Source organism: Chitinophaga sp. SVR4-12A, from assembly GCF_056754765.1.
Map to the genome: position 1 here is coordinate 6435584 of NZ_JBPGWP010000001.1, position 57671 is coordinate 6493254.

A 57671-nucleotide genomic window follows, 5' to 3' on the forward strand; every position below is an offset into this window, starting at 1 on the left:
CAAATGGCTTAGCAGGGCATCGTAAAATGAGTGGCGAAAAAAATGACAACCCCATCTTGTCTTATTTTATCAAATGTTTTTTTGATTGCCGATCAGTCGCTGTTTCAGGATATCAAAAAATGCGGTTTTGTAGGTTTCACTTAATGTAAGACTCTCTTTTACATTATTGAGAAACACCTGGTTCCCCTCGATGATCTTTATTTTATCAATAGAGATGATATATGATTTGTGTATGCGGATGAACTGGTCTTTAGGCAAGCTGCTTTCCAGGTCTTTCATGTTCAGCAGCGTGGTGATATTCTGCTGGTCTTTGTGAATGGTGACATAGTTCTTCATGCCTTCTATGTAGAGAATATCTTCCAGCTCTATTTTCTGCAGCTTGTTCTTGGCATCTACGCGCACTACAATATAATTCTTGTGAGAGCCGCTGCCTTTAGCGTCCTCTTCTGCAAATGCGAGCTGGTTCATGGCTTTTTGTACTGCTTTAAGTAAGCGGTCAAACGACACAGGTTTCAGCAAATAATCAAGTACGGCATATTCAAAACTTTCAAATGCATATTCTTTGAAGGCAGAGATCACAATTACCTTGGTCTTTTCTTTTACCAGCTTTATGAAATCCAGTCCTGACAGCTGCGGCATCTGGATGTCGATAAAGATGATGTCCACATCTATGCTGGAAAGGGCATTCAACGGGTTGTTAAAGGTGCCGGTCAGTTGTAGAAAAGATATCTTCTCAATATAGCTTTTCAATAAATCAATAGAGTGTTGTTCGTCGTCAATAATAATACATTTCAGCATAGTATCAGAGATTTAGGTTCAGGGTAACGGTGTATAAAGTACTAACATCCTCAATATCTAGTTGGTATTGGTCGCTGTTGTAGGTTAAACTTAATCTTTTTTTAATATTGCTTAAACCAATGCCTCTTGAGTCTATCAGCGGTTGCGTGTGCTTTTTTTTATTTTGTATGAAGAATTTAAAATGGCCATCGTTCATGCAGATATGGATCTTTAAAGGATGTTCCGGGTCTTGGAGGTCGCCGTACTTGAAAGCGTTCTCCACGAAGGTGATCAATAAAAGTGGCGCTATTCTTCTGTACTTGTATTCTATGTTGTCACAAATGTTTACATCAACGAATAATTCGTTGTTGAAACGAAGTTGGTGTATTTCTATGAGATTGAGAATATGCCGGATCTCATTTTCTATCTTCACCTTTCCTTCTTCATCGTGGTTATCGAGTGCGTAACGCATGATGTCGGAGAGGAGCATTACGCTTTTGCCTGCCTCCTGGGAATGCTCTCTTACCTGTGTGTAGATAAAGCTAAGTGTATTGAAAAGGAAATGAGGATGGATCTGGTAGCGGAGGTAGTTCAGCTCTGTATTCAGGATCTCTTTTTCCAGGTGGGCTTTCTTTTTGGTCTCTTCTATCCGGATCTCATCCAGTTTGCGCAACCTTCGTTCAGTCCTGATAGTGTTGACCGCCAAATAATAGGCATAGCTCAGGGAGATGAAATAGAGGAAGCGGAAGACCCTGAGCAGGACAAAGACTTCAAGCGGATCTGTACTGTAGATGGAGTGGATCTTGTAAAACGCCAGCGACCTGGTGATGCCATAATTCAGGCCTAAATAAGCCACTGCCAGCAGCAGGGTTTGCAACACCAGCTGCCACCGTTTGTTCTTTCCCAGTGTATTAGGTAAGATGATATAGGTGTTTACGTAAAAGACGAATGCATTGAGAAGGAAAAGGATCAGTGTGGATGTGAGCGATACTTCCGCCGGCGCAATGATCATCAGCATACCGTTCTCGTAGAAGAAATATAGGATCCATACCAGTACATGCGCTCCCAGGTCAGATAGATTCTTTTTGCTGATCGCCATGGGGCTAGCTAAAGCAGTTTTGAACATATTCGAGGCGTCTGTGTTTTACTTGGCAAACGGCAATTTTGTGTAATTATCGCCGGATTTGGTACAATTAATTTTTTGGTCTTTCATAGGCTATCGATATTTGGACTGTTATGAATTAACAAGATATGATTTGAACCACCCACCAATAAAAAATTGTGTCTTATGAAAAAAGATCTTGAAACTACAGGCAGGTTATCACTGAATAAAAGAATCGTCTTAAAAATAGTAAATAAAGCCGGAACAGGCAAAAAATTCCCGACCTGTAATACGCTGCCTACAACGCTTCCAACAACGATGACAGGCTTTAACGTAGGTGGTTAGCAGATATTGTCCTCCAGCATTAATATTTGAATAAAGATGATAAGACCCAACGATCCGGAAACCTATATGCTTGAAAAAGTAGTAACGGCTATTGATAAACAGTTTCAACAGGAATCAGGATTTGGGTTGCCGGATGTTGGCTACGCATTGTTCTATCATTATTTATTCAGATCCTCAGGAGATACCGCACACGCGCTCAGACGGGACCACTGCCTGCACGATATTATCAAGGGCCTGGAAAACATTACAAAACCCGCGCAGGAGCTAGGCCGTTACCCATTCCACTTCAACTGCCTGGCGCATATCATGAGCGATCCTGCACCCGAAGCAGCGCTACAGCCAGTACTGGCGGCTGGATTTGACAAGTGGAACCAACGGCTGGCAGCCAGCCCGTTCTTTGAAGGTATTACCAGTAAGCTGGGTTATTTAACAGGTTGGGCAGGTGTGATGAAATACCTCCTGGCGCTGCCACCCGGCTTTGAACAGCGACGGCAACTACTGGAAACATATGGATGCTCGGTGAAAAGGCAGTTGCTGTTCATGCATGACCACGACCTTTTTTTTCTGCCTGACGAGCCGCTGCAGACGGATATGGGACTGGCGCAAGGCATCTGCGGCGTGCTCACGGTGATGGCAGATCTGGCAGCAGGCTTTGAGAATGAGTGCATTACTGGTTTTCTCAGCGAAGCGGCAGCCAGGTTGATAAGACTAAGACAGCAGGTAGATCAGTACGAAAATAAATGTTCTTTTTTCCCTTACCGGATCGATAACCACCAAATGGTAGCGTTCTACGGTAATAGCCTGGACTGGAGTAACAGCGATCTCGGTCACGCCTTACTGCTTTGCAGGGCCGGCCTTCTTTGTGGCAACGAACATTACCGCTCAGTAGGAGAGATCATCGCCCTGAACTCATTGCTGAGAACTACAGCGGAACACACGGAGATAGGCAACGCTACTTTAGCCAGGGGCGCAGCCGGAACGGCCGTCCTGTACAGGAAGCTGTACGAAGTAATTCAACATGAAGACCTATTGAAAGGATATAATTACTGGATTGCCAACACTATCACACTTGTTAGGGACGAAATGAAGGAAGGAAAATTCTGGCACAAGGAAGCAGACATCCTGGAAGGCCTGCCAGGCATTGGTCTTACGCTGCTGGGCCATCAAAAGGGAAATACTACAGATTGGAGTAGCATCATCCTCGTATAGCCTGTAACGTGTTCACAAATGACGTTGCAACATGTTAGGCTGCACATGATAACCTAACCACATAATTATGGAAAAATTAATGGTTCCATCATCGCTTATGGAAGCGCTTGCCGCACATAAGCACGAGGGGGACAAGGGTATTACTTTTATAAAAGGTAATGAATCCTCCTTTGTTTCCTACGGTTTGTTATACACCCGCGCATTATCCTGCCTGGGATACCTACAGCAACAGGGCATGCGAAGGGGAGATGAAATGGTATTGTCGGTAGCCGATAATGAAACCTTCCTGGTATTATACTGGGCCGCCATCATGGGCGGTATGATACCGGTGCCGATGGCGGTAGCAAACAATGCAGAGAGCAGCCGTAAGCTGTGCCGCATATGGGATATACTTTCCCATCCGTTCCTGGTGGCCTGCCGCCAGGCCTTCTCCGGTTTTCAACGTGCGGAGGATGATCCCGAGCTGATGGTAGAAAAGATCACGGGATCTGACCGTGTATTCATCAGCGAGAACATCTCCTGTGATCACCCGGCCGGTGAGCCGCATCAACCTGCATTGGATGATATTGCCTTTATACAGTTTTCTTCCGGTTCTACCGGCTCGCCCAAAGGCGTTGTGCTCACACATCGCAACCTGCTCACCAATGTGATGGCCATCATCGAAGCGGCTTCCTTATCTGAGAATGACACGACCCTCAGCTGGATGCCACTCACCCATGACATGGGATTGATCGGTTTTCACCTGACGCCATTAATAGGGAACATGCGGCAGTGTATTATGCCGGTGGATCTTTTTGTGCGCAACCCGGCCCGCTGGTTGCAGAGCCTGTCTGCCTACAAGGCCACCGTCAGCTCTTCTCCCAATTTTGGTTATAAGCATTTATTGCGCCAGCTGAACGGCAACCGCGTGGAAGGAATCGATCTTTCTACCGTACGCCTGATCATGAATGGCGCAGAGCCCATTTCCATGGAGCTGTGCCGCGAATTCCTGGCGGCGATGGCGCCTTACGGACTGAAACAGGAAACCATGTACACCGTATATGGTCTGGCAGAAGCTACCCTGGCGGTTACATTTCCCGTGCCTGGTCAACCGGCGTCGGGTGTTCGTGTGTCGAGGAAATGCCTGGGCGCCGGACAACATGTGTTGGTAGATGCTTCTGCAGAGCATGTGGAGTTTGCGGATCTCGGGAAGCCTGTGAGCCATTGCTGCGTTCGCATTGCCAATGAAAAAGGCGCTGAACTGCAGGAAGGCGTGATCGGTTATGTGCATATCAAAGGCGGTGGGGTTACCAGCGGGTATTATAATAATGAAGCCGCCACAAAGCAGGTATTGAAGAGCGGCTGGCTAAACACGCAGGACCTGGGCTTTGTGCTGAACGGACATCTATATGTGACGGGCCGCGCAAAAGATGTGATCTTTTCCGGCGGACTGAATTTTTATGCGCACGATGTGGAACGTATCGCAGAAGCGATCGATGAAATAGATACCGGTAAGATAGTGGCCTGCGGTGTGCCGGATGCTGAAACACAGACAGATGCCTTAGTGTTGTTTGTGCTGTACCGCAAATCCCTGGAAGATTTCTATGAGCTGTCGCAATCCCTGAAAGCCCTGATCGCTACGCACCTGGGCATTCAGCCCCGTTATGTGGTGCCGGTAAAAAATATTCCAAAAACCACCAGCGGGAAACTAAAAAGGTTTCAGCTGGCGGAGCATTTCAAAGACGGCCAGTATGATGAGCTGGTGGCAGGACTGGAAAACATTCATCGTGAAAAGATGCAAAGTTTGTTGCCTGCCGTGGCACAGCCGCAAGTATATTCCGCAGCAGCGATTGAACAGTGGTTGCGCGCTTACCTGGCTGCCCAGTTGCAGTTACAGCCGGAAAGTATCGATCCTCAACGCTCCTTTGCAGAGATGGGGCTTAGTTCCATGATGGCGGTAGCGCTGGCAGAGCAGCTGGAAAAACTTTTGCAGCGAAAGATCGATGCCACCGTTGCCTGGGACTTTGCCAATATACAGGCGCTGTCTGTTTTCCTGGCAAATGACACAATGCCTGTTAAGGAAGAAAAACTTACACAAATAAATATACAGCATGAGCCCATTGCGGTCATCGGTATGGGCTGCCGCTTTCCCGGCGCAAAGGGAATTGCTGCTTATTGGAAGCTGTTGCAGAACGGGCAGTCTGCTATCACGCCATTACCCGCCAACAGGAAGGAATGGTGGGCCCCCGTTGAACCCGATGCAAACACCTGGGCAGGTTACCTGGATGAAGTAAGGACATTTGATGCAGCTTTCTTTGGCATCTCATCTAAAGAAGCCGTGTATATGGATCCCCAGCAACGCCTGTTGCTGGAGGTATGCTGGGAAGCCCTGGAGCAGGCAGGTATAACAGACCATGATCTCTCCGGTGCAGCAGCAGGCGTATTCGTTGGACTGAGTAGTAACGATTATGCACGTATGCAATTTGGCAATCCGGGCTCGCTGGGCGCTTATACAGGTACGGGTAGTGCATTCTCTATTGCGGCTAACCGCCTGTCTTATTTCCTGGATCTCAAAGGGCCGAGTATGGCCATCGATACCGCCTGCTCTTCTTCGCTGGTAGCAGTGTATGAAGCCTGTAACAGCCTGAGAAGGAATGATTGTCAGCTCGCCATTGCTGGTGGGGTGAATTTGATATTGGGACCTGAATTGCACACTGTATTTAGCGCAGCCAATATGCTGGCGGCAGATGGAAAATGCAAAACCTTCGATGAAAAAGCAGATGGTTATGTAAGGGGAGAGGGCTGTGGTGTGGTTATATTAAAACGCCTGTCAGACGCTGTTGCAGCAGGCGATAACATCTTGGCTGTAATTAGAGGCGCTGCGGTGAACCAGGATGGGCGCAGCAACGGGCTTACGGCGCCTAATGGTATGGCGCAACAGGCGGTGATCCGCAAAGCCTTGCAGGATGCTGATGTGCAGCCTGGGGAGATCAGCTATGTGGAAGCACATGGCACCGGCACCTCATTGGGCGACCCGATAGAGATGAACGCCCTGAAAACCGTGCTGACAGCAGGGCGTAGCGAAGCGCCATTGTGGGTGGGCGCTGTAAAGACCAATATAGGCCACCTGGAAGCAGCAGCTGGTATTGCCGGGCTGATAAAGACCGTGTTGATGCTGCAGCATGGAGAAATTCCGCCTCTCCTGCATTTCCAATCCCTGAACCCAAAGATCCTGCTGGATGGATCGCCGGTGCGCATTCCGCTGGAACGTACGGCATGGACAATGCCGGAGGGTAAAAAAAGGTTGGCAGGCGTAAGCTCATTCGGTTTTGGCGGTACTAACAGTCATGTGGTATTGGAAGCTGCACCGGAGATGACAGCAAATCCTCCTGCACAAAAAGGCCACCAGCTGTTATTGCTTTCCGCGAAAACGCCGGAAGCATTGAGAGAGCTGGCCCACCAATACGAACAATTTTTACAACATACTTCGCATTCACTGGAGGCAGTATGCTATACCGCTGCTGTGCATCGTTCACATTTTCCTTATCGTTTAGCTATCACTGCAGATACAAAGGCGAATGCCATACGTGAATTGAACGCAGGCAATGCAGCTGTTCATATCCATCAACAACAGAAAACGGCTTTCCTGTTCACCGGGCAAGGGTCGCAGTATGTGGAGATGGGGAAAGCATTATACCATGCCTACCCGGTTTTCAAAGAAAGCATAGATGCCTGTGATACACTGCTGCGTGCACAGTTGGAAGTGCCGCTGCTGGACGTGCTCTTCTCTCCGGAAAAAGGCAAGGCGCTGCTGGATCAGACCCTGTATACACAGCCGGCCATCTTTGCAGTGGAATATGCCATGGCCAGGCTCTGGCAATCATTTGGCATCACACCGCAGGTGCTGATGGGCCATAGTGTAGGAGAATATGCTGCCGCTTGTATTGCCGGTGTCTTCAGCCTCGAAGATGGATTGAAGCTGCTGGCGCTGCGTGCAAAGCTGATGCAGGAGCTGCCTGCCAACGGACAAATGATGACGGTCTTTGCACCCGCTGCAACGGTTAGTACTTATGTAGCTCCTTTTTCTGCAGCAGCAGGCATCGCCGCGGTGAATGCACCTGCGCTGTGCGTAGTGGCGGGTAGTACGGCAGTGATCGCACAGTTGCGCGAACAGTTCAGCGAAACGGGTATTAAGACCCAGCTGCTGAATGTGTCGCACGCTTTTCACTCTCCTTTGATGCAGCCGGTGATCGCTGCTTTTGCCGAAGCCGCTGCAGGGATCACATACCATCGCCCACAGCTTACTTTCATTTCTACCCTTAGCGGTGAAGTAGAGGACGATACCCTGGCAACACCTGCTTACTGGACGCAGCATATCCTTCAGACTGTATTATTTGAGAAAGGCGTGAAACGCCTGGAACAGGAAGATTGTGGCATGTGGCTGGAAACCGGTCCGGCGCCTCAGCTGCTGGCTATATGCAAAGGTTTTGCCGATACGGACGCTTTAATGCTGTCTGCCGCAAGCCCCAGGGAGAAAACTATTGTACCCTTGTTGCAGGCCCTGGGCAAGGCTTATGTGCATGGTGCTGCCATTAACTGGAAAGCCGTGCATCATACTTCCCGTACACCGGTAGATCTTCCCACTTATCCCTTCCAGTCAAAAACATATTGGATAGAAAAAACGAATGCACCAATGGAAACTCCCGCTACCAACGGTTCTGCTCATCCTGTAATCCAGCCTGCAACCAACAGGAAACAGGAAATACTCGATCATCTCAAATCGCTGGTAGCCACTGCACTGCATGAGCAACCCGGCAGCCTGAACATACAACAACCTTTTATAGAAATGGGTGCCGACTCCCTGTTAATGGCGGAGATCGTGCATAAAATTGAAAAGCAATACAAGCTGCGTTTTACTATCAACCAGCTGTTTGAAGAGATCAATACCTTGGAGCGGATGGCTGCTTATATAGATCAGCAGTTGCCTGTAGCTCCCGCAGTTAGTGCGGCACTGAATGGCCACCCGGTTGAGTTGAATAGCCATCAGGCGCCTATGCCTGCGAACAACGGAGATACAACTGCCCGTCCGGATGTACAGCAGGTCATCCTCAGGCAACTGGAACTGATGCAGCAGCAGCTAAGCACTTTGCAAGCTGCTCCGGCTCCTGTTGCAGCTGCTCCTGCTGCCACTAAGCCAGCGGCTGTCCCTGTTCAGCCTACAGTAACAGCCGCCGCTAAACCGGCGGTATCGATCTTCCCGAAGAGGGAAACCAACAAAAGCCAGGTAAACAGTTTGAGCCCACGTCAGCAGGCGCACCTGGATGCCCTGATCAGCCGCTATAATAAGAAAACACCCGGCTCCAAAGCTATTGCGCAGCGCTACCGGCCCGTATTGGCAGATAACAGGGCTTCTGCAGGCTTCCGCTTTTCTACGAAAGAAATGTTATACCCGATCATCGGCCAGTCGTCTGAAGGTTGCAAACTGTGGGATATAGACGGGAATGAGTATGTGGACATCGCCATGGGATTTGGTGTAAACCTGTTCGGCCACCGGCCAGCATTCATTACCGCTGCTATTGCTGCTCAATTGCAGCAGGGCATGCAACTGGGACCGCAAACGGCGCTGGCAGGAGAAGCAGCGCAGCTGGTAACAGAGCTGACCGGCGCGGAAAGAGCCAGTTTTCATAATTCAGGAACGGAAGCGGTGATGACGGCATTACGTTTGGCCAGGACCGTTACCGGCCGCGATAAAGTAGTCATATTTAAAGGTTCCTATCACGGACATTTTGATGGAACACTGGGCGCAACAGAAGACCCGCTGGCAGTAGCTCCTGCTATCAGCGCAGCACCCGGCGTGCTGCAACATATGGTGGACGACCTGATAGTGTTGGAGTATGGAAACGACACGTCGCTGGCGCATATTCAACAGATGGGCGGATCACTGGCAGCCGTATTGGTTGAACCGGTACAAAGCCGTAACCCGGATCTGCAACCCGGCGCTTTCCTGAAACAGCTGCGGGAGATCACCTCACAACATGGCATCGCGCTCATCTTTGATGAAATGATCACCGGCTTCCGCATACACCCCGGAGGTGCACAGGCATGGTTTGGCGTGAAAGCAGACCTGGCCACTTACGGTAAAATTGCAGGCGGCGGTATGCCGATCGGTGTTGTGGCGGGTAAGGCCGCCTTTATGGATAGCCTGGATGGCGGCATGTGGCAGTATGGTGATGATTCTTATCCTCCCGTAGCCACCACTTTCTTTGCAGGTACTTTCTGTAAACATCCTTTAACCTTAGCCGCCGCACGTGCACTGCTCAAAGAGATCAGGAAACAAGGCATGGCTTTGTATGATACGCTGAACAGGCGTACCACGGCACTGGTGCAGGAACTGAACAGTTTCTTTATTGCCAATGAAGCGCCTATCAAAGTAGGTCATTTCGGTTCGCTGTTCTATTTCTCTTTCACCGGTAACATGGACCTCTTCTTCTACCACCTGGCTGAGAAAGGCGTGTACACCTGGGAAGGGCGCACCTGTTTCCTTTCTGCCGCACACACAGCTGCAGATATCGACTTTATTATACAAGCGGTGAAAAGCAGTATCCGCGATATGCAGGAAGGCGAATTCCTGCCGCGGAAAGCAGGTTCTCAGCCGCTGGTCTTCCCCCTTACAGGTACACAGCAGCAGTTATGGGCATTATCGCAGATGGATGCATTAGGCGCCGCAGCTTATCATATTTCTGCCGCTCTACAGGTAAAAGGCAACCTGCAGGCAGCCGCGCTGGACCGTGCCGTACAGGAAGTAGTGAACAGGCATGAAGCATTAAGGACGATCATCAGCAAAGATGGCGCAATGCAGGAGATCCTGCCTTCATTAACGCTCACACCGCAATGGGTGGATTTTACAGAGATTCCCCTTGCTGCCGGACAAGCAGAAGCAGTGAAAGCATGGAAAGAGGAGGAGTGTTTACAACCTTTTGATCTGCATACCGGCCCGCTGCTAAGAGTATATGTATTGCAGCTTGAACGCGCTTCATTTGAGATCATCATCAACCTGCATCATATCATTGCAGATGGCTGGTCCCTCAGCCTGATCCTGCAGGAGATAGCCACGCTGTACACCTCCATATGCAATAACAACGCCGCCGCATTGCCCCAGCCAATGCAGTTCAGGGAGCACCTGGAATTGTTTGACGCATTTGCGCAGCGTCCTGAAATGACAGAACAGGAAACGTATTGGGTGAAGGCCTTTGAGAACGGGCAGCCGGCGATGGAACTGCCGACAGACAGGAACCGGCCTTCCCTGAAAACCTATCGTGGCGGAACCCTTACCCGCTTTGTGCCGGAACAAAACTGGAACGCACTGAAGCAGATAGGAAGAAGCCACGGATGTACGCCCGTCATGACCATGCTGGCTGCTTGCAGTGTATTGCTGCACCGGCTCACCATGCAGCAGGATATCGTGATCGGTATACCGGTTGGAGGACGTCCATTTAATGATTACATCATCGGACCTTGTCTGAACCTGCTGCCTGTCAGGAGCTGTATCGAAACTGCTACTACTTTCACGTCGCAGCTGGCCAATATTCGTCAAACATTATTAGCAGCATACAAGCACCAGGATTATCCTTTCTCCCGTTTACTGGAGCACCTGAATGCCGCCCGCGACCTGAGCCGCTCTCCCGTGATTGAAGTGCTCTTCAACTTCAATCCTAAGGTGCAGGAACCGGTTATGCAGGGTGTAGTATCCAGCTTTATACCCGTGCACAAACAGGCCGCCGCCTATGATCTGAGCTTCGATATAACAGAGATGAACGGCGGCTTGTCCATGGTTTGCGACTATAATGCCGATCTGTTTGATGCCGCTACCGTTGAACGCTATTGCAGTTGCTATGAAGAAATACTGAAAAGCATCATACAAGACAGCAACCAACGCGTAACTGCCCTGAACATACTCAGCGCTGAAGAAAAAGAACAGGTACTTATAAGCTTCAACGATACCCAGGGTGAATATCCTGCAAATAAGACCATTCCTGAGCTGTTTGAAGCACAGGTGGCCACTGCTCCTGACCAGCTGGCAGTGATCGCCGGTACTGAACGGCTGACCTATGCGGCCCTGAATGCGATGGCCAATGGGGTAGCCTCCCTGCTACGTACGCGCTACAATATAGCGCCCGGTCACCTGGTAGGATTGATGATGGAAAGAAATGTGCTGTTGCCTGCTGCCATGCTGGGCATCTTAAAAGCGGGCGCCGCCTATGTACCGCTGGATCCTGCTTATCCTGAAAGCCGTATCCAATACATGTTGCAGGACAGCGGCGTGAAAGTGGTGCTCACCACCATGCAGTACCGTTCCTTACTGGGAGCAGATATTACCGCGATCCTGCTGGATGATGCTACCCAGCTGGCCGGATGCTCTACCGCTAATCTACCTGTGGTGAACAGCCCTGATGACTTAATGTATGTGATCTATACCTCCGGCTCTACCGGCGCGCCCAAGGGCGTGAAATTAAGGCACCGCAATGTAACGGCATTTGTGAGCTGGTGTAAAACAGCGTTATCGCCCTGGGATGTTGACCTGGTGTATGCCGCTACTTCTTATTGTTTTGATATCTCCGTTTTTGAAATATTCTATTCGCTCTGTGCAGGTAAAGCCATTCGCGTCATGGAGAATGCGCTGGAAATAAAGCAGCACCTGCCGCGTGATAAAAACATCCTGCTCAGTGTAGTGCCGGCTGTGCTGGAAGTGATGGTAAGGGAGAACACCGATTTCACCAACGTGAATGTGATGAATGTATGCGGAGAGCCCTTCCCCTTTTATCTCAAAGCGCTGCTGGATTATGAACGTATCATGGTGTTTAACCTCTACGGCCCCACGGAAGATACCGTATACAGCACCGTGTACCGCCTGGATGCAGCCGACAGCTGCATGCTGATAGGCCGCCCCATCACCAATACGCAGGTATATATACTGGATCCTTCGATGAATCCGGTGCCCATTGGTGTAACCGGCGAAATGTACCTGGCGGGTGCAGGCCTGGCGGCCGGTTACCTGAATAAGGAAGCACTGACTGCAGAACGTTTCATTGACAATCCTTTTACACCGGGAGAACGCCTGTACAGAACCGGCGACCTTGCCCGCTGGCATGCCAGTGGAATGCTGGAGCACAAAGGCAGGACCGATAACCAGGTAAAAGTGCGTGGCTTCCGTATAGAGCTGGGAGAAATAGAGACCACTATGCTGCAATATGAAGGCATTGCAGAAGCCCTGGTGGTCGTGAAGGAAGATGCCGCAAAGGAACGTTTTTTAGCCGCTTATTTCACAGTTACAGACAACATTGATGTCGCTGCCTTACGGCAATACATGAGCACTGTGCTGCCCGCTTATATGATGCCTGCTGTTTTTATGCAGCTGGATAAAATGCCGATGACCGCCAATGGAAAGCGCGACCGGAAAGCATTGCCTGAGCCAGACATGAACGCACTGCAACAACAGGAAGAACAGCAGGTTCCAGCCAATGATACGGAAGCAAAACTGTTGCAGATCTGGCAGGAAGTGTTAGGAAAGAACAACGCAGGAACCCGCAAGCGCTTTTTTGAATCCGGCGGCCATTCACTGAAAGCCGTGCGGCTGATCACGCGGGTCCAGGAGGTGTTTAATGTCAATATGGCCCTCTCGGAGATCTTTAAATACCAGACCATACAAGACCAGGCCGCCTTTGTAAACGGTGCAGGGCGTAAGGGCAGAGAAGAGATCTTAGCGGTGCCGGAACAGCCACACTATGAAGTAAGCCAGGCCCAACGCAGGTTATGGATGATGAATGAATTTGAGACGGGCCAAACCGCTTTCAATATAACAGGATCGGCTATACTGGAAGGGCCGCTGGACATTGCTGCTTTCCGGAAAGCATTCAGCCAGCTGGTAGCCCGTCATGAAATACTGCGTACCACATTTATGCGCGATACAGATGGTAGTCCCAGGCAGCTGGTGCATGCGGCAGATACCTTCGATTTCGCCGTGGAGTACCTGGATGTAAGAGAGGATGAGGTACCGCAGCAGCAGGTAGCCATGCTGGCGGATGAATTATCCGCCTGGTCCTTCGACCTTGAGAAAGGCCCGCTGATGCGTGTTACCCTGCTGCAGCTGGACGATCTGCATTGTAAAGTGTTCTTCACCATGCACCACATTATATCAGATGGCTGGTCGCTGGATGTGTTGATCAAAGACCTGTTCCCGCTGTATGCAGCCAATGTCCAGGGCGCGCCCGATCCATTAACGCCGCTCAGCATTCATTATAAAGACTATACAGCCTGGAGGAACAAGCACGCCACCGGTGAAGCATTCCGCCAGCACAAACAATACTGGCTGCAACAGTTCGATGGCAACATCCCAGTGCTGCAGCTGCCCACCGATTTTCCCCGTCCCGCTATTCAAACCTATAACGGCGCTGTCAGAACAATACGGCTTAATGCCGTATTGAGCGCCGGGATCCAGCAACTCGCAAAAGAAAATGACGTAACGGTGTTTGCCGTGTTGCTGACCCTTATTAATCTCCTGCTGTATAAACGTACCGGTGACAAGGATATGGTAATAGGCATTCCCCTGGGCGGAAGGGATCATACACAGCTGGAAAACCAGATCGGGTTTTATACCAACATGATCCCCTTCAGAAGCCGTTTGAATATTCACCAGTCCTTTAAGACCGTGCTGCGCACCTTAGGCAGTTATTTTATCGCCGCATATGAACACGGCGTGTACCCATTTAACCAGATCGTGGAAGATCTGCGACTGGACACCAATACAGGCAGGCCGCCACTGTTCGATATCATGGTGCAATACCAGCACTTTCCGCTGGCGCATGCCATGGGCGAGAATTACGCGGGCCTTACCCTGCGCGATATTGAGTCGGATGATAACAACAGCAAATATGATATCACCTTCTTATTTGCTGCAGCAGGTGAGGAGCTGGAGCTCTCCATCATCTATAATAAAGATCTCTTTTTACCGGCTACCATTACAATAATGACGGAAGAGCTGGAACAGCTGCTGAAGATTGTTATCAGCAATACAGCGATCACGCCCATGGCCATGAAAAAACAGCTCATGAACGGCGACAGGACACAGATAGATCATGCCACCACTGTTTTAAGCGAAGATTTCTAAACCTGAATTCCCATGAATAAAAAGATCATCCATACCGTATTTGAGCAGGTAGCAGCCAGGCTGCCAGAGAAGACCGCCATCTGTGAGGAGCATAAAAGTATCAGCTATGGCGCACTGAATACATCCGCTAACCGGATCGCTCATTTGCTGAGAAGCAGGGGACTGGGCAGGGACAGCATTGCCGCCGCCATGATGCCTGGCAGCATACACCTGGTAACCGCCTTGTTGGCCATTTTTAAGGCTGGCGGGATTTATCTGCCGGTAGATCCAACATTTCCCCGTAAACGCCTGGCCGGGATGTTCTCCCACAGCGTGCCGGAAATACTGATCACCAGTATCACGGTGAAAGAAGCCGTGCTGGAGACATTGTCAGCCCTGGGCATGCAGCTGCCTGCGGTATTGGTACTGGGAGAAGCGAACAGCCTGTCGCTGTATAAGCATGTCAATGGCGCATGGACAACCGTTCAGCTAGACGATACGGTATTGTCTGCAGACAACCCGAAACTGATCAATGAGCCTGAGGACGGCAACTATATTTTCTATACCTCCGGCTCTACCGGTGAAGCGAAAGCTTTCCTCGGCTGTCATAAAAGCCTGAGTCATTTTATTCACTGGGAAGGAAAAACCCTGAACGTTGATGAAAGCTTCCGCGTAAGCCAGCTCTCGCAGTTCACCTTTGATGCTTCCCTGCGGGATATTTTCCTGCCGCTGAGTTATGGCGCTACGCTGTATATCCCTGCGGCCGCTACTAAAAGTAATATGGTACAGTTGGTCGATTGGATCGCCAATGCAGGTATCAACCTGGTGCACTGTGTACCATCCCTGTTCCGGCTCATCACCAAAGAGTTGGAACAGGGCAGTGCAGGCAATCGCGTTCCCTGTCTGCAATATGTGCTGATGGCCGGGGAACCGCTGTATGTAAAAGATATTCAACGTTGGAGAGAATTGGCAGGTTCCCATACAACCATCATCAACCTGTACGGCACCTCAGAAACCACGATGGCCAAAACATTTTACTGTATAGGTGATATTGGCAGTGATTCTTCACAAATGATCCCGGCAGGCCAGCCTATTGACAATGCCGCTGTGCTGGTGCTCAATGACGGCATACCCTGTGCCGCCGGAGAAACAGGAGAGGTGTATATCCGTACGCCTTTTATGACCAAGGGTTATTATAAGAACGAGCAGCTGAACAACGAAGTGTTTGTGCAAAATCCGCTGGTGGATTTTAAAGATCTGCTGCATCGCACCGGGGACCTGGGCCGCTTGCTGCCAGACGGTAACCTGGAAGTGCTGGGCCGTACAGATGACCAGGTGAAAGTGAATGGCATACGGGCGGGCTTAAACGAAATTACCCGTACAGTGCTGGGTACTGCTGGTGTCCAGGATGCTGTTGTAACGGTGCAGCAACGCAGCAGCATGGAGAATGAGCTGCTCTGTTATTTCATTGCGCCGCAACTGGAAGCAGAGATGCTCAGGCAGGCCTTGCAGGAAGAATTAAGCCCTTCCCTCATTCCTTCCTTCTTTATAAAAATGGACCGCTTTCCACTCACGGTGAACGGGAAGATAGATAAAAAGGCATTGCCAAAACCGGAAAGCGCGATGGTGGATGAAGCCGCGTATGAAGCGCCTGAAGGGCCTTTGGAAAAGGAGATGGAGGAAATGTGGAAGGAGCTGCTTGGCATGACCCGTATCGGCCGCAATATGCCTTTCTTCAAGATCGGCGGCACTTCACTGAAGGCCATACAGCTGATCTCCAAAATATACAAGCAATATGCAGTACTGATAAAAGTGAACGACATCTTTTCCAACGCCAGCATTGCGCAGCTGACTGCGCTGATCGCCGGCCGCCGGAAAGGAACGGATGATATATTACCCGTAAATGCGCAGCCTTATTATCCGCTTACGCATGCACAAAAGCGGCTCTGGATCATGGACCAGTTCCAGGCAGAGAAAACAGCTTATAATATTCCTGGCGCTTTCCTGCTGCAGGGTGAGCTGGATGTACCTGCACTGGAAAAGGCTTTCAGGCAGGTGATCGCCAGGCATGAAAGCTTGCGCACCGTATTCATGATGGTAGACGGTGTAGTGATGAGCAAAATAAAGGAGCCGGCAGATAGCCTTTTCAACCTGGAAGTAGTGGATACCGGGAATAAGGCAGCGGCTGATCCCGCCGTGAAGGCAATTGCGCTGGAAAAGTTAACTGCTCCTTTTGATTTAGCCGCCGGTCCCTTACTGCGCGCCTCCCTGCTGCAGCTGTCGGGTAAAGCCCATGTGCTCCTGGTTACCATGCACCATATTATTTCAGACGGCTGGTCTATACAGGTGATGGTGAAAGAGCTGCTGGATCTTTACAAGGGATATACATCCGGTAAAGAAACCGTTCTGCCAGCGTTGGCCGTTCAGTATAAAGACTATGCCGCCTGGCTGGAGCAGCGTTTATCTGCTGAAGCCATACTGGCACACCGCCGCTACTGGCTGGGCAAGTTTGAAGGCGAGCTGCCGGTGTTACAGCTGCCCACTGACTTTCCCCGTCCTGCTGTGAAGAGCACCCGTGGCGCCATAGCCGTTTTCGAGATGGATACAGTCCTCACTGCTATGATCCGCGAAGCAGCCCGCTCCAATGATGTGAGTATGTATATGATGCTCCTCACCGTGCTCAAGCTCTTACTGTATCATTATTCCGGCCAGAACGACCTGGTGGTGGGATCTCCCATTGCAGGCAGGGTGCATAAAGACCTGGACAACCAGGTAGGGCTATACGTAAATCTGCTGGCCATCCGTACAACGCTGCAACTGGAAGAACGCTTCAGTGAACTGTTGAAAAAAGTGAAAGCAGCTTTATTGGGAGCATACGAGCACCAGCTGTATCCCTTTGACCTGCTGGTAAAAGAATTGCACCTGGCGCATGATGAACGCCGCCTGCCGCTGGCCGATGTATGGATACAGTATAGTGACAGCCCCTGGATCCAGCAGCTGTATGCAGCAGACACCGGGCAGCTGCACATACAGCCTTATGATGCAGGCTATAATCTGAGCAAGGTAGACCTCTCTTTCAAGTTCACTGAATCGGTAGAGAACATAGCGCTGGTGATAGAGTATAATACAGACCTCTTTAAAGCAGCAACGGTGGATCGCATGGCAAAGGAGCTGATCCGGCTGGCAGGCCTTGCCGCCCAGGGAGCAAACCGGCCTGTAAGGGACATTGTCGGTGAGCTGCAGCCAGCTGCTGCTGAGAATATGATGGCATCGCTGATAGGTGAAAGCATCAGTAATGAATACTAACCGCATACCGCTCAAAAGACTATACAACATGAACAAAAGAATTATCCATACCGTATTTGAACAACAGGCAGCCCGCCTTCCGGCGCAGATAGCGATCGAGGAGGAGAACGGAAGGCAGATCACCTATCGTGAGCTGAACAGGCAGAGCAACCGGCTGGCTGGCCTTTTACGTCATATAGGCGTAACAACAGACAGTGTGGTAAGCGTAGTGCTGCCCGCCAGCATCCAGCTGAGCGCTTCATTGCTGGGGATCTTTAAGTCGGGAGGTGTTTACATGCCTGTTGACCTGGTATTCCCCAAAAGGCAGCTGCTGCGTATGTTCACACAGACAGAAAGCCGCATTATCATCACCAGCAAAGCCCTGCAATCAAGCGTACAATCATTGGTGACGGAGCTGGGTATTCAGCCGGAGTACCTGTTAATAATGGGCGATAGTGGCATTTGTGCCGGATATTGGTACCACCGGCAGGCTTTTAAAGAAATGCCACTGAATATGCTGTCGCTCACCGATGAAAACCCCGCGCTGATCAATGAACCGGGAGATAGCAACTATATATTCTATACCTCCGGCTCTACCGGGGAAGCCAAAGCATTCCTGGGTTGTCACGATAGCCTCAGTCATTTTATCCACTGGGAAATGAAGGAGTTTAAGGTGGATGAGACCTTCAGGGTGAGCCAGCTGGCCCAGGTCACTTTTGATGCATCCCTGCGCGATATGCTGCTGCCACTCAGCACCGGAGCCAGGCTTTGTATCCCTTCCCAGGAAACAAGGTCCAATGCGCTGCGCCTGCTGGAATGGATCGAAAATGCGCAGCTCACCCTGGTGCATTGTGTTCCCTCGCTGTTACGCCTGATGACCAAAACATTGCTCCAGGAAGCGCCCACGGCGGTTCGCCTTCCCACGCTGAAGCATATTTTAATGGCAGGCGAAGCCTTGTATGGAAAAGATCTGCAGCAATGGCATGCTACTCCTGCCCGGCATGTAGAGCTGGTAAATATGTACGGTACCTCTGAAACAACGCTGGCGAAAACCTTTCACCGCATCAGCGAAATACCGGAAGACCCATCACAGGTATTGCATGTAGGCAAAGCGATCAGCAATACAGCTATCCTGGTCATGAACGGCGATATGCTGTGCCAACCAGGCAAGACCGGGGAAGTATTTATTCGTACGCCATTTATGACCAAAGGCTATTATAAAGACGAAGCATTGACCCGCCAGGTGTTTGTACAACATCCGCATGTGAAAGACAAAGTGGAGCTGATGCACAAGACGGGTGATATAGGTAGATACAGGCCGGATGGGAGCATTGAAATACTGGGAAGGACAGATGAACAGGTAAAGGTAAGCGGCATCCGGGTAGAGCTGAATGCAATAAAAGAAGCGGTACTGACCATAGCGGGCGTCACGGAGGCCATTGTGCTGGCGCACCGTAACAACGAGCAACAAAATGAACTGATCTGTTATTACATCGGTGAAAGTGTGGAGCCCGGAGAGATGCGTGCGCAATTAGCCGGCGAGCTGAATGAGAACGTGATCCCCGCCTACTTTGTGAAGATGAAAGCGTTCCCGCTAACGGTGAACGGCAAAGTGGATAAACGGGCGCTGCCCAAACCGGAAGCGTTGGTGCTGGATGCCGATGACTATGAACCGGTGAGCAATGAAATGGAACGTGCGCTGGAAGACATGTGGAAAGAGATCGTGGGCCTGAACAAGATAGGGCGCAAGGCTTCTTTCTTTAAGATCGGAGGCACATCGTTGAAAGCCATCATGCTCATCTCCAGGATCTATAAGCAATATAATGTGCTGATAAAGATCAGCGATATTTTTTCGCGGCCCAGCATTGGCCAGCTGGCCGATTTTATTGCGGGCGCGGAAAATACAGCTTATAAAGACATTCCTGTTGTGCCGGTGATGCCCTGCTATGATGCCACACATGCACAAAAACGCCTGTGGATACAGGACCAGTTTGAAACAGGCCAGATCCTGTACAATATGCCTACTGCGCTGCTGATCAACGGTAGGGTAGACGCCGCCATCCTCGAAAAAGCGCTGCAGGATGTAGTGGCGCGTCACGAGAGCCTGCGCACCACTTTCATCAGTGTGAACGGTGAGCTGAAGCAACAGGTGCATGATACGATCGGCTTCCGGCTGCATCAGGCAGATCTTCGGCATGAAGAAGATGCGGATGCTAAGGTAAAGGAGCTGGCCGTAGCCGCTATGACCACTGCTTTTGATCTGGCACATGGCCCCCTGATAATGGCGCAGCTGCTGCAGCTTTCCACCAATGAATTTGTGTTCCTCTTCAATACCCATCATATTATCTCCGACGGCTGGTCTGAAGGTATACTGGTAAAAGAGATCTTCGGCCTGTATGAAGCCTACAGCAAAGGCGCTACAGCTGCATTGCCTACGCTGAGGATCCAATACAAAGACTATGCAGCCTGGCTGAACAAACAGCTGGATAGCGAACAGCTGCAGCTGCATCAACAATACTGGGGCCGCAAATTCTCAGGAGAGCTGCCGGTACTGCTTTTCCCGACAGACCATCCGCGCCCTGCCGTGAAGACCAGCAACGGTAACGTATATGATTTTTCTCTCGACCCCGCACTGTCTGCCAGCCTGCAGGCACTGGCGAAAGAAGAAGCGGTAAGCTTGTTCATCCTGCTGCTGGCTGCTGTAAAAGCCTTGTTGAACCGCTACACCGGGCAGGAAGACCTGGTGATCGGCTCTCCCGTGGCCGGCCGTCATCATAAGGATACGGAAGCGCTGGTGGGCCTCTTTGTAAATATGCTGGCCCTGCGCACACAATTCAGTACGAACGGTTCTTTTAAACAATTGCTTACAGCGGTGAAACAAACCGTATTGGAAGGGTTCGAGCACCAGGTATATCCCTTTGACGAGCTGGTGAAACAGCTGGACCAGGAGCACGACAGCAGCCGTTCTCCGCTTACAGATGTGTGGGTGCAGCTGGCGGATGAGGGCCCCGCCCTGGAGCAGGCCCCGGAAGGACTGGTGATACAGGAATACGCGGCCGGCGATCTTACCAGCAAGGTAGACCTCACCTTTAAGTTCACCATGGGAGAAAGCGTGCGCGTAATGATAGAGTATAATACTGACCTGTTTGAAAACAGCACCATTGAAAGCATCGGCCAGAACTTCCTTCATCTGCTGGAAACCGTGATCGCAGAACCCGATGCACGCCTGGCAGATATCGAGCTCTTAACCTCCGGCGACTCAGCCGCAGAAATGGAAGACTTTCTGAAAAGCATGCAGAACATGTAAAGTAAAGCTCATTATTCATCAATAAAAACTGATTTTATGATAGAAAACATGTTGCAAGAAGCGGTGGTTCAGATAGATGAACAGCAATTTCCGCTTACCGTCACTTTTGAACAGGATACGCCTATTCCCGTAATGATAGATTGGTATAAAAGCAATACAGCCTATATAGAAAAGAAACTGCTGGAAAAAGGCGCCATCCTGGTTCAGGGCGTAGCCATTCATTCCGTGCCGGAATTTGAATCCGTAACCGGCGCCATTGGCACTAAATTCCGGAACTATGTGGATGGCAGCTATCCACGCCGCAACCTCAAAGGGCATGTGTATATCTCCACCGAATATGATCCTGCTTTTGATATTACCCTTCATAACGAGCTTTCCTACTCTGTAAAATGGCCTTCCAGGTTATTCTTCGGCAGCATCATCCCCGCTGCTACGGGCGGTGAAACACCGCTGGCAGACAGCCGCGAGATCGTAAAGGTGATGGATCCTTCCATCCTGGAAGAGTTTGAAAGCAAAAAGATCCGCTATGTACGGAACCTGCATGCCGGCGAAGGTCTCGGCCCTACCTGGATGGACACTTTTGAAACAGACGATCGTAAAGTGGTAGAGCGCCATTGCGATGAGATCGAAATAGAATACCACTGGAAAGATAACGGCGGCCTCAAACTGGTGCATACGCGGCCGGCTACACGCCTGCATCCCATCACCGGTGAAAAAGTATGGTTTAACCAGGCAGACCAGTTCCATCCTTCCCATTTCAGGAAGGACGTATATGAAACACTCATGCTGCTGGCGGATTTTAACGAAGAAGAACTGCCTTTATACGCCTGTTTTGGCGATGGTACCAAGATCAGTGAAGAGATGATCCGTACGGTGATCAATACCATCAATGGTGTCGCTGTTAGCCGTCCCTGGGTGAAAGGAGATTTTGTGGTGCTGGATAATATGCTGGTGGCGCATGGCAGAAAATCCTACACTGGAGAGCGCCAGACCGTGGTATCCATGGCTCCCTGATTACATCATTCATCATTAATAGTTAACAATATGTGCGGTATCACCGGGATTTTTGATATCAGATCAAAGTACATCATTGAAAAGGAAGTATTAACGTCAATGGCGGATGCCATCCGGCATCGCGGCCCTGATGAGGCCTCCTGCTTTATTGAGGGGAATACCGGTTTCGGCTTCCGTCGCCTGAGCATCATTGACCTGGCACATGGTCATCAGCCCTATTTCACAGACGACCAGCAGGTAAGGATGATCTGCAATGGGGAGATCTACAATTACAAAGAGCTACGCCACGAACTGCAGCAGAAAGGGTATCGCTTCAGCACCAATTGTGATGTGGAAGTAGTGCTGCATGGTTACCTGGAGCATGGCGCCGCTTTTATTGAACGCCTGCAGGGACAGTTTGCCATCGCTGTTTCAGATGCCAGGACCAACAGCCTCTTACTGGCAAGAGATCAATTTGGCATTTGTCCGCTGTTCTACACCATTGCAGACGATGTGCTGATCTTCGGCTCTGAGATTAAATCTCTCCTCCGCCATCCTGCAGTAAAGAAAGAAGTAGATATTACCGGGTTGGACCAGGTATTTGCGTTTCCTGGTCCGGTAAGCCCGAACACTTTATTCAAAAATATCCGCAGCCTCAAGCCGGGGCATTTCCTCCAGGTGAAAGATGGCAGGATTAGCACGCACGAATACTGGGACCTGGATTATCATCCTGAAGGTCACGACTATGGCAAGCGGTCTGAATCTTCTTATATCGAGGAGCTGGAAGAGATCCTGTTGAAATCTATCCGCTACCGCCTGAATGCAGATGTACCGGTGGGCTTTTACCTGAGCGGCGGACTGGATTCATCCCTGATCGCGGCGATGATGAAGCGACTGAACCCTGATGTAAGCTACCAGTCTTTTTCCATTGGCTTCCCTTCACTGGATCACCGGGAGATAGACGAAAGGAAATACCAGCAGATGATGGCCCGCCATGTGGGCTCGCGGCATACGGAGATCGCTTTTGACTGGCCGGAGATTGAGCAGCGTTTGCGGGATGCCGTCTTCTATGCAGAAGGGCCCCTGAAAGAGTCTTATAATACCTGCTCACTGGCCTTGTCAGCGCAGGTACAGCAGCAGGGTGTGAAGGTGATCCTGTCAGGAGAAGGCTCTGATGAGCTGCTCGGCGGATACGTTGGCTACCGCTTCGATGTACAGCGCAGTGCGCAGCAATATGAAAAAGACCTGGAAGACCTGCTGGAAGACCAGATGAACGAACAGCTCTGGGGAGATCCGAATTTCATGTATGAGAAGCGCCATGTGTCATTCAGGGAAACGGTGCAGGCGCTGTATTCAGACACTGTCAATGAAAATTTCCGCGGGATCGATTGCCTGGAGCGGCTACCCATAGATAAACGGAAACTGTACAACCGGCATCCTTTTCACAAGCGCTCCTACCTGGATATGAAGCTGCGGCTCTCTGACCACCTGATCGCAGATCATGGCGACCGTGTAGCATACGCCAATTCTATTGAAGGCCGCTATCCTTTCCTGGATGTGAACCTGGCTGCATTTGTGAAGAACGTTCCGCCGGAGATCAAGTTAAAGAACCTGGTAGAGAAGTATATTCTCAAGGAAGTGGCAAAGAAATATCTGCCCACCGAGATCTTCACCCGCCAGAAACAGGGATTTGTTGCCCCGGGAAGTCCCCACCTGCTGAGAAACAATATCGAATGGATCAACGACATGCTCTCCTACGACCGGATCAAACGGCAGGGATACTTTAATCCCGATACCATAGAACGGCTGAAGAAGATCTATCGCAAGGACGATTTTAAGCTGAACCTGCCTTTTGACAGCGACCTGCTGATCGTGGTGCTCACCTTCAACATCTTCCTGGATGTATTTGACATGCCGGATTTTTCAGCTGCCAGTCACGAATTACCATTGATCACTAATACGATGTACCATGAAGTATAAAATATCATCCAAGAAAAAATTAGGCATTATCGGCGGGATGGGGTCCCATGCAGGCGTGTGGTTGTTTAACAGGATCACGGAGCTTTCCTATGCAGAGAAAGACCAGGAATATCTTGATATCATTGTTCATAGCAACAGCGATATCCCCGACAGGACCCGCGCTATTGTATATAAGGAAACATCGCCTCTGCCCGAGCTACAACGCTCTATCCGCATCTTTAACAGCAGCAATGTGGATGTAGCAGTACTGGCCTGTATGACAGCCCATTACTATTGTGATCAGCTGGAAGGACAATTCAATGGAAAGATCCTGAGCGCGGTAGACCTCGTGCTGGAAGAGCTGACCACTAACCCTGCCTACAGCGGCAAAAAGAAAATAGGCCTCATCGGTTCTACCGGTCTGCTGAAATCGCACATCTATCATCATCATCTGGAACCGCTGGGCTACGAAGTGATCACCCTGAACGACACTGAACAGGAAGAATATTTTATGCGGCCTATCTATATGGAAGGCGGTATCAAATCCGGTGTGCTCACCGAAGAAGTAAAGCAGCTGTTCTGTTGCCAGGTACCGATCCTGGCGGAGAAAGGGGCGGAAGTAGTGGTGGGCGCCTGCTCTGAAGTGCCCCTGGTGATCAAAGGCGGCCTGTCGATCCCCTTCATTGACGCCTTTGAGCTGCTGGCGCAGAAAACGGTAGACTACTGTTATAACCAGTCTTACGAAAGTGTATCCACTAAAAACCTGTATCATGCATTATCAGTATAGAATATTAATAGGCGGCATCGGTGATGATGCGCATTCTGTAGGAATAGGCCTGCTGGAGCTGGGCTTTAAAGATGCAGGCTTCTTCGTAAAAAGCCTGGGCATCCGTAATCCGCTGTCGGCCTTCTTTGAGCATGCACCCGATTTCGACATCATCATGATCTCCAACAAGAACGGGCATGCGGAGCTGTACCTGCAGGACTTTCCGCAGCTGCTGGCGCAGTATCAGCTAACAGATGACAGCACGAAGCTCTGGTACCTGGGCGGCAGCCTGGCCGTGAGTGAGTCGGATTTCCAGATCAAAAAGAAATACCTGGGGATGGGATTCACGAACGTGTACCCCAAGCCCATCCCTTTCTCACAGGTGGCGAACGAGATCAACCGGGATATTCACCTGCACAGTATCCCTAAAAGGGAAGGCAATTACCGGAAGAACGGGCGTCGCCCGAAACTGGCGCCTGCCTTATCTGTAGACGAGATCATCGATCGCCAGTGGACCAGTGAAGAGCTGCACAGGCATCGTAAGGAAGTACTAAAGGAATGGCATACCGGCCAGGAAGTGCTGACCGATACTTATCGCAACGCCAACAAACAATATAATCTCGACAACCTGCTTTGGAGCAATAAGGTGGCAGGTAAGCAACCTCTGTTCCAGCCCCGTACAGGTGTAGCGGATATTGAACAGCAGATCAGTCTTTTGCAGCACCTGGAAGCAGAAGGAAGCGACGTGAGCTCCGTACAGCTGGATGCTGCCTCACGTTCACGGATGTATGATAAGGCAGCATTGGGCAAAGAGCTAAGCCTGGAAAGAAAACAATCGCAGCTGAACGGCTTTCCCATCCCCGTATATGGTGTGAAAGAAGTGCGCCGCCTGATCACCTCACTGAAAAGACCTTTCCAGCTGAGAGGTGGCGGCCCCGATCACCGCTTTACTTACGAGATCGCACTGGCGGCAGGTATCACCGCGGTAGAAGGCGGATGTATCTGCTACTGCCTGCCTTATGACAAGTTGACCAGCCCGGTGGAATCGCTGCGCAACTGGCAATTCATTGACCGTCTTTCCGCTTATTACGGAGAGCAGCACGAGGTTAGCATCAACCGGGAATATTTCGGTACGCTCACCGCTACGCTGATAGAGCCATCCCTGGCCATTTCCGTGAATATCATCCAGGCTTTGCTGACCGCACAGCAGGGAGTAAAGAGCATTACCGTTGGTTATGCAGAGCAGGGCAACCGTGCACAGGATATTGCGGCTATCCGCGTGATAGAAGAACTGACCAATGCTTACCTCCAGCGCTTTGGGTTCATGGATGTGCGCGTAACCACCGTGTATCATCAATTCATGGCAGCGTTTCCTTCAGACTATAGCAAGGCGGAAGACCTGATCTTCAATTCCAGCATTACTGCTACACTGGCAGGGGCAACCAAAGTAATGGTGAAAACCGCTGTAGAAGCTATTCGCATCCCGGATCGTTATGATAATGCCAAAGCCGTGAAGCAGAGCAAGAAAGGAGCGCTGGCCGCACATCACAGCATGGTAAACCAGGAACGGCTGAAGATCGAGAAAAACCTGATCCGCACAGAAGTGAACCAGATCATGAATGCGGTGATAGAGCTGGGCAACGGCTCCGTTGCAAAGGGCGCTATCAAAGCTATTGAAGGCGGTATACTGGATATCCCCTGGTCGCCCAGTGTGTACAATAAGGGAAAAGTAGTAGGCGTGAGGGATGTGGATGGCGCTGTACGTTTCTATGATTTTGGTAATCTCCCTTTTGATGAGAAAGTAAAGGATTTTCACCGCGAGAAAGTGCTGGTGCGCAAAACCATGGAAAGAGATAACAGCATCTTCTCCCTGCTGGAAAAAGACCTGAGCCGCATCTGGCAGAACGACTACAAATGCTGGCCCCTGGATAATACTTACGTTTATTAAATCAATACCCATGAACCAAATATTGATCGCCGAGTTCGAAAAAATAGTGCACACCTTTCCGGACAAGATCGCCATTGAGGAAGAGGGACAGCAGGTTAACTACCAGGTGCTGAATGAGCGCTGCAACAAGCTGGCCTGGGCCATGGACGCTATCGGCGTAACGCATGATGCTATTGTATCTGTAATTATACCTTCATCTGTTAACCTGGTCACTTCCCTGTTGGCCGTGCTGAAGGCCGGCGGCATCTACCTGCCGGTAGACCTGGCCTTTACGGAAAAGCGTATTGCACAGATATTTGGTCAGACGGAATGTCAATTCATCCTCACCACCACTGTACTGAAAGAAGAAGTGTGCGCGTTGATCAGCAAGCTCGCACTCTCTGTAAGCTATGTGCTGGTGCTGGATGAAAAGGGAGCTTTATGCGAATGCCTGAACTACGGAACCGGAACCGCCCTGCCGGATGGGAATATCTCCAACAAGAACCCTGACGCCAGGATACTGCCGGAAGACAGCTGTTATATATTCTATACCTCTGGTTCTACCGGTGAAGCCAAAGCTTTCCTGGGCATACATAAAAGCCTCCATCATTTTATCGCATGGGAACGTAAGGAATTTAATATTGATCATAACATCCGTGTAAGCCAGCTCACACAAACCACCTTTGATGCTTCTTTAAGGGATATTTTTGTGCCCCTGACCAGTGGCGGTACCTTATGCATACCGCCGGCGGGCTACCGTTCCAATATTGTTAAGCTGGTGGAATGGATCGAACAGGCACAGGTACAGCTAATCCATTGCGTGCCCTCCCTGTTCCGCTTGCTGATCAAGGAAATCAGCGCTGCTTCGAAGCAGCAAACCTATTTCCCTGCATTAAAGCATGTGCTGATGGCAGGTGAAATACTGTATGGCCGCGATGTGCAGAACTGGCAGAAAGTAGCAGGCAAGCATACGGAGATCGTGAACCTCTATGGTACATCAGAAACTACCCTGGCCAAAACCTTTCACCGCGTAAAAGGCGTGCCCGAAGATCCTGCACAGGCCCTGCATGTGGGCAAGCCCATAGAAGGCGCATTCATTGCCATTATCAACAGCGCCGGTAAGCTGTGCCGCATCGGCGAGATCGGTGAGATCTATATTAAAACACCCTTTATGACCAAAGGGTATTTTAAGAATGAAGCGCTCACCAATAAAGTGTTTGTACAGAACCCCCTGCTGACGGAGAAAGATATTATTTATAAGACCGGTGACCTGGGACGTTACCTGGCGGACCGCAGTGTGGAAGTGCTGGGCCGCCTGGACGATCAGGTAAAGATCAACGGTATACGTGTGGAGCTGGCCGAGATCAAACAGGCTGTGCTGGCAAAGGAAGGAGTGAATGAAGCATTCATCACTACACATAAGAACCGTGACAGCCAGCTGGAACTGATCTGCTACTATATAGGCAAGGAGGTAAGCACCGCTGAGCTGCGCGCCTCTTTACAGACAAACCTGAATGAAAACCTGATCCCTTCCTATTTTATCGCCATGGAAGAATTTCCGCTTACCCTCAACGGAAAGGTGGATAAAAAGGCATTACCCCTGCCGGATAATATGGTGATCAGCGACGAAGACTATGAAGCGCCGCAGGGAGAGCTGGAAGCTGCGCTGGAGGCCATTTACCGTGAGGTGTTGGGATTGAAGCGCGTAGGCCGTAAGGTATCTTTCTTCAGTATTGGCGGTACTTCACTGAAAGCGATGCAGGTAATATCCAGGATCTACAAGGCCCTGGATGTATCCCTGAAGATCGCGGACATTTTTTCCAATCCTACTGTAGCAAAACTGTCAGTGGTAGTAGCGGCTGGTCGCCAAAAAACTTATGAAAGCATTACCCCGCTGCCCTTGCAGGAGGATTACGCATTGTCGCATGCACAACAGCGTTTATGGGTGCTTGATAAACTGGAGCAGGAGCAGGTGGCTTATAATATGTCAACCGCGGTAGCACTGAAAGGCGTACTGAACCGCGCTGCATTTGCCGCTGCACTGGATACGCTGGTGGAACGGCATGAAAGCCTGAGAACCGTATTTGTTACGGTAGAGGGATCGCCCAGGCAGCGTATACTAAGCATGCCGGAGGCGGGATTTAGCCTGCAGTATGAAAACCTGCAGCCACTGCCTTCCCGCGAAGAAAGGTTGCAACAACGTATACAACAAGATACCGCTACGCCTTTTGACCTGGTCCGTGGCCCCTTGTTCAGGGCGAGCCTCTTGCAGGCAGACAGCGACGAATATGTGTTTGTATATACCATGCATCATATTATTTCTGATGGCTGGTCTATGGAAGTATTGATCAGTGAATTGATCACACTTTATAATGCTTATAGCAGGCAGGCAGAGAACCCTCTGGCGCCGCTAAGCATTCAATACAAGGATTATGCAGCCTGGCAGCAAAACCTGCAGGGCAATGAGGAGATGGAAGCTGCCCGCCGTTATTGGCTGGAACAATTTGCGGATACTCCGCCGGTGTTGGAACTACCTGCAGACAAGCCCCGGCCTGCCCGGAAAACATATGCAGGCGATCATATCCGTTTTGCATGGAGCGCTCAGCTGACAAGCGAATTGAAAGCACTGGCAGATAAACATGAAGCCAGTTTGTACATGGTATTGCTGTCGGCAGTATATACTTTGCTATATCGTTATACCGGGCAGGCAGATATGGTGATAGGAACGCCGGTAAGCGGCCGTGAGCGGGAAGAGCTGGAAAACCAGATCGGGTTTTTCGTTAATACACTGGCCCTGAGAGCAAGGATAGGAGCAGCTGACGATTTTTCCGGGCTGCTGCAACAGGTAAAAACAACTACTGTCAATGCATACACGCACCAGTATTATCCCTTTGATCTGCTGGTAGACGAGCTGGCCCTGGAAAGAGACCTGAGCCGCAGTCCCCTGTTTGATGTAATGGTGGCCTTGCAGAATATCAGCCTGAATACCATCAGCGCCAGGGCGGTAGCTGGCATAGCGGTGACGCCCTTAGTGGCAGATGCACCCGCCAGCAAGTTTGACCTCTTATTTAATTTCAGTGAACATGAAGAACAGCTGCATGGGTTTGTGCAGTATAATACCGACCTGTTTAGCCCTGAACGTATAGAACGCCTGATAGGCCATCTGCAGGCGCTGGTAGCGGCGGTAACGCAGGCTCCGCATCTCCCGCTCAACAAACTGGAGTACCTGTCGGCAACAGAGAAAGAACAGCTGCTGGTCGACTTCAATGATACAGAAGTGCCTTATCCGCACGACCAGACATTAACAGACCTCTTTGAAGCGCAGGTCTTAGCGCAACCGGATAAAACAGCCATTGTATTTGAAGACCGCACACTCACTTACCGCCAGTTAAATGAAAAGGCAAACCAGCTGGCGCATTACCTGGATGCACATTACCAGCTGCAGCCTGATGACCTGGTAGCACTGATGATGGAACGCTCAGAATGGATGACCGTTGCCATCATGGCAGTACTGAAGGCAGGCGCTGCTTATGTGCCGATTGATCCCGCTTATCCTGAAGACAGGAAACAATATATTTTACAGGATACCCAGGCGAAAGTTATTATAACAGATGAACTGATCGGAGCTTTGCTGCCTGCACTGGAAAGCTGGGGTCATACCAACCCCGGTAAATGCAATGATGTACAGCAACTGGCTTATATCATTTATACCTCCGGCTCTACCGGTCAGCCTAAAGGCGCCATGCTGGCGCACCAGGGAGTGGTGAACCGGGTACACTGGATGCAGCGCCAGTACCACTTTACCACTGATGATGTGGTGTTGCAGAAAACACCATATGTGTTTGATGTATCTGTATGGGAGTTCTTTATGCCGCTGTGTTACGGCGGTACGCTGGTAGCCTGCTCCAAAGACGTGATCTATGACCCAGCCCTGCTGGTAGATACCATTGAGCAGCGGGGTATTACCCATATTCATTTTGTGCCCGGCATGTTCGGGGTCTTCCTGCAGGCGCTGGATGCCGGAAAGGCGGCCCGCCTGCATTCTCTGAAGCATATCCATTGCAGCGGCGAAGCGCTGAAGCCGGAGCATGTGAGGCAACATCACGCCTTGCTGCATTGCCAGCTGAATAACCTGTATGGGCCTACAGAAGCTTCGGTAGATGTTAGTTATTATACCACGCAGGCCGGAGATACGGTAGTGCCTATCGGGAAACCGATCGATAATATCCAGCTGTATGTGCTGGATCAGCAATTGCACCTGCAGGCCATTGGTATACCCGGTGAGCTGTATATAGGAGGCGTGGGCCTGGCCAAAGGTTACCTGAACAAACCATCGCTTACTGCCGAAAGGTTTATTGATCATCCCTTCTGGCCCGGCGAAAAACTGTATAAGACAGGCGACGTAGCCCGCTGGCTGCCGGATGGGAATATTGAGTATTTAGGAAGAAGCGATTTCCAGGTGAAGATCAGGGGCTTCCGCATAGAGCCGGGAGAAATAGAAAATGTGATCAAACAATACAAAGGAGTAGGAGAGGCGCTGGTATTGCCGGGAGAAGATGCGAATGGCGATAAATACCTGGCCGCTTATTTTACAGCAGCTGAAAACCCCGACCTGGCGCAGCTAAGAGGCTTCATCAGGGACCGGCTCCCTGAGTACATGATGCCCGCTTACTTCATTACGCTGGATGCATTTCCGGTGAATGCGAACGGTAAGATAGACCGGAAGGCATTGCCGGATCCTGTACAGGCGCTTCCCCCCTCCGGTGGCTATGTAGCCCCCCGTAATGAGATGGAAAGCGCGCTGGTGGAGATATGGGAAGAAGTACTAGGCCGTAGCCAGGTAGGTATAAACGATCATTTCTTTGAAATAGGAGGTAACTCTTTAAACGCTACCAAGGTAGTATTCCGCATAGCCCGCGCGTTGGGACTGGATGTTCCATTAAAGCGCATTTTTGAGCACCCTACTGTTGCAACGCTGGCAGCTGCCATTACAGCTACCAGTGAGCAGCAGGACGTGCTGGTGGCCCTGGCGCCGCAGCCGCATTATGCGCTATCGCATGGACAAAAACGCCTGTGGGTGCTGGACCAGTTCGAAGAAAACCAAATATCCTACATTATCCCGGAAGTATATATACTGAAAGGAGACCTGAACAGGCACGCATTTGAACAGGCGTTTATGAGCCTGGTAACGCGGCATGAAATATTGCGCACCACCTTTGCACAGGTGGATGGGGAGCCGCGGCAGTTTGTGCATGCAATGGACGCCTATCCCTTCGGCATAGCGTTTATTGACAAGAGAGGGATGTCGCGCCAGGAAGCGGTGGAGTATGCCCATGCGGCTGCCCATACCTCCTTTGACCTGCAGCAGGGGCCTTTGCTGAAAGCACAGTTGATACAGTTTGATGAGCAGCAGTATGTGTTCCTCTTCATAATGCACCATATCATTTTTGACGGATGGTCTATATCGGTTATGCTGGAAGAGATCATGGCGATGTACAAAGCTTATGCTGCAGGTAAAGCATCTACGCTGGCTCCGCTCGATATACAGTACAAAGATTATGCAGCATGGCAGCATAAGCAGCTGGAAGGTCCCAAAGCAGATCAGGCACGTAACTATTGGCGTACGCAGTTGCAGGGAGCGCTGCCGGTGCTGAACCTGCCGCTGGACTATCCCAGGCCCCCCTTCATGACTTCCAATGGAAACGTGCAGAAGAAGATCATTGAACCAACATTGTATAAAGCGATAAAGGAACTGGGACAGCAACACGGCGCCAGCCTGTTCATTACCCTCTTGGCTGCTGTAAAAGCCCTCTTGTACCGCTATACCGGGCAGGAAGATATCATCATAGGATTCCCGGTTACGGGCAGGGATCATCATCAGCTGGAACACCAGATTGGTTTCTATGTAAACACACTGGTGGTACGTTCCCAGCTGGATGGTACTGCTGCTTTTGACGCTTTGCTGCAACAGGTACGGGAGCATACGGTTGCTGCTTACGAATATCAGCATTATCCTTTTGATAAGTTGATAGGCGAGCTGGAACTGCCAAGGGATCTGAGCCGCTCCCCCTTGTTCGATGTAATGGTATCACTGGCGCAGGCTGTTCAAAGGGTAGCCGCAGTACAGGAAGAAACAGGCCTTGAGCTGGAAGCGCATACCGCCAATGTAGCGATTAGCAAGCTGGATTTGTCTTTTGATTTTCATGATAATGGTGAAAGCCTGGTGCTTTGCCTGGAATACAATACAGATCTTTTCCGCCCTGAGCGTATTGCGGGCATGCTGGAGCACTTCGTTTGCCTGTTGCAATCTGTAACAGCCAACAGTAACATCAGCCTGGATAAGATGGAATTGTTGGGTGAAGCAGAGCAACACCGTTTATTATACACCTTTAACGATACGGCTGCTGAAACGCCGGTACAACAATCTATCCTGGAGCTTTTTGAAGAACAGGTGGCGCTACGCCCCGATGCCACTGCGGTGGTATATGGCGATACGGTGTTAACCTATGAAGAACTGAACGATGCGGCAAACCAGCTGGCGCATTACCTGCTGGCCCGTTATCATGTGCAGCCGGACGACAGGATCGGTATCATGGTACAGCGTTCAGAAAAAATGCTGGTATACCTGCTGGGCATACTGAAGGCAGGCGCTGCGTATGTACCGGTTGATCCCGCCTATCCGCAGGAGCGCGTGCGCTATATGATAGGAGACAGTGGTATGAAGATACTGCTGACGGATCAGCAGCTGGACCCCGTTATACAATCGCTGACGGCCCAGGTGATCAATCCTGCGCTGGAAGGAGATGAGATCCGCATGTATAAGACAGCCGCGCCGGAGCTTACTATTACCGGCAACCAACTGGCTTATGTGATCTATACATCAGGTTCTACCGGCCAGCCTAAAGGTGTGATGGTAGAACATGACAGCCTGCTGAACATTGCATTGGGCTGGAGAACGGATTATAGGCTGGATATCTTTGAAGTGCATTTGCTGCAGATGGCCAGTATTTCCTTCGATGTGTTCTGTGGCGACGTGTGCCGTGCTTTATTGAACGGTGGCAGCATGGTAATTGTACCAGCCGGTGTGCACATGGACACAGCAGCCTTGTATCAGCTGATGCAAACACATGCCATTAACATATTTGAATCTACACCGGCCCTCGTGGTGCCACTCATGGACCATATCTATGAACAGCAGCTGGATATCAGTTTCATGAAGCTGCTCATACTGGGATCGGATGTTTGCCCGGTAAGCGACTTTCGCCGCCTGCAGGAACGCTTTGGCAGTCAGCTGCGCATTATCAATAGCTACGGTACTACGGAAACTACTATCGACGCTTCCTTCTATGAAGCGCCCCTGGCAGCATTGCCGTCAGCCGGTCATGTACCTGTTGGCAAGCCAATGCGTAATACCCGTTATTATGTACTGGACAAGTACCGGCAATTATTGCCCATCGGTATCACCGGGGAGCTTTATATCGGCGGTGCAGGGGTAGCCCGCGGATACCTGGACCGTCCGGCGCTCACCGCCGAACGTTTTATCAGCAATCCTTTTGCAAAGGATGAGCGCATGTACAAAACAGGGGACATGGCCAGCTGGCTGCTGGATGGCAACCTCTTATTTGCCGGTCGTAATGACCTGCAGGTAAAGCTGCGCGGTTACCGCATTGAACCGGGAGAAATAGAAAGTACGTTACGGCAGCATACTGCTGTTACACAGGCAGTGGTTACGTTGAAAGGTGCTGCGGCTGATTGTCAGCTGCTGGTGGCCTACTACACCGCGGATGCGGAAGTTGCTGCACAGGAGCTGAGAGAATGGCTGAATGCCCGCCTGCCACATTATATGGTACCGGATGTACTCATGTACCTGGAAGCATTGCCGCTTACCGTGAATGGTAAAATAGATTATAAGGCCTTACCGGATGTTACTGTCCTTGATAATACTGCCACGTATATTGCACCGCGTACCAGGCTGGAAATGCAGCTGGTGGAGATCTGGGAAGAAGTGCTGGGCCGCAGTGGCATTGGCGTGAGGGATAACTTTTTCGAGATCGGCGGTCATTCCCTGAAGGCTACCCGCATGCTTTCGCAGCTACATAAAACTTTGCAGCTGCGTACAGATCTGCGTACCATCTTTTCCCATCCGAGTATCGAATCACTGGCTGCGGCTATCAGCGCCTTACCGGGCAACCCTTACAGCGCTATTGAGCCGGTAGCAGAACAGGAGCATTACGATCTGTCGCATGCACAAAAACGCTTGTGGATCCTGGACCAGCTGGAAGAAGAACAATTCGCCTATAATATCCCGGCCGCTTTTGAATTGAGCGGCGCGCTGGACCTGGCAGCCTTCTCCAAAGCGCTGGAAACACTGGTAGCCCGTCATGAAAGCCTGAGAACAGTGTTCCGCGAAGTAGAAGGCGCGCCTAAACAGATGATACAGGATTTTGCTGCGGCTGGATTTGCATTGCAATATGAAGACCTGAGAAAGGTAGCAGACAGGCAAGCATTGGCAGAGCAGGCAGCAGCACAGGAAGCGGTTCAGCCTTTCGTGCTGGCAGAAGGCCCCTTGCTGCGTGCAAGATTGCTGCAACTGGAAGATGAGCGTTATATTTTCCTGTTCACTACCCATCATATTATCTCTGATGGCTGGTCGATGGTGGTGATGGTGCGTGAGCTGATCGCTTTGTATCAGTCATATAAAAACGGAGCATCACACCAGTTGGCGCCATTGCACATTCAATATAAAGATTATGCCGCCTGGCAGCAGGAGCAGTTAAGCGGAGACCACGTATCAGCGCACCAATCCTGGTGGAGAGGAAAATTCAGCGGTACTATACCGGTACTGGAATTATATCCTGATTATCCCCGTCCGGCAGCGAAGACTTATAACGGCGATAGCTATACCTTTAAGCTGGACCCCTCATTGCAGGCCGCATTAAATGAGCTGGGCACGCAACAGGGCGCCAGTTTATTCATGACCCTCCTGGCGGCTGTAAAAGCCTTGTTGTACCGCTACAGCGGGCAGACCGATATTGTGATCGGTTCTCCGGTAGCCGGCCGTGATCACAACGACCTGGAACAACAGGTAGGATTTTATGTGAACACACTGCCTTTACGTACACAATTTGCCCCAACAGATGATTTTATCAGCCTGCTGCAGAAAGTGAAAGACACTACCCTGGGCGCTTATGACCACCAGTTATATCCCTTCGATCGTTTGGTGGATGACCTGGATCTTGACAGAGACCTGAGCCGCAGTCCGCTGTTTGATGTGATGGTTACCTTGCAGCACGCGGATGCAGACGATATCAGCAGCCTGGAAGGCTTGTCTGTTAAAACACATCGTGTAAGCACGGGTGTCAGCAAATTTGACCTTACGTATAATTTCAGTGTGCTGGAAACAGGACAGCTGCTGGTAGAGATTGAATACAATACTGACCTGTTCAGCACTGCACGCATAGAAAGAATGGGCGCCCACCTGCGCGGATTATTACAGGCTGTATTAAACAATGCGGCTACGCCGCTTGGCAGGCTGGAATACCTGGGCGCTGAAGAGCAACAACAACTGTTGCATGGGTTTAATGATACGGCATTTGCATTAGCGCCTGGTGCACATACCCTGGTGAGCCTGTTTAGTGAACAGGTGCAACGCCAGCCGGACGCCGTCGCCATACAGCTGGCAGGCCAGTCGCTTACTTACCGCGAGCTGGATGAACAGTCTAACCAGCTGGCGCATTACCTGCAACGCAAAGGCGTATATGTAGAAACGCTGGTGCCGCTTTGTATTGAACGTTCCCTGCAGATGGTGGTTGGCATACTCGGTGTGCTCAAGGCGGGCGGCGCTTACGTGCCCATTGCGCCGGACTATCCGCCGGCACGTATTGCCTATATGCTGGAAGACACCGGCGCTTCCTTAATGCTCAGCAGCAGCCAATACAGCGCTGCACTGAAGGAGATCACCACCATTGATATCATTGCCCTGGATGAAGATGAACTGCTGATCAGCGCCTGTAGCAAGGCTGCACCGCTCTATGTGCCTGCGCCGGATCACCTGGCTTATGTGATCTATACTTCCGGCTCTACCGGGCAGCCCAAAGGCGTAATGGTAGAACACAGGAATGTGGCGGCATTGCTAATGGGCATGGGCAATCGCCTGGGCTTGCAAGGGGGCATGAAGCTGGCGGCAACTACGAATTATACTTTTGATATTTCTGTACTGGAGCTCTTGGGCGGCCTCGCTATCGGCGGCAGCTTGTACCTGGTAACAGACAATGACCCGGTGCATATCCTGCAACTGGTAGCCGCCCGTACCATTCATGCCCTGCAATGCACACCCTCCAGGCTCAACCAGCTGTTGGAACTGGGCGGTGTGGAGGCCTTACGGCCGTTGCAAGTACTACTGGTAGGAGGGGAAGCGATGAGCAGCTCCTTATACAACAAGCTCAGGCAGCTGACCGGTACACAGGTGATCAACGCTTACGGGCCTACGGAAACCACGATCTGGAGCACCGCCCTGGATATTCATGAAAGCAAAGGCTTGTCCATAGGCAGCCCCTTGCCCAACGAGCAGGTGTATGTTCTCGATAAAGACCAGCAGCCGGCGCCAATAGGGGTAGCAGGAGAGATCTGCATTGCTGGTACGGGAGTGACCCGTGGTTACCTGTACAGGCCTGAGTTGAGTGCGCAGAAATTTCTGCAGCATCCTTTCAGTAGTGATCCGGCTGCACGTTTGTACCGCACCGGCGACCTGGGAAGATGGCTGCCCGATGGCACCATTGCATACATCGGCAGAATGGATGAGCAGGTAAAGATACGCGGGTACCGTATAGAACTGGGAGAAATAGAAAAGACACTATTGCAGCACCCCGCTGTTAATGAAGCCGCTGTGCTTGTAAAGAAAGGACGGGATGAACAGCCTTACCTGGCAGCTTATTTTACCGCCACTGCTGCCCTTGATGTAGCCAGCCTGCGGGAGCACCTCGCAAGCGCATTGCCCGCCTATATGATACCGGAAGCTTTTGTGAAAATGGAAGCCATGCCGCTGAATGCCAGTGGTAAGCTGGATCGTAAAGCCTTACCGGAGCCTGCTCATACTGCTACCGGCAAAGCAGCCGGCTATGTTCCCGCCCGTACCAGGCTGGAAGCGCAGCTGGTGAAACTCTGGGAAGAAGTGCTGGGCCGTAGCGGTATTGGTATAAAAGATAATTTCTTCGAGATCGGTGGTCATTCCCTCAAAGCCACGCGGATCCTTTCCCTGCTGCATAAAACACTGCAGCTGCGTACGGATCTGCGCACCATCTTTTCAAACCCTACTATTGAAGCATTTGCTGCGGCGGTCAGCGATTTATCAGGCAACCGTTACAGGGCTATTGAACCGGTAGCAGCGCAGGCACATTACAATCTGTCTCATGCACAAAAGCGCTTGTGGATCCTGGACCTGCTGGAAGAAGAGCAATTCGCTTATAATATACCGGCAGCGTATGAGCTGAGCGGTGCTGTGAACCTGGTTGCATTCTCCAAAGCGCTGGAAACACTGGTGGCCCGTCATGAGAGCCTGAGAACGGTGTTCCGGGATGTGGAGGGAGAGCCAAAACAGCTGATCCTGGATATCGCTGCATGCGGCTTTGCATTAAGGTATGAAGACCTGAGAAAGGTAGCAGACAAAGACGTAGTGGCTGCCCAGGCAGCAGTGCAGGAGGCGGTGCAGCCTTTCGTGCTGGCGGATGGTCCCTTACTGCGGGCAAGGCTCTTACAGCTGGAAGATGAGCATTATGTCTTCCTGTTTACTACCCATCATATTATCTCTGATGGCTGGTCCATGGTGGTGATGATGCGTGAGCTGATCGGTTTGTACCAGTCATATAGCCGTGGGGAATCACATGCATTAGCGCCCTTACGCATTCAGTATAAAGATTATGCCGCCTGGCAGCAGGAGCAGTTAAGCGGTGACAATGTAGTAGCGCATCAGTCCTGGTGGCTGGAGAAATTCAGCGGTACCATTCCCCTGCTGGAACTGTACCCTGACTATGCCCGCCCGGCAGTGAAGACTTATGATGGCAACACTTATACGTTTAAGCTGGACGAGTCACTGCATAGTGGTTTACAGGAGCTGGGCATGCAACAGGGAGCCAGCTTATTCATGACCCTTCAGGCAGCTGTTAAAGCGCTGTTGTACCGTTACAGCGGGCAGACCGATATCGTGATCGGTTCTCCCGTGGCAGGCCGTGATCATAATGACCTGGAACAGCAGGTAGGGTTTTACGTGAACACACTGCCTTTACGTACACAGTTTGCTGCAACAGATGATTTCATCACCTTATTGCAGAAAGTAAAGGACAATACCCTGGGCGCTTATGATCATCAGGTATATCCCTTTGACCGTTTGGTGGATGACCTAAATCTTGACAGAGACCTGAGCCGCAGTCCGCTGTTTGATGTAATGGTCACTTTGCAGCATGCAGATGCGGAGGAAATCGGCAATGCGCCGGAAGGTTTATCCGTGAAGGCATATGGCGTAGAAAGCGGTGTGAGCAAGTTTGATCTTAGCTATCACTTTATAGTATTGCCAACAGGTTTACAGGTAGCAATTGAATACAATACCAATTTGTTTACCGCAGCGCGCATTGAGAGAATGGCTGCGCATTTGCAGGGATTATTACAATCAGTGCTGCAGGATGCCACTACGCCGCTGAACAGGATCGAATATCTGACGAGCACTGAAAAACAAGCGATCCTGTATGATTTTAACGATACGGTAGTGCCTTACAACAAGGAGCAAACCATGCATGGCCTGTTTGAAGAAAAAGTAACGCTGTTACCCGCGCATATCGCTTTGTGTCAGCACGGCAGGGAAATGTCGTATGAAATGCTGAACCATAAAGCCAATCGCCTGGCGCATTACCTGCTGGCCAATGGCGTGGAGAATGGAGATAATGTCGGTTTGATCGCCGGCCGTAATTTCAATATGATCATTGGATTGATGGCTATCCTCAAAGCCGGCGCTGCGTATGTGCCTATTGATCCGGTGTACCCTGTAGACAGGCAGCTGTATATTATGCAAAACTCCGGTGTAGCACTGGTGTTGGTAGACGAGGAGTATCCTGTTGCGACTGCATGTGACCAGATCCGGTTTATTGCTCTCTCAGATGAAACAATAGACAGCTATCCGCACAACAATCCGGGTATCAAAAAGAACTCTGCCGATCTGGCTTATACTATTTACACTTCCGGTTCTACCGGCCGTCCCAAAGGCGTAATGATCGCACATCATGCAGCCGTTAATCTCATTGCCTGGGTGAATAAGACGTATAACATCCATGAAAATGACCGGATGCTGTTCATCACCTCTATGTGCTTCGACCTCTCTGTGTACGACATCTTTGGCATCCTGGCCGCAGGTGGCACGGTGGTGATCGCCGAACAGGAGGAGGTAACGGATGTAGAGCGGCTGCAGCGGCTGATGCTGGAAGAGCGGATCACCTTCTGGGATGCGGTACCTACCACCATGCATTACCTGGTGAATGAGATCGAAGAATCCGGTTTGCCTTATCAGCAGCAGGATCTGAAAGTAGTGTTTATGAGTGGCGACTGGATACCGGTAGCCTTACCGCAGAAGATCAAACGGTATTTCCCGCAGGCGCAGGTGATCAGCCTGGGAGGCGCCACAGAAGGTACGGTATGGTCTAACTACTATCCGATCCTGCAGGATATGTCGGGCAGGGTGAGTGTGCCTTACGGCAAACCAATCGATAATAACTTCTTCTACATACTGGACGAGCACCTGAACCCGGTGCCGAAGGGTGTGGCTGGTGAGCTGTACATCGGTGGTGCAGGCGTGGCAGAAGGCTATGCCAACGATCCGGAGAAAACAGCCGCCTCTTTTGTTGCAGATCCTTTCAACCAGGAATTGGGCGGCAGGATGTACCGCACCGGCGACCTGGGCAGGATGCTGGAAGATGGCAACATGGAGTTTATGGGAAGAAAAGACCACCAGGTGAAGATCAGGGGATTCAGGATAGAGCTGGGCGAAATAAAGAATGTGCTGCTGCAGCATCCTGAGATCCGCGAAGCGGTAGTGATGGCAGAAGAAGATCAGTCGTACAATAAATACCTGCTGGCTTACCTGGTAAGCAATGAACAGCTGGACACCGGTAGCCTGAAGGCTTATCTTTCAAAACATTTACCGGATTACATGGTGCCTGCCTGCTTCATCATCCTCGAAGCATTGCCCTTGTCTTCCAACGGTAAGATCGATATGAAAGCATTGCCCCGCCCCGAACAGGGAACTTTGTCTACCGGCAGTGCATACACGGCGCCACGCAATGAGACCGAGACGGCGCTGGCCGCCATCTGGGAAGAGGTATTGGGAAGAACACCCATCGGCGTATACGATCACTTCTTTGAAACAGGCGGTCATTCCCTGAATGCCACCCGCATCATCTCCCGTATTGCCCGCCATATGCAGGTGAAGCTTGAACTGAGAAGCATCTTCCAGCATCCTACTATTGCGGCGCTGGCAGCAATGATACAACAGGCAACAAGGGCAGTGCAGGCAGCTATCACCCCGGTAGCGACACAGGAACATTATGAAGTATCGCATGCCCAGAAAAGACTTTGGTTGCTGGAGCAGTATGAAACAGGCACTGCTGCCTATCATATTCCCCGTGTACTAAAGATACAGGGCCGGCTGGATACAGCCGCGCTGCAGAAGGCCTTTGAAAGCCTGTTGCAGCGCCATGAAAGCCTGCGCACGGTATTCGTGCCCGTGCAGGGAATACCACGCCAGAAAGTACTGGACAGCAGCGCCGGGTTCAGGATCGCCTTTGCAGACCTACGGAAGGAACAGGATAAACACGGCCTGCTGAACAGGTTAATGATGGAGACCCTGAATCGTCCTTTTGACCTGGCCAATGATCTGCTGCTGCGCGTGGCATTGTTTCGCCTCGATGAACAGGAGCATGTGTTTGTAATGAACATGCATCACATCATTGCAGATGGCTGGTCGCTCGATGTGCTTACCAAAGAATGCCTCGCCTTCTATCAGTATCACGCGGATGGCACGCCGCATGGCCTGGCTCCGCTGAAAGTACAATACAAGGACTACAGCGCCTGGCATAATGCGCTGCTGAAAGCGCCGGAAGCGGCACAGCATCAGCAATACTGGAAGGAACGCTTTGCAGGTGAGGTGCCGGTGCTGCAGTTCCCCACAGATCATCCCAGGCCCGCGCTTAAAACCTATAATGGTAATGAGCTGAGCTTTGAGGTAACAGCAGCGCTGAGCGACAAACTGCATAAGCTGGCCACACGTAATGGCGCCAGTTTGTTCATGACCTTACTTGCAGCTGTAAAAGTGCTGTTGTACCGCTTCTCAGAGCAGGAAGATCTTGTGGTGGGCTCTATACATGCAGGCAGGGAACATGGCGACCTGGAGGATCAGATCGGCTTCTATGTAAATACGCTGGCACTGCGCACGCTGGTACAGGCGGATGACAACTTCCTGCAGGTGCTTGATAAAGTAAAAGCATCCACCCTCGGCGCTTATGAGCACCAAAGCTATCCCTTCGACCAGCTGGTGACTGAACTGGGCCTGGGCAGGGATAAGAGCCGGCATCCGCTGTTTGATATCTATGTGGACCTGCTGAATATAAGCGCTATGCCGGCCCGATCTGCCAGTGCAGATGGCCTGCAGCTGGCAGCACTGAACATCGGCGCTCCTGTCAGCAAATACGATCTCTCTTTCCGCTTCTATGATGCCGGTAGCACCATCACGGCTATCATCGAATACAATACCGACTTGTTTGAACCCGCTACCATCAGCCTGGTACAGCATGCCTTCCTGGAAATAGTGGAGCAGGCAACCAGCCGCCCCCATGAACGGATCGGCACTGCATTACCCGAGAATGGAGCCACAGCTTCAGATAAGGCCATGGCCGGTGCTTTCAATTTTAATTTTTAATCACCTTTCAATGCTTTCATATGCAAACAGTCACTAAAACACATTTCATGTCGCCGGAGTACAGATCCTCCCGTGCCTTCTGGAAGAACAGGCTGGAACAGGTGAATGAGGCATTTAGTTTCCGGCAGCTTCGTTCCGCTGTCATAACAGCGAAGGAACCGGTTGTCCGCTACGACCATACGCTGAGCCAAGATGTTTATCAATCCATCAACACTAAAATGGGAGATAATGACACAGGAATTTTCGTATACCTGCTGGCTGCTGCTGGCGTGCTGCTCAGAAAGTATAGCGGCAACCAGACCCCTATCATTAACAGCCCCGCATATGCGCTGGGGAACAACGGCCAGGCGCATTTACCTTTGGTGCCGCTGGTGCTTCGCCCCGCCGAAACCATACAGCGCTACCTGTCCGGCGTAAAGGAAATGGTAAGGGAAAGCTACAGCCACCAGGATTTTCCGCTGCAGCTGCTCGATAATCGCTTCGCAACCTATAGCAATGTGCTGATCAGCTCCGAAGCGATACATCTTCCGGTAGCACCAGCCGTTCCGCACGACCTGGAGATCAGTATCTGCAGGAACGAAGGGCTCCACATCAGCTGCAGCTACCAGCCTGCTGCTTTTGAAGCCGGCTTTATACGCAATATGTGCGCACACCTGGAGCAGGTATTGCGGGCCTTTGCAAAGCCCCGTGCGCACCTGGCAGATATTGATATATTACCTGCTGCTGAAAGGGAACAGCTGTTAGTTCATTTTAACCAGACAGCTATCGGGGGCGCTGCTTACACTTTCCAGGAACTGTTTGAACGACAGGTGAAGAAAACGCCTTATGCCAGCGCCGTGGTGTTTGAAGACACTAGTCTTAGCTACCAGGAACTAAATGAGCAGGCCAATACATTGGCCCACCATTTAAAGGAAGTGCATGCCATCGCCCCTAATGACAGGGTAGGACTGCTGTTGAACCGTTCAGAGAGAATGATCATCGCACTGCTGGGCATACTAAAGAGCGGCGCTGCTTTTTTACCTGTTGATACCAGTACGCCGGCAGGCCGTATCAGCGGCATCCTGCAGGATGCAGGTGTACGCCTGTTACTGACAGACAGTGATCAGTCGCAGCACTATACAAATTTTGCCGGTACCAGTATCCTGCTGGATGAGCAATTGGCAGCATTGCCGCAAAGAAAAGAAAACCCTGAACAGACGGCAACGCCCGCAAACCTGGCCTATGTGCTTTATACTTCCGGCTCCACCGGTAAACCCAAAGGCGTGATGGTAGGGAACGATAATCTTTGTCATTATGTGCAATGGGCCAACCGGTACTACTTTGATAATATACTCGGCAAAATTTTTGCCCTGTGCACGAATATTTCTTTTGACCTGACTATCACCAGCATTTTTACCACCCTGCTGCGTGGCGACCAGCTGTATGTATGCGCTAACAAAGATATCGGTGATCTGTTACTGGAGCTGTTCAGCGGAAAGACAGGCGTGAACACCGTCAAGCTGACCCCTGCACATATTAGCATGCTGAGCGCCCTGCCTTTGCAGACAACGGCCATTCAGCATGTGATCCTGGGAGGAGAGACTCTCACCGCTTTCCAGGTAAAAACCTTGCAACGTTTAAACCCGGATATAAACATCTATAACGAATACGGTCCTACGGAGATCACTGTCGGTTGTACCATTAAAAAAGTGAATGATACCGCCACGGACCTCGCCACCGTTGGAAAGCCCATCGCCAATACACAGGTATACATCCTGGACGGATCACTGGAATTATTGCCTGCCGGAGTGATCGGGGAGATCTGTATCGGTGGCAAGGGCGTGACGAAAGGATACCTGCACCGCGACGACCTTACCCGCGAAAAATTTGTAGATGATCCTTTTGCTAAGGATGGGGGGAAGATCTATCGCACCGGTGATCTGGGCAGATGGACGGAAGAAGGGGAGCTGGTATTCCTGGGCCGCCGTGATAACCAGGTGAAGATCCGCGGCTACCGTGTAGAGCTGGGTGAGATAGAAACAGCGCTGCTGGATTATCCCGGCATTAAAGACGCCGTGGTGATGGCGATTGGACAGGAGCAGGGAAACGCCAGCCTGGCTGCCTGGTTCATTGCACAGGAAAGGGTAGATGTCGCACAGTTAAAGACAGTACTGGCAAACAGCTTACCGGCGTATATGATCCCCACCTGCTTTACGCAGATGGACAGTTTCCCCGTGAACGCGAATGGTAAAGTAGAACGTGCAGCACTGCCTTTGCCAGGCAACGCGCGTTGCCGTATTGCTTACGAAGCGCCGGCTACTGCCGTGGAGGCGTTGCTGGTACAGGCATTTCAGCAGGTGCTGGATAAAGAGCAGATAGGCGTACTGGACGACTTTTTTGAAACGGGAGGCGACTCTATCAAAGCCATGCAGATCGCTTCGCAGCTGTATGAAGCAGGTTACCGGCTGGAGGTGAGGAATATCCTGGCCAATCCTACCATCCGGCAGCTGGCGCCGGTGATCAAACCGCTCGACAAACAGGCCAACCAGCATATGATCACCGGAGAGCTGCCACTAACGCCTATCCAGCTACAGTTCTTTGATTTTCCCCGCAAGGCATATCACCATTTCAATTTTGGATTATTGTTCTTTTCAGCAGACCGCCTGGATGAAGCGATGCTCAGGGCCGTTTTTTCAAAGCTGCAGGAACATCATGATGCCTTAAGGATCACTTTTGATACAACAGGCCCGCAGGTCATACAATATAATCACGGTCGTGGTTTTCCGCTCTCGCTGGAAGTATATGATTACCTGTCTTTACCAAACGGCGTGGCAGAGATGAGCCGCAGGATCACCAGCATGCAGGGAGAGATAGATCTTCGTAACGGGCCATTGCTGAAGCTGGGCTTATTCCAGCTGGCAGACGGCGACCGCCTTGCTATGATCGTGCATCATCTTGTCATGGATGTGGTATCGCTGCGGATCATTTTCGAAGACCTTGGCACCCTGTTCCGGCAATATACCCAGGGAAGGCCCCTGTCTTTGCCTAAAAAGACAGACGCCTTCAAAGTCTGGTCTGAAGAGCTGCAGGTCTATGCCAACAGTCCTGTCTTTTTGCAGGAGCTCTCTTACTGGAAAAAGCTGCTTTCAAAAAGAACAGCCACTGTCCTGCCGGATGTTCCCCAAGGCAGCAACCTGGTGAAGGACAGCGTTTCGCAGGACATCTCACTGGGCATCTCTGCAACGGAGCTGCTGCTCACGGCAGTTAACAGCCGTTTCAATACCGAGATCAACGATATCCTGCTTACCGCGCTGGCATTGAGCATGGAGCAAACCTTCGGTCTACGGACCTGCATGGTGCTGATGGAAGGTCATGGAAGAGAAAGTATCCTGGATGGAGTGAATGTAAACCGCACCGTCGGATATTTTACTTCTGTTTACCCGGTGATCATTACAGCCGCAGGCGATGACCTGAGCGCTGTTATTGAACAGAACCGGCAATGGATACATGACATACCCAATAAGGGGGTAGGCTATGGCATACTGAAATACCTGACCGCAGCGGAACATAAGCAGGGGATAGACCTTGGTAAGTCGCCACAAGTGGTGTTCAACTATTTCGGACAGCTGGACCAGGATTTTGCGCAGGTACCTTTCCGCTTCTCAAAGGAAGGCACCGGTGAGATCCAGGATGTGCAGGAGCAACGTGAACATGAACTGTACATTACCGGCGTGGTAGAAGGCCGCGAATTCTCCCTGCGGGTAGAATACAGCGGCGCGCGCTTCCATGCTGCCACCATTGCTGCTTTCCTTGAAAATTATAAACTGGCCCTGCATGCTGTTATTGAGCATTGCTGTGCTGCTGTCGCTGTGTAAACGTTAAAAAGTTATCGTAATGCATATTTTGAAAGTATTGCAGAAACAATCCAGGCTATTCCTCCCGTATATCCTGCTGCTGGGCGTGATCAACAGCATTGTATACTCCGGGCTGCTGGCATTTATGAACTATGCCGTAAAGGGCGCTTCCATTCCCTTTATTAAGGGGAATGACTATATCCTGTACATCGGGCTGGTAGCCGCTTCTCTCTTGTGTACAAAGATCTTCCAGACCTACATGGTGAAGCTCACGCACAACCTGCTGCTCCATTATGAATTGTCTATCCTGCAGCAGGTGCGGCATGCCACTTTTCAGGCCTTTGAAAAGCTGGGAGCAGAAAGGATCTATACGGCCATCGGCGATGTACGCATACTGGCGTATATACCGGAGGTACTGGTAGCGGTGGTGACTTCTTCCGTGATCATCCTTTGCGCGCTGGGCTATTTATGTTGGGTGTCGCCCCTGGGTGGTGTAGCGGTGCTGGTCCTGATGGCGGTTTTGTTATCCGTGTATATGATCCGGAATGCACGCATAGAAAAGGACCTTAACAAGGTGCGCGATATGCAGCAGGACTACCACACTTACCTGCGTGACCTGGTATATGGCTTTAAGGAGATCAGGATGAGCAGCACCCGGAATGAAAACATCTATCATCGATACATCCGGGAGAACCGTCTGCAAGGCAAAGAACTGGGCAGCCGCAGTGCAGTGAGATACCTGGATAACGAGCTGATAGGCACCTACAGCTGGTACTTCGCCCTGGGAGTCGTCATCTTTGCCTTGCCGCAGGTATTGCATTTGTCTGCGCTGCAAACCGTGCCCTTTGTGGTAGTGATCCTTTACCTCATGGGGCCCCTGGCTTCCCTGGTGAAGGTCATTCCTTATTACACCAATGTAAAGATCGCGCTGGAACGCATCGACGCCGTTAAAGCGGCCATAGATGAAGTGGTGGAAGAACCGGCATCCGCTGCAGCACTGCCTGGAACTACCTTTGAAAGTATCGACTTTATAGATGTTACCTTCGGTTACTTTGATGCTAAAGAGCAGCTGGTATTTAAAACAGGGCCCTTTAACCTGCGTATCACGAAAGGAGAGACCATCTTTATCACCGGCGGCAATGGCAGCGGCAAGAGTACTTTTATTAACCTGCTCACCGGCTTATACAGGCCCCTGGAAGGCGCTATCTGCTTTAACGGTCATACCATCACCGCAGAAAACTATACGGCTTACAGCGACCGTATCTCTGCCATCTTCACCCATGCTTACCTGTTCAATGAAAATTATGATGGTTTTGACCTGAGCAGCAATAATGCGAGGCTGGTGGCATTAATTGAAAAGATGCGTCTGCAGGCGGTGATAAGGCTGGGTGGCGGCAGAAACTTCATTGATACAGGCTTGTCAAAAGGACAACAGAAACGTCTGGCCCTGATCTATGCAATGATGGAAGACCGCGAGGTGCTGGTGCTGGACGAGTGGGCAGCAGAGCAGGACCCTGCTTTCAGGGCCTATTTTTATAAGCACCTGATCCCCGAGATGCAGCAAAAAGGTAAGACCATTATTGCGGTGACCCATGACGATGCTTACTTCAATCATGCCGGCCGGATGCTGCGCTTTGATTATGGAAAGATAGTGGAAGACAGACACCTCTTCCACGAAGACAATACAACTTTTTCACTTGACCTTATAGCAAACGTTTATGAACAATAAGATCAACATTTTCTGTTTGCCCTTTGCGGGTGGAAGCCGGTATTCCTATAACGGATACCGCCAGTATGCACAGCACATCAATATCGTTCCACTGGAATTGCCCGGCAGGGGTAGCCGTTTCCAGGAACCGCTGCTGGACAATGTACATGATATGGTGGAAGATCTGTTTGCGCAGATCAAGGAACGTCTTTCCCATCCTTACGCCATCTATGGGCATAGCATGGGCGCGCTTTTAGGTTTCCTGCTGACCAGGCGTATTGTGGAAGAAGGCCTGCGTGAGCCCAGGCACCTGTTCTTTACCGGCCGTGCTGCACCTTGTGTGAAAAAGGTACGGGAAGCTATCCATACGCAGCCCCGGGAAGCGTTCTTTGCATCCCTTAAAGAACTGGGCGGCTGTCCTGAAGAACTGCTGCAGGATGAGGCACTGATGGATTGCTTTGAGCCTATAATCCGTGCAGACTTTCAGGCACTGGCCCATTACCAGTATGAGCCCGGAGAAGCTTTTAATATACCGATCACTGTAATGACGGGTGTGGAGGAAGATATCAGCCGGGAGGAAGCGCTGGCATGGCAACAGGAAACAACGGCAATGGTAGCGGTGAAGGCCTTTGTGGGAGACCACTTCTTTATTTACGGGCATGAAAGGGCTATTGTCAATATCATGACCGGCGTGATGCTGCAACAGCAGCAGAAAGCGCTTCGCAGGCCGGCTGCTGAAACATTATTAATGGAACCTGAAAATGAACGGCTATGGTAGTGCTGGAAAATATCCGCAAATCCTATAAGACCACCAACGGCGAGCTGCCGATCTTAAAAGGAATTGACCTTGAAATAGCGGAGGGCGAATTTGTGGCCATCATGGGGCAGTCCGGCTCCGGTAAATCCACTTTGCTGAACATCCTGGGCATCCTGGATGACTATGACAGCGGCAAGTATTACCTGGGTGGAACGCTGATCAAAAATATCTCGCAGACACAGGCAGCGTGGTATCGTAACCGTTATATCGGCTTTGTATTCCAGTCATTCCACCTGCTGCCCTTCAAGAACGCCATGGAGAATGTGGCTTTGCCGCTTTATTATCAGAAGATAGGCAGAAAGCAGCGGAACGAAATGGCACTGGAGCTCCTGGAAAGGGTAGGGCTCAGGCACCGGGCAGATCACCTGCCCTCGGCCTTGTCCGGCGGCCAGCGCCAGCGGGTAGCCATAGCCAGGTCACTGGCAGCCAATCCCAGGATCATTCTGGCGGATGAACCTACCGGCGCACTCGACTCCGAAACTTCCGACGACATCATGGAAGTGTTCAGGGAGCTGCATGCGCAGGGGATGACGGTCATCCTCGTAACGCATGAACCAGATGTGGCAGCCGTTGCTGATCGTACCATCCGTATGAAGGATGGGCTCATTACTTCCCATTTAAATGAGTTATATCATGTTTGACCTCGATAACTGGCAGGAAATATACGGTTCCATTAAGAAGCATAAGCTCAGGACCCTGCTCACCGCCTTTGGCGTTTTCTGGGGCATCCTGATGCTGGTGCTCTTGCTGGGTGCAGGCAAAGGCCTGGAGAATGGCGTGTTGCAGATGTTCAGCAATTCGGCCCGGAACACCATCTATGTGTGGCCTGAAATTACCGGCAGGCCATTTAAAGGCCTGGCCTCCGGCCGCAGTATCATTTTCGATAACAACGATGAAGCCGCGATCAGGTCCAAGGTGCAGGAGATAGGCTACCTGGTGCCTAACCTGAACGTAGGCGAAAAGGTGAATGTGGCTTATGCAAATAAAAGCATTGCCTTTACGTTGAAAGGTACCCATCCCGATCTGCTGCACATCAAGAATATGCATTTCACCGGTGGCCGCTTCATTAACAAGCTGGACCTGGACAAGCAGCGAAAGGTAGTGGTGATAGGCAGCCGCCTGAAGGAAATCCTATTCAATAATACAGACCCGGTTGGAAAGTACATTAATATCAAGGGGATCTTCTTCCGCGTGGTGGGTTCATTTTCAACAGACGAAAGCGCCACGCAGAAAGAAGATGCAGAAACCCTTTTTATGCCGGTGTCTACGCTGCAGGGAAGCTTTGGTTATGAAAACCATCTCTCGCTGTTTACGCTGGTGCCCAAAGCAGGGATACCCGCGGGAACGGTAGAAACAAAGGTAAAAGAACTATTGGTGGCTCGTCATACCATCCACCCGGATGACCAGGAGGCGATCGGTTCCTTTAATGCAGAAAAAGAGTTCAATAAGTTCACCAGCTTATTCATGGGCATTAACCTGTTCATCTGGATAGTGGGAGCAGGCACTATTATCGCCGGTGTGATCGGCGTGGGCAACATCATGCTGATCATCGTAAAAGAACGTACGCGCGAGATCGGTATCAGGAAGGCACTTGGCGCTACGCCCGTTTCTATCATCAGCCTGATCATCATGGAATCGCTGGTAATCACCAGTGTGGCCGGCTATGCGGGGCTGCTGGCAGGAATGGGGATCGTAGAAAGCGTGAGCCATATACTGGACAAAGAAAATATCAAGAGCGAATTTTTTAAAGATCCTCATATAGACATGCAGGTGGCTTTAACAGCCGTGCTCATACTGGTGGTAACCGGTGTGCTGGCAGGACTGATGCCTGCCAGGAAAGCTGCTGCCATCAACCCTATTGAAGCATTGAGGGCAGAATAATTAACAAATAAAAACATTGTATATGACACGTAAAAAGAGCCCCTTGCTGTATACAACGGCAAGTGTAGCGCTGGTGATACTCCAGCTTGAAAAGGAGTTAAAGATGAACCGCAATAAGTGGTCGGGCGCTGTGAGCATATGTTTGATCCTGTTATTGGTCACCTGTGGCTGTGCAGACCGCGCAGCAAAAAGTAAAATGGTTTACCAGACAGATACCGCATTTGTATCCACCGTTGTTAAGAAAACAGTGGCCGCAGGCGCTATTGTTCCCCGTAAGCAGGTAGCCGTGAAAGCCCAGGTGTCCGGCATCATCGAAAAAGTATACGTTACCGCCGGGCAGGTGGTGACTGCCGGGCAATTGCTGGCCCGGATCAGGCTCACACCTAATGCCGTAAGCCTGAACGAAGCAGAAAGCGCCCTGCAGAAAGCGAAGCTGAGCCTGAATGATGCGAAGCATGAAAAGGAAAGATATGAGCAGCTGTTTGCGGAAAAGGTAGTTGCAGAAAAAGAGTACAACCAGTACCTGCTGGCCTTTAAAAAGGCGGAGGCCGACCTGGCGGCGGCTGTCAACAATGTGCAGCTCATTAAAGTAGGCGCATCCGCTTCGGGTATTGCTGCCAATGAAGTACGTTCTACCGTTAACGGTGTGCTGCTGGAAGTGCCTGCCAAGGAAGGGAATTTTGTGATAGAACGCAATACCTTCAACGAAGGCACCACTATCGCCAGCATTGCAGACATGAAAGATGTGATCTTTGAAGGAAAGGTAGAGGAAGCCGATGTGAACAACCTGCAGCCGGGCATGGACCTTACCATCACATTGCGGGCCACCGAAGAGAAATCTTACCGCGCCAGGCTGGAGTTTGTATCGCCCAATGGGGTGAAAGAGGACGGCGTTACGAAATTTGAAATAAAGGCAGCCATCCTGCTGGATAAAACAGATGTGCTCAGGGCCGGCTACAGCGCCAATGCGGAGATCGTGCTGGACAAGCGTGACAATGTGCTTTGTATTCGCGAGAACGTACTGCAGTTTGATCAGCAGGGCGCTTACGTAGAAGTGGAAACAAAGCCGCAATCCTTTGAAAAGCGCTATGTGCAGCTGGGATTATCAGATGAGATCAATACCCAGGTGCTGGCGGGATTAAAGCCGAAGGAGCGCCTGAAAATGGTGTTTTAGCTTTAGTTAAGCAGCAGCAGGTTCACACTGCGTTGAAGGATATTGAACGCTATTTCGGCCATGAGGTTTTCGCGGTCCAGGGTAGGGTTCACCTCCGTGATCTCGAAACAGCAGATCTTACGGTGCTGCATAAATTTAGCGATCAGGTCCTCCGCCTCTCTTTCGCGGAGGCCATTGCTTACCGGTGTGCCGGTGCCCCGGGAAATGGAGGCATCCAGGCTATCAACGTCAAAAGATACATAGATATATTCGCAGTCGCTCAGGTACCTGAATACGGAGCGGGATATATTTTCCGGTCCCTTACGGCGTACCTCTCCTGTGGTGATCACCTTCATACCATACTTTTTGATCAGGTGGTCTTCTTCCTTCTCATAATCCCGGAGGGAGATAAAAACAATGTCTTCCGGCAGCACCTTAGGGGATATTTTACCGATATTCTTCAACGCATTCCAGGCTTTCGCCGTGTTCTCATCCAGGTCATGCGCTTTGTATTCCAGGTTGTCTTCGGCAATAGCCGTAGCCAGGGGCATGCCATGCATATTGCCCGACGGGGTGGTATAGGGCGTATGGAGGTCTGCATGCGCATCTATCCAGATTACGCCCAGTTTAGCCTTGGGGTGCGCCATTTTGAGCCCCGCTATAGTAGCTCCCGCCGTACTGTGATCACCGGATAGTATCACCGGGAACCAGTTGGATTTTACCGTATCATATACGCTTTTGCTGATACGCTCATACAGGCTGGTGATGCCCTTGATACGTTTGGCAAAGGGAGATTCTATGGGTTCAAATAACAGCTTGTTCTCCGTTTCAATCACTTCTGAAGGGAAGTGTACAAAAAAGTTGCTCATGAAGTCCAGCGCCGCGATCTTGATAGCATCAATTCCCAGGCTTGCACCGCGGGTACCGGCTCCTATTTCCGACTTAACCTCTATAAGTTTAATGTTCTTCATAACGCCAAACTACAGGATTTTTAATTGATCACCGGGAGCATAGCTTTGTTGGGCTTTACAGCAAGCCCCCTGAAAAACTGAACCAATTCCAATAAGGATTCATTCTTATAAGAATTTCTTCAATGTTTATCAAAGAATGATGGATAACATTGAATTCTATGAGACTGATTTTTTTACATCCGCATTAATGTTTAATATGCGCCTATGGGGGGCCTTATCCCTTGTTAAAACACGTTATTATGAATTTTCAGCTGACCGAAGAACATTTAATGATACAGAAAGCGGCCCGTGACTTTGCAGTGAATGAGTTGTTGCCCGGTGTGATAGAACGCGACGAGCACCAGAAATTTCCCGTGGAGCAGATCAGGAAGCTGGGAGAGCTGGGTTTTCTGGGGATGATGGTTGATCCTAAATATGGTGGCGCCGGCCTGGATACTATTTCGTATGTACTGGCCATGGAAGAGATCTCCAAGATAGATGCCTCCACTTCCGTATGTATGAGTGTGAATAATTCGCTGGTATGCTGGGGACTGGAAGCATACGCTTCTGAAGAACAAAAGCAGCGGTACCTGGTGCCTCTGGCCCAGGGACAGGTGATAGGCGCTTTCCTGCTCAGCGAGCCTGAAGCCGGTTCAGATGCTACCTCCCAGCGCACCACCGCGGAAGATAGAGGAGATTACTACCTGCTTAACGGCACAAAGAACTGGATCACCAATGGCAACTCTGCCAGCACCTACCTGGTGATTGCCCAAACCCATCCTGAAAAGGGCAGCAAAGGCATCAACGCTTTTATCGTTGAGAAAGGCTGGGCCGGTGTGAGCATCGGCGCCAAGGAGAATAAGCTGGGCATCCGCGGCAGCGATACCCATAGCATCATGTTCCAGGATGTAAAAGTGCCTAAAGAGAACCGGATTGGGGAAGATGGCTTCGGCTTTAAGTTCGCTATGAAAACACTGGCCGGCGGCCGTATCGGTATCGCTTCACAGGCGCTTGGTATTGCCAGCGGCGCTTATGAGCTGGCCCTTAAATACTCCAGGGAAAGAAAAGCATTTGGTAAAGAGATCAGTCAGCACCAGGCCATCCAGTTCAAACTGGCCGATATGGCTACCCAGATAGAAGCAGCCCGCCTGCTCTGCCTCAAAGCCGCCTGGGAAAAGGATCACCACCTTGACTATACGCTCAGCGGCTCCATGGCCAAGGTATTTGCCTCCGAAACTGCCATGTGGGTGACCACAGAAGCGGTGCAGGTGCACGGCGGTTATGGCTACGTAAAAGAGTACCACGTAGAACGCCTGATGCGGGATGCGAAGATCACCCAGATCTATGAGGGTACTTCGGAGGTGCAGCGGATTGTGATCAGCAGGACGATATTAAGTTAGCTGCTGGCTGTTAGCTTTTAGCCCTTAGCCTTTACGTTTGTTCAGTAGCTAATTGCTAAAAGCTGGCAGCTAACTGCTATCTTTGCCCCCATGTCCATCAACTTACCCGCTTATCAAACGATACAGCAAGCGCTGCTTCCTTACGGGGCCCGGCTGGTTGCCGTTTCTAAAATCAAGCCCGTAGCAGACATTCAGGAGCTTTATAATGCCGGTCAGCGCATCTTCGGCGAAAACTATGTACAGGAGCTGGTGCAAAAGCAGCCCGAATTACCCCAGGACATTGAATGGCATTTCATCGGCCATCTTCAAAGCAACAAAGTAAAATACATTGCCCCCTTCATTACAATGATCCATGCAGTAGACAGCCTCCGCCTGCTGCTGGAGATCAATAAACAAGCCGCCAAACACCAGCGTATTATCCAATGCCTTTTGCAGGTTCATATTGCTGAAGAGGAAACCAAGTTTGGTCTTGATGAGGCCGAACTGGAAAGCCTGATGCAGGAGTGGCAGCAGCAGTCGGGAACCAGCCATGTGCGTATTGCCGGTCTGATGGGGATGGCGACGAATACAGATAATGAGGCGCAGATACAAAAGGAATTCAAACATTTGCAGGCGCTTTTTAAGCAGACCAAGTCACGTTATTTCGCTGGCCAGGATTACTTCCGGGAGCTGTCCATGGGAATGAGCGGAGATTATCAGCTGGCGCTTCAGTGTGGGAGTACTCTGGTGAGGATCGGTAGTTTGCTCTTTGGCGCCAGGATCAAGCCTTAAACAAGGAATCAACTTTATTTACAGCAACTACTCCCATCTACCACTTTCAGGGAAGCCGGGTACCGCCCCATCACCTCCCCTCCCTCTCCACGCCCTCCCAACGCCCCATACCTATCGTCACAGCTAGGCGCAGCCCGTTTTTAATGCCTGTCGGCACCAATGGGAGCCGGTCATCATACAGTTCGCGGGGTTTCACAATTATGGCCTATATTTGTCTACTAAATTGGTGGTATAATACCTGTAGAAATCATGAGAAAACTCGGACAGACTATTGGGATCCTGGCGATTACCCTGCTCTTTACGCTTCAATCTATTGGACAACAGCAATTTACAGATAATCCAAATATCTGGCAGACCCGCCTGCACCGGCAGGATGGGGCGGATATCGTCTTCAATATTGAGGTGGACAATTCAGACAAAATGGTAATGTACATCCTTAACGCGGGTGACCGTTTGCTGGTGGATGACATCAAGATGGAAGGCGATTCTGTGTTTATTAAGATGCCCTTCTTTGACTCGGAGTTTAAAGGCGTTCATTTGCCTTCCGGCGAGGTGAAGGGTGTTTGGATCCGCCACCTGGCGGACAGGGATGTGAGTATTCCTTTTACGTCTATTCCTGGCGTGAAAGAGCGGTTTACCCAGCATTTGCCCGCCAAGGGAAATGTGAGCGGCCGCTGGGCTACTTACTTTACAGCCCCGGATGGTACTGACAGCTCTTTTGCCGTAGGAGAGTTTAAACAGGACGGAAATCATGTAACGGGTACTTTCCTGACGCCTACGGGAGATTATCGCTTCCTGGAGGGTATTCTTGATGGGGATACGCTGAAGCTGTCCACTTTTGATGGTTCGCATGCCTATTACTTTACTGCCCGGCTAACGGCGGAAAATACACTTGATCAGGGTGTTTTTTATGCCGGTATCGGTAATGGTAAAGAGATCTGGACTGCCCGTAAAGATGCGAAGGCTGCATTGCCGGATGAGACGAAGCTGGCAACGATAAAGCCCGGACAGGCTAAACTAAATTTCAGCTTCCCGGATCTTAACGGTAAGCAGGTGAGCATTCATGATGAGCGCTTTAAGAATAAGGTAGTGGTGATTACCCTGATGGGTTCCTGGTGCCCTAACTGTATGGATGAAACAGGATTTTTGAGTAATTGGTATAAGCAAAATAAACAGCGTGGGATAGAGGTGATCGGACTGGCTTATGAACGTACTACGGACTTTGAAAAGTCAAAAAAGGCCCTTTCCGGTTTTCTCAAACGTTTTGATGTAGACTATCCCGTATTGATCACGGGCGTTACGCCTGCGGATCCGAAGAAGGCGGAGAAAAGCCTCCCACAGCTCACTGCTATTAAGGGATTTCCTACTACTATCTTCATTGATAAAAAAGGCCTCGTGAGGGAAGTGCATACCGGTTTTTCCGGCCCTGGTACCGGCGAGCACTATGAGCATTTCAAGCAGGAGTACAATCAGCTCATAGATAAATTGTTGAAGGAGTAGTATTATCTTGTTCAAATGAACAAGCTACTACTCCTTACGGGCATCTCTTGTTGCCTGGTATATACTGCATTCGCGCAAACGCATCCCCGGCAATTTGCAGTAGCGGCGTCTCCGCAGGCGGCGGGCTTTTCTGCAGAGCGCCTGAAGAAGGTAGACAGCTTTCTGCAGGCGGCTGTTGATAAGGGCCTGGCGCCTAATGCTGTTACCTTTGTAGCGCATAAAGGGCAGGTGGTGCATTATAAAGCTTTCGGGTATAGCAACATTGAAAGCCATACGCCTTTAAAAAAGGATGATATCTTTCGTTGGGCTTCGCAGACAAAGCTGATCACTACTATCGCTTTAATGATGTTGTACGAGGAAGGGCGTTTCTTCCTGGATGATCCCATCAGTAAATACATTCCTGCATTTAAAGATGCAAAAATGTTGGTGAGTTACGACCGGCATAAGGCTACTTATGAAACAAGGCCTGCGGCTACGCAGCCGACTATACGCCAGTTATTGTCGCATTCAACGGGCATTCCTTATGATCATCCTTTGGATAGTTTACTGTTCGGCGGTCATGGCTTCTCCGTATTTCCTACAGGAGAAAACAGCAGCCTGGAAGCGCTGGTGAACAACATTGCGCGCCGTCCCCTGCTGCATGATCCGGGCGCCCAATTTACTTACGGCTTTAATACGGATATAGCGGGCCGCCTGGTGGAGATCCTCTCCGGCCAGCCCCTGGCAGATTTCTTACGGCAGCGTATTCTGCAGCCCCTGGGCATGCAGGATACCTGGTTTTACCTGCCGCCGGCAAAGCAGTCGCGGCTGGTTGAATTGTATGCTTTGCCAGCCCTTGATAGCCCCATCAGGGTTTCTTCCCATAACACAGACCGTCATTTCGCATTGAGCAATACCAGCAAGCTTTATAT

Annotated in this window: 24 protein-coding genes (2 of these 24 running past the window's edge); 20 read left to right on the forward strand and 4 right to left on the reverse strand. The window is 50.7% G+C overall.

Features of this window, described 5'->3' with window-relative positions; genetic code table 11:
• The 3 genes in view from ACR9Y8_RS25915 to ACR9Y8_RS25925 are tightly spaced (at most 14 nt apart) and all read right to left on the reverse strand, a layout consistent with a single transcriptional unit that may run on beyond the window.
• Window positions 1-55, reverse strand: the beginning of a protein-coding gene (locus ACR9Y8_RS25915) for a lantibiotic dehydratase (RefSeq protein WP_481216161.1). It extends 3065 nt beyond the left edge of the window; 55 of the gene's 3120 nt are visible here — the first part of the coding sequence; the start codon lies at window positions 53-55; the stop codon falls past the left edge of the window.
• 14 nt (window positions 56-69) lie between these two features.
• A complete protein-coding gene (locus tag ACR9Y8_RS25920) occupies window positions 70-798 on the reverse strand; it encodes a LytR/AlgR family response regulator transcription factor (protein ID WP_481216162.1) in 729 nt (242 codons plus the stop codon).
• A gap of 4 nt (window positions 799-802) precedes the next feature.
• Window positions 803-1876 (reverse strand): sensor histidine kinase, encoded by a 1074-nt coding sequence (locus ACR9Y8_RS25925; protein ID WP_481216163.1) that lies wholly within the window; start codon window positions 1874-1876, stop codon window positions 803-805.
• A gap of 189 nt (window positions 1877-2065) precedes the next feature.
• Here ACR9Y8_RS25925 and ACR9Y8_RS25930 point away from each other — a divergent pair, with 189 nt between their 5' ends.
• The 16 genes from ACR9Y8_RS25930 (at window position 2066) to ACR9Y8_RS26005 (ending at window position 52160) form a co-directional block, all read left to right on the forward strand.
• The gene (locus ACR9Y8_RS25930) at window positions 2066-2224 is read left to right on the forward strand and encodes a hypothetical protein (protein WP_481216164.1); all 159 of its coding nucleotides are present in this window, start codon (window positions 2066-2068) and stop codon (window positions 2222-2224) included.
• 36 nt (window positions 2225-2260) lie between these two features.
• Window positions 2261-3433 (forward strand): lanthionine synthetase LanC family protein, encoded by a 1173-nt coding sequence (locus ACR9Y8_RS25935; RefSeq protein ID WP_481216165.1) that lies wholly within the window; start codon window positions 2261-2263, stop codon window positions 3431-3433.
• A gap of 67 nt (window positions 3434-3500) precedes the next feature.
• On the forward strand, window positions 3501-14576 hold the full coding sequence (locus ACR9Y8_RS25940) for an amino acid adenylation domain-containing protein (RefSeq protein WP_481216166.1): 11076 nt from the start codon (window positions 3501-3503) through the stop codon (window positions 14574-14576).
• Window positions 14577-14588: 12 nt separating this feature from the next.
• On the forward strand, window positions 14589-17861 hold the full coding sequence (locus tag ACR9Y8_RS25945; RefSeq protein ID WP_481216167.1) for a condensation domain-containing protein: 3273 nt from the start codon (window positions 14589-14591) through the stop codon (window positions 17859-17861).
• 28 nt (window positions 17862-17889) lie between these two features.
• Window positions 17890-21147 (forward strand): amino acid adenylation domain-containing protein, encoded by a 3258-nt coding sequence (locus ACR9Y8_RS25950; protein WP_481216168.1) that lies wholly within the window; start codon window positions 17890-17892, stop codon window positions 21145-21147.
• A gap of 36 nt (window positions 21148-21183) precedes the next feature.
• Complete coding sequence (locus tag ACR9Y8_RS25955) at window positions 21184-22161, forward strand: TauD/TfdA family dioxygenase (protein ID WP_481216169.1); 978 nt, start codon at window positions 21184-21186, stop codon at window positions 22159-22161.
• 30 nt (window positions 22162-22191) lie between these two features.
• The gene (gene asnB, locus ACR9Y8_RS25960; protein ID WP_481216170.1) at window positions 22192-24120 is read left to right on the forward strand and encodes an asparagine synthase (glutamine-hydrolyzing); all 1929 of its coding nucleotides are present in this window, start codon (window positions 22192-22194) and stop codon (window positions 24118-24120) included.
• On the forward strand, window positions 24110-24886 hold the full coding sequence (locus ACR9Y8_RS25965; protein WP_481216171.1) for an aspartate/glutamate racemase family protein: 777 nt from the start codon (window positions 24110-24112) through the stop codon (window positions 24884-24886). Before asnB ends, ACR9Y8_RS25965 begins: the two co-directional genes overlap by 11 nt.
• Window positions 24870-26813 (forward strand): methylaspartate mutase subunit E, encoded by a 1944-nt coding sequence (locus ACR9Y8_RS25970; RefSeq protein WP_481216172.1) that lies wholly within the window; start codon window positions 24870-24872, stop codon window positions 26811-26813. Before ACR9Y8_RS25965 ends, ACR9Y8_RS25970 begins: the two co-directional genes overlap by 17 nt.
• Before the next feature lie 10 nt (window positions 26814-26823).
• Complete coding sequence (locus ACR9Y8_RS25975; RefSeq protein WP_481216173.1) at window positions 26824-42747, forward strand: non-ribosomal peptide synthase/polyketide synthase; 15924 nt, start codon at window positions 26824-26826, stop codon at window positions 42745-42747.
• Between the two features lie 20 nt (window positions 42748-42767).
• On the forward strand, window positions 42768-46601 hold the full coding sequence (locus ACR9Y8_RS25980) for an amino acid adenylation domain-containing protein (protein WP_481216174.1): 3834 nt from the start codon (window positions 42768-42770) through the stop codon (window positions 46599-46601).
• Between the two features lie 19 nt (window positions 46602-46620).
• Window positions 46621-48309: a cyclic peptide export ABC transporter gene (locus ACR9Y8_RS25985; protein WP_481216175.1), complete on the forward strand. Its 1689-nt coding sequence runs from the start codon at window positions 46621-46623 to the stop codon at window positions 48307-48309.
• A complete protein-coding gene (locus ACR9Y8_RS25990) occupies window positions 48299-49066 on the forward strand; it encodes a thioesterase II family protein (RefSeq protein ID WP_481216176.1) in 768 nt (255 codons plus the stop codon). The genes ACR9Y8_RS25985 and ACR9Y8_RS25990 overlap by 11 nt, the downstream gene beginning before the upstream one ends.
• On the forward strand, window positions 49060-49746 hold the full coding sequence (locus ACR9Y8_RS25995) for an ABC transporter ATP-binding protein (protein ID WP_481216177.1): 687 nt from the start codon (window positions 49060-49062) through the stop codon (window positions 49744-49746). The genes ACR9Y8_RS25990 and ACR9Y8_RS25995 overlap by 7 nt, the downstream gene beginning before the upstream one ends.
• On the forward strand, window positions 49739-50986 hold the full coding sequence (locus ACR9Y8_RS26000) for an ABC transporter permease (protein WP_481216178.1): 1248 nt from the start codon (window positions 49739-49741) through the stop codon (window positions 50984-50986). Before ACR9Y8_RS25995 ends, ACR9Y8_RS26000 begins: the two co-directional genes overlap by 8 nt.
• A gap of 22 nt (window positions 50987-51008) precedes the next feature.
• Window positions 51009-52160 carry an efflux RND transporter periplasmic adaptor subunit gene (locus ACR9Y8_RS26005; RefSeq protein ID WP_481216179.1) on the forward strand — a complete coding sequence of 384 codons (1152 nt, stop codon included), beginning with the start codon at window positions 51009-51011 and terminating at the stop codon, window positions 52158-52160.
• Window positions 52161-52162: 2 nt separating this feature from the next.
• Here the strand turns inward: ACR9Y8_RS26005 and ACR9Y8_RS26010 are convergent, their stop codons facing one another.
• The gene (locus tag ACR9Y8_RS26010) at window positions 52163-53110 is read right to left on the reverse strand and encodes an arginase (protein ID WP_481216180.1); all 948 of its coding nucleotides are present in this window, start codon (window positions 53108-53110) and stop codon (window positions 52163-52165) included.
• Window positions 53111-53349: 239 nt separating this feature from the next.
• On the opposite strand from ACR9Y8_RS26010, the gene ACR9Y8_RS26015 reads away from it, so the two are divergent.
• The 4 genes from ACR9Y8_RS26015 to ACR9Y8_RS26030 all read left to right on the forward strand — a co-directional run.
• Complete coding sequence (locus ACR9Y8_RS26015; protein ID WP_481216181.1) at window positions 53350-54489, forward strand: acyl-CoA dehydrogenase; 1140 nt, start codon at window positions 53350-53352, stop codon at window positions 54487-54489.
• Window positions 54490-54579: 90 nt separating this feature from the next.
• A complete protein-coding gene (locus tag ACR9Y8_RS26020) occupies window positions 54580-55260 on the forward strand; it encodes a YggS family pyridoxal phosphate-dependent enzyme (protein ID WP_481216182.1) in 681 nt (226 codons plus the stop codon).
• A gap of 249 nt (window positions 55261-55509) precedes the next feature.
• Window positions 55510-56760 carry a TlpA disulfide reductase family protein gene (locus tag ACR9Y8_RS26025; protein ID WP_481216183.1) on the forward strand — a complete coding sequence of 417 codons (1251 nt, stop codon included), beginning with the start codon at window positions 55510-55512 and terminating at the stop codon, window positions 56758-56760.
• Window positions 56761-56775: 15 nt separating this feature from the next.
• Window positions 56776-57671, forward strand: the 5' portion of a protein-coding gene (locus tag ACR9Y8_RS26030) for a serine hydrolase domain-containing protein (protein WP_481216184.1). Its footprint extends 382 nt past the window's final position; the window shows 896 of its 1278 coding nt (coding positions 1-896); it begins with the start codon at window positions 56776-56778; the stop codon falls past the right edge of the window.

Bases quoted from the DNA above. Each gene is read 5' to 3' on its own strand.
- ACR9Y8_RS26010 (WP_481216180.1), bottom strand. From the start codon at position 53,110: ATGAAGAACATTAAACTTATAGAGGTTAAGTCGGAAATAGGAGCCGGT.
- ACR9Y8_RS25930 (WP_481216164.1), top strand. From the start codon at position 2,066: ATGAAAAAAGATCTTGAAACTACAGGCAGGTTATCACTGAATAAAAGA.
- ACR9Y8_RS25935 (WP_481216165.1), top strand. From the start codon at position 2,261: ATGATAAGACCCAACGATCCGGAAACCTATATGCTTGAAAAAGTAGTA.
- ACR9Y8_RS25980 (WP_481216174.1), top strand. From the start codon at position 42,768: ATGCAAACAGTCACTAAAACACATTTCATGTCGCCGGAGTACAGATCC.
- ACR9Y8_RS26000 (WP_481216178.1), top strand. From the start codon at position 49,739: ATGTTTGACCTCGATAACTGGCAGGAAATATACGGTTCCATTAAGAAG.
- ACR9Y8_RS26005 (WP_481216179.1), top strand. From the start codon at position 51,009: ATGACACGTAAAAAGAGCCCCTTGCTGTATACAACGGCAAGTGTAGCG.
- ACR9Y8_RS25990 (WP_481216176.1), top strand. From the start codon at position 48,299: ATGAACAATAAGATCAACATTTTCTGTTTGCCCTTTGCGGGTGGAAGC.
- ACR9Y8_RS25995 (WP_481216177.1), top strand. From the start codon at position 49,060: ATGGTAGTGCTGGAAAATATCCGCAAATCCTATAAGACCACCAACGGC.
- ACR9Y8_RS25945 (WP_481216167.1), top strand. From the start codon at position 14,589: ATGAATAAAAAGATCATCCATACCGTATTTGAGCAGGTAGCAGCCAGG.
- asnB (WP_481216170.1), top strand. From the start codon at position 22,192: ATGTGCGGTATCACCGGGATTTTTGATATCAGATCAAAGTACATCATT.
- ACR9Y8_RS26025 (WP_481216183.1), top strand. From the start codon at position 55,510: ATGAGAAAACTCGGACAGACTATTGGGATCCTGGCGATTACCCTGCTC.
- ACR9Y8_RS25920 (WP_481216162.1), bottom strand. From the start codon at position 798: ATGCTGAAATGTATTATTATTGACGACGAACAACACTCTATTGATTTA.
- ACR9Y8_RS25950 (WP_481216168.1), top strand. From the start codon at position 17,890: ATGAACAAAAGAATTATCCATACCGTATTTGAACAACAGGCAGCCCGC.
- ACR9Y8_RS25925 (WP_481216163.1), bottom strand. From the start codon at position 1,876: ATGGCGATCAGCAAAAAGAATCTATCTGACCTGGGAGCGCATGTACTG.
- ACR9Y8_RS25955 (WP_481216169.1), top strand. From the start codon at position 21,184: ATGATAGAAAACATGTTGCAAGAAGCGGTGGTTCAGATAGATGAACAG.
- ACR9Y8_RS25970 (WP_481216172.1), top strand. From the start codon at position 24,870: ATGCATTATCAGTATAGAATATTAATAGGCGGCATCGGTGATGATGCG.
- ACR9Y8_RS25965 (WP_481216171.1), top strand. From the start codon at position 24,110: ATGAAGTATAAAATATCATCCAAGAAAAAATTAGGCATTATCGGCGGG.
- ACR9Y8_RS26015 (WP_481216181.1), top strand. From the start codon at position 53,350: ATGAATTTTCAGCTGACCGAAGAACATTTAATGATACAGAAAGCGGCC.
- ACR9Y8_RS25975 (WP_481216173.1), top strand. From the start codon at position 26,824: ATGAACCAAATATTGATCGCCGAGTTCGAAAAAATAGTGCACACCTTT.
- ACR9Y8_RS26020 (WP_481216182.1), top strand. From the start codon at position 54,580: ATGTCCATCAACTTACCCGCTTATCAAACGATACAGCAAGCGCTGCTT.
- ACR9Y8_RS25940 (WP_481216166.1), top strand. From the start codon at position 3,501: ATGGAAAAATTAATGGTTCCATCATCGCTTATGGAAGCGCTTGCCGCA.
- ACR9Y8_RS25985 (WP_481216175.1), top strand. From the start codon at position 46,621: ATGCATATTTTGAAAGTATTGCAGAAACAATCCAGGCTATTCCTCCCG.